The sequence below is a fragment of the Pseudoxanthomonas koreensis genome, from assembly GCF_041890415.1.
Lineage (GTDB): Bacteria > Pseudomonadota > Gammaproteobacteria > Xanthomonadales > Xanthomonadaceae > Pseudoxanthomonas > Pseudoxanthomonas koreensis_A.
In genome coordinates, this window is the sequence record NZ_CP169056.1 from 169,650 (window position 1) to 224,737 (window position 55,088).

53 protein-coding genes and 1 tRNA gene (2 of these 54 cut by a window edge) are annotated in these 55,088 nt (G+C 69.2%); 18 read left to right on the top strand and 36 right to left on the bottom strand.

Annotated features, from left to right (window positions below):
- On the top strand, positions 1-236 hold the end of the coding sequence (trpC, locus tag ACEJ41_RS00780; protein ID WP_374012904.1) for an indole-3-glycerol phosphate synthase TrpC. Its footprint begins 559 nt before the window's first position; the window shows 236 of its 795 coding nt (coding positions 560-795); its start codon lies beyond the left edge, outside the window; it ends in the stop codon at positions 234-236.
- Entirely contained in the window at positions 233-958 is a 726-nt protein-coding gene (locus tag ACEJ41_RS00785) for a haloacid dehalogenase-like hydrolase (protein ID WP_374012905.1), read from the top strand. The genes trpC and ACEJ41_RS00785 overlap by 4 nt, the downstream gene beginning before the upstream one ends.
- A 35-nt stretch (positions 959-993) precedes the next feature.
- Here ACEJ41_RS00785 and ACEJ41_RS00790 read toward each other — a convergent pair whose 3' ends face one another.
- Together ACEJ41_RS00790 and crp are read right to left on the bottom strand one after the other, a co-directional pair.
- On the bottom strand, positions 994-1,752 hold the full coding sequence (locus tag ACEJ41_RS00790; protein ID WP_374012906.1) for a sulfite exporter TauE/SafE family protein: 759 nt from the start codon (positions 1,750-1,752) through the stop codon (positions 994-996).
- Between the two features lie 83 nt (positions 1,753-1,835).
- On the bottom strand, positions 1,836-2,525 hold the full coding sequence (gene crp / locus ACEJ41_RS00795) for a cAMP-activated global transcriptional regulator CRP (RefSeq protein ID WP_374014026.1): 690 nt from the start codon (positions 2,523-2,525) through the stop codon (positions 1,836-1,838).
- A 136-nt stretch (positions 2,526-2,661) separates the two neighbouring features.
- On the opposite strand from crp, the gene speD reads away from it, so the two are divergent.
- Both speD and sugE read left to right on the top strand, forming a co-directional pair.
- Complete coding sequence (gene speD / locus ACEJ41_RS00800) at positions 2,662-3,456, top strand: adenosylmethionine decarboxylase (RefSeq protein WP_374012907.1); 795 nt, start codon at positions 2,662-2,664, stop codon at positions 3,454-3,456.
- A gap of 305 nt (positions 3,457-3,761) precedes the next feature.
- Complete coding sequence (sugE, locus tag ACEJ41_RS00805) at positions 3,762-4,082, top strand: quaternary ammonium compound efflux SMR transporter SugE (protein WP_374012908.1); 321 nt, start codon at positions 3,762-3,764, stop codon at positions 4,080-4,082.
- 139 nt (positions 4,083-4,221) lie between these two features.
- On the opposite strand, the gene coq7 is transcribed toward sugE, so the two are convergent.
- Complete coding sequence (gene coq7 / locus ACEJ41_RS00810) at positions 4,222-4,866, bottom strand: 2-polyprenyl-3-methyl-6-methoxy-1,4-benzoquinone monooxygenase (protein ID WP_374012909.1); 645 nt, start codon at positions 4,864-4,866, stop codon at positions 4,222-4,224.
- Positions 4,867-5,115: 249 nt separating this feature from the next.
- Here coq7 and rplM point away from each other — a divergent pair, with 249 nt between their 5' ends.
- The 4 genes from rplM to ACEJ41_RS00830 all read left to right on the top strand — a co-directional run bounded on the left by rplM (position 5,116) and on the right by ACEJ41_RS00830 (position 7,289).
- Positions 5,116-5,544 carry a 50S ribosomal protein L13 gene (gene rplM, locus ACEJ41_RS00815; protein ID WP_374012910.1) on the top strand — a complete coding sequence of 143 codons (429 nt, stop codon included), beginning with the start codon at positions 5,116-5,118 and terminating at the stop codon, positions 5,542-5,544.
- Positions 5,545-5,553: 9 nt separating this feature from the next.
- Complete coding sequence (gene rpsI / locus ACEJ41_RS00820) at positions 5,554-5,946, top strand: 30S ribosomal protein S9 (protein ID WP_374012911.1); 393 nt, start codon at positions 5,554-5,556, stop codon at positions 5,944-5,946.
- Positions 5,947-6,068: 122 nt separating this feature from the next.
- A tRNA-Gln gene (locus tag ACEJ41_RS00825) sits at positions 6,069-6,143 on the top strand.
- 102 nt (positions 6,144-6,245) lie between these two features.
- Positions 6,246-7,289, top strand: coding sequence for a diguanylate cyclase (locus ACEJ41_RS00830; protein WP_374012912.1), 1,044 nt, complete (start codon positions 6,246-6,248; stop codon positions 7,287-7,289).
- Here the strand turns inward: ACEJ41_RS00830 and ACEJ41_RS00835 are convergent.
- Genes ACEJ41_RS00835 through ccoN form a run of 10 tightly spaced genes read right to left on the bottom strand, consistent with a single transcriptional unit; the run spans position 7,277 to position 16,234 of the window.
- Positions 7,277-8,008, bottom strand: a complete 732-nt coding sequence (locus ACEJ41_RS00835; protein ID WP_374012913.1) for a sulfite exporter TauE/SafE family protein — start codon at positions 8,006-8,008, stop codon at positions 7,277-7,279. The two genes, ACEJ41_RS00830 and ACEJ41_RS00835, sit on opposite strands and share 13 nt — an antisense overlap.
- Complete coding sequence (ccoS, locus tag ACEJ41_RS00840; RefSeq protein ID WP_374012914.1) at positions 8,008-8,271, bottom strand: cbb3-type cytochrome oxidase assembly protein CcoS; 264 nt, start codon at positions 8,269-8,271, stop codon at positions 8,008-8,010. The genes ACEJ41_RS00835 and ccoS overlap by 1 nt, the downstream gene beginning before the upstream one ends.
- Complete coding sequence (locus tag ACEJ41_RS00845; protein ID WP_374012915.1) at positions 8,268-10,685, bottom strand: heavy metal translocating P-type ATPase; 2,418 nt, start codon at positions 10,683-10,685, stop codon at positions 8,268-8,270. Before ACEJ41_RS00845 ends, ccoS begins: the two co-directional genes overlap by 4 nt.
- A 5-nt stretch (positions 10,686-10,690) precedes the next feature.
- Positions 10,691-11,239 carry a FixH family protein gene (locus tag ACEJ41_RS00850; protein WP_374012916.1) on the bottom strand — a complete coding sequence of 183 codons (549 nt, stop codon included), beginning with the start codon at positions 11,237-11,239 and terminating at the stop codon, positions 10,691-10,693.
- A gap of 10 nt (positions 11,240-11,249) precedes the next feature.
- Positions 11,250-12,797, bottom strand: a complete 1,548-nt coding sequence (locus ACEJ41_RS00855; protein ID WP_374012917.1) for a 4Fe-4S dicluster domain-containing protein — start codon at positions 12,795-12,797, stop codon at positions 11,250-11,252.
- Between the two features lie 18 nt (positions 12,798-12,815).
- A complete protein-coding gene (locus ACEJ41_RS00860) occupies positions 12,816-13,097 on the bottom strand; it encodes a hypothetical protein (protein ID WP_374012918.1) in 282 nt (93 codons plus the stop codon).
- Between the two features lie 6 nt (positions 13,098-13,103).
- Positions 13,104-14,024, bottom strand: coding sequence for a cytochrome-c oxidase, cbb3-type subunit III (gene ccoP / locus ACEJ41_RS00865; RefSeq protein WP_374012919.1), 921 nt, complete (start codon positions 14,022-14,024; stop codon positions 13,104-13,106).
- Positions 14,021-14,167, bottom strand: a complete 147-nt coding sequence (locus ACEJ41_RS00870) for a cbb3-type cytochrome oxidase subunit 3 (protein WP_374012920.1) — start codon at positions 14,165-14,167, stop codon at positions 14,021-14,023. Before ACEJ41_RS00870 ends, ccoP begins: the two co-directional genes overlap by 4 nt.
- Positions 14,168-14,170: 3 nt before the next feature.
- Positions 14,171-14,785 (bottom strand): cytochrome-c oxidase, cbb3-type subunit II, encoded by a 615-nt coding sequence (ccoO, locus tag ACEJ41_RS00875; RefSeq protein ID WP_374012921.1) that lies wholly within the window; start codon positions 14,783-14,785, stop codon positions 14,171-14,173.
- 9 nt (positions 14,786-14,794) lie between these two features.
- Positions 14,795-16,234 carry a cytochrome-c oxidase, cbb3-type subunit I gene (ccoN, locus tag ACEJ41_RS00880; RefSeq protein ID WP_374012922.1) on the bottom strand — a complete coding sequence of 480 codons (1,440 nt, stop codon included), beginning with the start codon at positions 16,232-16,234 and terminating at the stop codon, positions 14,795-14,797.
- 287 nt (positions 16,235-16,521) lie between these two features.
- Between ccoN and ACEJ41_RS00885 the strand changes: the two genes are divergently transcribed.
- Positions 16,522-19,236: a GNAT family N-acetyltransferase gene (locus tag ACEJ41_RS00885; RefSeq protein ID WP_374012923.1), complete on the top strand. Its 2,715-nt coding sequence runs from the start codon at positions 16,522-16,524 to the stop codon at positions 19,234-19,236.
- Positions 19,237-19,332: 96 nt separating this feature from the next.
- Here ACEJ41_RS00885 and prpF read toward each other — a convergent pair whose 3' ends face one another.
- The 7 genes from prpF to nirK all read right to left on the bottom strand — a co-directional run bounded on the left by prpF (position 19,333) and on the right by nirK (position 26,683).
- Positions 19,333-20,520, bottom strand: coding sequence for a 2-methylaconitate cis-trans isomerase PrpF (gene prpF, locus ACEJ41_RS00890; protein WP_374012924.1), 1,188 nt, complete (start codon positions 20,518-20,520; stop codon positions 19,333-19,335).
- Between the two features lie 64 nt (positions 20,521-20,584).
- Positions 20,585-23,197: a Fe/S-dependent 2-methylisocitrate dehydratase AcnD gene (gene acnD, locus ACEJ41_RS00895; RefSeq protein ID WP_374012925.1), complete on the bottom strand. Its 2,613-nt coding sequence runs from the start codon at positions 23,195-23,197 to the stop codon at positions 20,585-20,587.
- A 244-nt stretch (positions 23,198-23,441) separates the two neighbouring features.
- On the bottom strand, positions 23,442-23,675 hold the full coding sequence (locus ACEJ41_RS00900; protein WP_374012926.1) for a hypothetical protein: 234 nt from the start codon (positions 23,673-23,675) through the stop codon (positions 23,442-23,444).
- A gap of 56 nt (positions 23,676-23,731) precedes the next feature.
- On the bottom strand, positions 23,732-24,187 hold the full coding sequence (gene azu / locus ACEJ41_RS00905; RefSeq protein WP_374012927.1) for an azurin: 456 nt from the start codon (positions 24,185-24,187) through the stop codon (positions 23,732-23,734).
- A 48-nt stretch (positions 24,188-24,235) separates the two neighbouring features.
- Positions 24,236-24,835, bottom strand: a complete 600-nt coding sequence (locus ACEJ41_RS00910) for an SCO family protein (protein WP_374012928.1) — start codon at positions 24,833-24,835, stop codon at positions 24,236-24,238.
- Positions 24,832-25,614, bottom strand: a complete 783-nt coding sequence (locus ACEJ41_RS00915) for a formylglycine-generating enzyme family protein (protein WP_374012929.1) — start codon at positions 25,612-25,614, stop codon at positions 24,832-24,834. The genes ACEJ41_RS00910 and ACEJ41_RS00915 overlap by 4 nt, the downstream gene beginning before the upstream one ends.
- A 7-nt stretch (positions 25,615-25,621) precedes the next feature.
- The gene (gene nirK, locus ACEJ41_RS00920) at positions 25,622-26,683 is read right to left on the bottom strand and encodes a copper-containing nitrite reductase (protein ID WP_374012930.1); all 1,062 of its coding nucleotides are present in this window, start codon (positions 26,681-26,683) and stop codon (positions 25,622-25,624) included.
- Between the two features lie 214 nt (positions 26,684-26,897).
- Between nirK and ACEJ41_RS00925 the strand changes: the two genes are divergently transcribed.
- Entirely contained in the window at positions 26,898-28,994 is a 2,097-nt protein-coding gene (locus tag ACEJ41_RS00925; RefSeq protein WP_374012931.1) for a TonB-dependent copper receptor, read from the top strand.
- 24 nt (positions 28,995-29,018) lie between these two features.
- Here ACEJ41_RS00925 and ACEJ41_RS00930 read toward each other — a convergent pair whose 3' ends face one another.
- Genes ACEJ41_RS00930 through ACEJ41_RS00940 form a run of 3 tightly spaced genes read right to left on the bottom strand, consistent with a single transcriptional unit; the run spans position 29,019 to position 31,656 of the window.
- Positions 29,019-29,690, bottom strand: coding sequence for a methyltransferase domain-containing protein (locus tag ACEJ41_RS00930; RefSeq protein ID WP_374014027.1), 672 nt, complete (start codon positions 29,688-29,690; stop codon positions 29,019-29,021).
- A gap of 35 nt (positions 29,691-29,725) precedes the next feature.
- Positions 29,726-30,379, bottom strand: a complete 654-nt coding sequence (locus ACEJ41_RS00935) for an SGNH/GDSL hydrolase family protein (RefSeq protein ID WP_374012932.1) — start codon at positions 30,377-30,379, stop codon at positions 29,726-29,728.
- 8 nt (positions 30,380-30,387) lie between these two features.
- The gene (locus ACEJ41_RS00940) at positions 30,388-31,656 is read right to left on the bottom strand and encodes a pyridoxal phosphate-dependent aminotransferase (RefSeq protein ID WP_374012933.1); all 1,269 of its coding nucleotides are present in this window, start codon (positions 31,654-31,656) and stop codon (positions 30,388-30,390) included.
- A gap of 463 nt (positions 31,657-32,119) precedes the next feature.
- Here ACEJ41_RS00940 and rsgA point away from each other — a divergent pair, with 463 nt between their 5' ends.
- The 5 genes from rsgA to ACEJ41_RS00965 all read left to right on the top strand — a co-directional run bounded on the left by rsgA (position 32,120) and on the right by ACEJ41_RS00965 (position 41,249).
- On the top strand, positions 32,120-33,241 hold the full coding sequence (rsgA, locus tag ACEJ41_RS00945) for a ribosome small subunit-dependent GTPase A (RefSeq protein WP_374012934.1): 1,122 nt from the start codon (positions 32,120-32,122) through the stop codon (positions 33,239-33,241).
- A gap of 28 nt (positions 33,242-33,269) precedes the next feature.
- Positions 33,270-34,520: a flavohemoglobin expression-modulating QEGLA motif protein gene (locus tag ACEJ41_RS00950; protein ID WP_374012935.1), complete on the top strand. Its 1,251-nt coding sequence runs from the start codon at positions 33,270-33,272 to the stop codon at positions 34,518-34,520.
- Between the two features lie 157 nt (positions 34,521-34,677).
- Positions 34,678-36,972, top strand: coding sequence for an NADP-dependent malic enzyme (locus tag ACEJ41_RS00955; protein WP_374012936.1), 2,295 nt, complete (start codon positions 34,678-34,680; stop codon positions 36,970-36,972).
- 241 nt (positions 36,973-37,213) lie between these two features.
- The gene (aceE, locus tag ACEJ41_RS00960) at positions 37,214-39,907 is read left to right on the top strand and encodes a pyruvate dehydrogenase (acetyl-transferring), homodimeric type (RefSeq protein ID WP_374012937.1); all 2,694 of its coding nucleotides are present in this window, start codon (positions 37,214-37,216) and stop codon (positions 39,905-39,907) included.
- 292 nt (positions 39,908-40,199) lie between these two features.
- The gene (locus ACEJ41_RS00965) at positions 40,200-41,249 is read left to right on the top strand and encodes a TraB/GumN family protein (protein ID WP_374012938.1); all 1,050 of its coding nucleotides are present in this window, start codon (positions 40,200-40,202) and stop codon (positions 41,247-41,249) included.
- A 68-nt stretch (positions 41,250-41,317) separates the two neighbouring features.
- Here the strand turns inward: ACEJ41_RS00965 and ACEJ41_RS00970 are convergent, their stop codons facing one another.
- The 12 genes from ACEJ41_RS00970 to ACEJ41_RS01025 form a co-directional block, all read right to left on the bottom strand.
- Positions 41,318-42,247 (bottom strand): hypothetical protein, encoded by a 930-nt coding sequence (locus tag ACEJ41_RS00970; protein WP_374012939.1) that lies wholly within the window; start codon positions 42,245-42,247, stop codon positions 41,318-41,320.
- A gap of 510 nt (positions 42,248-42,757) precedes the next feature.
- Positions 42,758-43,735: a hypothetical protein gene (locus ACEJ41_RS00975; protein WP_374012940.1), complete on the bottom strand. Its 978-nt coding sequence runs from the start codon at positions 43,733-43,735 to the stop codon at positions 42,758-42,760.
- Between the two features lie 45 nt (positions 43,736-43,780).
- Positions 43,781-44,245: a hypothetical protein gene (locus ACEJ41_RS00980; protein ID WP_374012941.1), complete on the bottom strand. Its 465-nt coding sequence runs from the start codon at positions 44,243-44,245 to the stop codon at positions 43,781-43,783.
- A 49-nt stretch (positions 44,246-44,294) separates the two neighbouring features.
- The gene (locus ACEJ41_RS00985) at positions 44,295-44,390 is read right to left on the bottom strand and encodes an excalibur calcium-binding domain-containing protein (RefSeq protein WP_374012942.1); all 96 of its coding nucleotides are present in this window, start codon (positions 44,388-44,390) and stop codon (positions 44,295-44,297) included.
- A gap of 54 nt (positions 44,391-44,444) precedes the next feature.
- Complete coding sequence (locus tag ACEJ41_RS00990) at positions 44,445-44,774, bottom strand: putative quinol monooxygenase (protein ID WP_374012943.1); 330 nt, start codon at positions 44,772-44,774, stop codon at positions 44,445-44,447.
- A gap of 440 nt (positions 44,775-45,214) precedes the next feature.
- The gene (locus tag ACEJ41_RS00995; protein ID WP_374012944.1) at positions 45,215-46,594 is read right to left on the bottom strand and encodes a hypothetical protein; all 1,380 of its coding nucleotides are present in this window, start codon (positions 46,592-46,594) and stop codon (positions 45,215-45,217) included.
- Positions 46,595-46,599: 5 nt separating this feature from the next.
- Positions 46,600-47,412 carry a hypothetical protein gene (locus tag ACEJ41_RS01000; RefSeq protein ID WP_374012945.1) on the bottom strand — a complete coding sequence of 271 codons (813 nt, stop codon included), beginning with the start codon at positions 47,410-47,412 and terminating at the stop codon, positions 46,600-46,602.
- Positions 47,409-48,035, bottom strand: a complete 627-nt coding sequence (locus ACEJ41_RS01005; RefSeq protein WP_374012946.1) for a hypothetical protein — start codon at positions 48,033-48,035, stop codon at positions 47,409-47,411. Before ACEJ41_RS01005 ends, ACEJ41_RS01000 begins: the two co-directional genes overlap by 4 nt.
- Before the next feature lie 104 nt (positions 48,036-48,139).
- Positions 48,140-48,844, bottom strand: a complete 705-nt coding sequence (locus tag ACEJ41_RS01010) for a hypothetical protein (protein WP_374012947.1) — start codon at positions 48,842-48,844, stop codon at positions 48,140-48,142.
- 98 nt (positions 48,845-48,942) lie between these two features.
- Complete coding sequence (locus ACEJ41_RS01015) at positions 48,943-49,647, bottom strand: hypothetical protein (protein WP_374012948.1); 705 nt, start codon at positions 49,645-49,647, stop codon at positions 48,943-48,945.
- Positions 49,648-49,751: 104 nt separating this feature from the next.
- Complete coding sequence (locus ACEJ41_RS01020; protein ID WP_374012949.1) at positions 49,752-50,549, bottom strand: hypothetical protein; 798 nt, start codon at positions 50,547-50,549, stop codon at positions 49,752-49,754.
- Positions 50,546-51,169 carry a hypothetical protein gene (locus tag ACEJ41_RS01025; RefSeq protein WP_374012950.1) on the bottom strand — a complete coding sequence of 208 codons (624 nt, stop codon included), beginning with the start codon at positions 51,167-51,169 and terminating at the stop codon, positions 50,546-50,548. Before ACEJ41_RS01025 ends, ACEJ41_RS01020 begins: the two co-directional genes overlap by 4 nt.
- A gap of 289 nt (positions 51,170-51,458) precedes the next feature.
- Here ACEJ41_RS01025 and ACEJ41_RS01030 point away from each other — a divergent pair, with 289 nt between their 5' ends.
- The gene (locus ACEJ41_RS01030; RefSeq protein WP_374012951.1) at positions 51,459-53,039 is read left to right on the top strand and encodes a tannase/feruloyl esterase family alpha/beta hydrolase; all 1,581 of its coding nucleotides are present in this window, start codon (positions 51,459-51,461) and stop codon (positions 53,037-53,039) included.
- A gap of 75 nt (positions 53,040-53,114) precedes the next feature.
- Here ACEJ41_RS01030 and ACEJ41_RS01035 read toward each other — a convergent pair whose 3' ends face one another.
- Positions 53,115-53,921 (bottom strand): alpha/beta fold hydrolase, encoded by an 807-nt coding sequence (locus ACEJ41_RS01035; protein WP_374012952.1) that lies wholly within the window; start codon positions 53,919-53,921, stop codon positions 53,115-53,117.
- Between the two features lie 209 nt (positions 53,922-54,130).
- On the opposite strand from ACEJ41_RS01035, the gene ACEJ41_RS01040 reads away from it, so the two are divergent.
- Both ACEJ41_RS01040 and ACEJ41_RS01045 read left to right on the top strand, forming a co-directional pair.
- Positions 54,131-54,616 carry a pyridoxamine 5'-phosphate oxidase family protein gene (locus ACEJ41_RS01040; protein ID WP_374012953.1) on the top strand — a complete coding sequence of 162 codons (486 nt, stop codon included), beginning with the start codon at positions 54,131-54,133 and terminating at the stop codon, positions 54,614-54,616.
- A gap of 57 nt (positions 54,617-54,673) precedes the next feature.
- Positions 54,674-55,088, top strand: the 5' portion of a protein-coding gene (locus tag ACEJ41_RS01045; RefSeq protein WP_374012954.1) for an SDR family oxidoreductase. The gene runs 257 nt beyond the window's last position; only the first 415 of its 672 coding nucleotides appear in the window; its start codon is at positions 54,674-54,676; the stop codon falls past the right edge of the window.

The following is a 55,088-nucleotide window of genomic DNA, read 5'->3' on the forward strand; positions in this document are numbered from 1 at the left end:
TGGTGGGCATCAACAACCGCAACCTGCGCAGCTTCGAAGTGTCCCTGGATGTCACCCTGGGCATGAAGGACGCGGTGCCGCGTGACCGCCTGCTGGTCACCGAGAGCGGCATCCTGGTGGCTGCGGACGTGGCACGGATGCGTGCCGCCGGCGTGCATGCATTCCTGGTGGGCGAAACCTTCATGCGCGCGCCCGAGCCGGGCGAGGCGCTGCGGCAGCTGTTCTTCGAGACATGAGCGCAGCTGCGTACCCGCCGCCGCGTGCCGACGCGCCGCTGGTGGTGTTCGATTTCGACCACACCCTCTACGACGGCGACTCGGGCAGCCACCTGTTCGCCTGGCTGATCCGGCGCAACCCGCTGCGGGTGCTGGTGGCCTTGCTGGCCACGCCGCTGCTGGGGCCGATGGTGGCGTTCCTGCCGACCCGGCGCCGCGGCATTTCCGGTTACGTGTGGATCGGCAGCTTCGGTGTCCACCGGGTGCGCGAGTTCGACCGGGTGATCGACCGCTACGTCGCCGCCCACCGCCAGGAGATCGGCCGCCGGCTGCTGCCGGCCGCGCTGGAGGTGCTGGCCGGGCACCGCGCCGCCGGCGACCGGGTGGTGGTCGCCACCGGCGCACCGCCGGAACTGGCGCGGGCCATCCTGGGTTTCGTCGCCCATGAGGACGTGCCGGTGATCGGGACGGCGGTGGGCCCGCGCTGGGGCGCGGTGGTGGCCACCCGCCACTGCCACAACGAGGAAAAGATGCGCATGCTGCGCGAGCGCGGCTACGGCGATATCGACATCGCCTATTCCGACAGCACCGCCGACCTGCCCCTGCTGCACGCCGCGCGCCGGCCGGTGGTGGTCAACCCCAAGCATGCGCGGGTTGCGCTGTTCCGGCGGGTGCTGCCGGCGGGCACGCCGATCCTCAACTGGGGCTGTCGCGACCGCGGCGGCGACGCTGTCGCCGGGTAGCAATGGCGCGGCGGGGTGTGGCGCGCCGCCGGCCCTTACCCCAGCGCCCGGTGCAGGGCGAAGCCGATCTGGTAAAGGCTGATGCACAGCACCAGCACGCCGACCGCGATCAGCACCCACTTCTCGCGCACGCGCTTGACCAGCACCGCGGCCACCGGCGCGGCAATCATGCCGCCCACCAGCAGGCCGGCCACGATCTGCAGGTGCTGCAGGCCGATCGACAGCAGGAAGGTGATCGACACCGCCACGGTGACCACGAACTCGGCCGCGTTGACCGAGCCGATCACGGTGCGTGCCTGGCCGCCGCCGGCCAGCAGGGTGGAGGTGGCCAGCGGACCCCAGCCGCCGCCGCCGCTGGCGTCGAGCATGCCGGCGAAGAAGCCCAGCACCGGCACCCGGCGCACTTCGCGCCGCGGCACCATGCGCCCGAACGCGCGCACCAGGATCAGCACCGCCAGCACCAGCAGGTAGGCATAGACGAACGGGCGGATCACGTCGCCCGGGATCTGGGTCAGCACGTAGGCGCCGATGATGCCGCCAATGGATCCGGGGATGGCCAGGCGCAGGAACAGGCGCTTGTCCACGTTGCCCATGGCCAGGTGCGAGGCGCCGGATGCGCCGGTGGTGAACACCTCGGCGGCATGGATGCTGGCGCTGACCTGGGCCGGTGGCAGGCCCATGCCCAGCATTACCGACGAGGACACCAGCCCGTAGGCCATGCCGAGCGCACCGTCCACGAGCTGCGCACAGAGCCCGATCAGGACGAACCAGAAAAAGGTTTCACCAAACTCCATCGACGGGATATCCGGGGCAGGGTCAAGCCGCCCGGCGGACGACGGACGTGGGACGAGGGGCGGGATGCATCAGCCCGCGGCGTTCATCGCGTGCCGTACACGACGACGGTCTTGCCACGCGCATGCAGCTGGCCTTCGGCCTGCAGCTTCTTCAGCACGCGGCCGGCCATTTCGCGCGAGCAACCGACCAGGCGCGCCAGCTCCTGGCGCGAGACCCGCAACTGGGTGCCTTGCGGGTGGCTCATGGCGTCCGGTTCCTGGGCCAGGTCGTGCAGGGTGCGCACGATCCGGTCGGTCACGTCCAGGAAGGCCAGGCGGCTGGCCTTGCGGCTGGTGGTCAGCAACCGGCGCGAGAGCTGCACGCCGATGGAATAGAGCAGGCGCGGCGCGTCGGCGGCCAGCGGGCCCAGCATCAGCTGCTGCAGCCGCTCATAGCCGATTTCGGCCAGTTCGCAGGCGCTGCGGGTACGCAGGATGACTTCGCGGCTGTCCGATTCAATGAACAGGCCCATCTCGCCGACGAATTCGCCGGCGCCGTAGTAGCCCAGCACCAGCTCGCGGCCGTCTTCTTCCTCGGCGATGATGCTGACCGAGCCGGCGGCCACGTAATAGAGCGTGCCAGCAGGGTCGCCCGGGCGGAAGACGTCGGTGCGGTTGGGATAGCGGCGACGCTGGCAGTGGGCCAGGAAACGCTCGGTGGCGGCCTGGTCCAGCGACAACGGGCTGCTGGCGAAACGCACGGGGGACACGTGGGCGGGTTTCCTGGCGTTCATGGAGTTGGGGGTGGCGATGCCGAAGGGTAGCCGCATGCGGGCCGCCGGGCAAACATCCGCCCGCCCGGGGCATACCTTCGTCAGCGGGTTTGCCCCATAATGCCGCGTTTCCCCACCCGCCAGGGACACGACCGCCGTGGTCAAACCACTGCCGCGCCTGAGGCTGCAAGGCTTCAACAACCTCACCAAGGCGCTGAGCTTCAACATCTACGACGTCTGCTACGCGGTCTCCGAGGACGAGCGCCAACGCTACATCGAGTACATCGATGAGGCGTACAACGCCGATCGCCTGACCCAGATCCTGACCGACGTGGCCCAGATCATCGGCGCCAACATCCTGAACGTGGCCCGCCAGGACTACGACCCGCAGGGTGCCTCGGTGACCATCCTCATCTCCGAGGAGCCGGTGATCGACAAGAAGGCGGCCGGCAAGGAAGTCATCTCCGACGCGGTGGTCGCGCACCTGGACAAGAGCCACATCACGGTGCACACCTACCCGGAGACGCACCCGCAGAACGGCATCGCCACCTTCCGCGCCGACATCGACGTGGCCACCTGCGGCGTGATCTCGCCGCTGAAGGCGCTGAACTACCTGATCGAGAGCTTCGAGTCGGACATCGTGGTGATGGACTACCGCGTGCGTGGCTTCACCCGCGACATCAAGGGCAAGAAGCACTACATCGACCACAAGATCAACTCGATCCAGGACTACATGGCCAAGAACATCCGTTCGCGCTACGAGATGATCGACGTCAACGTGTACCAGGAGAACATCTTCCACACCAAGATGCATGTGAAGGAGTTCGACCTGGACACCTACCTGTTCGAGGAAAAGGCGCGCAACCTTTCGTTCAAGGAGCGCATGCGCATCGAGGCGCTGCTCAAGCGCGAGATCGAGGAACTGTTCCACGGCCGCAACCTGGTGATCTGAGCCGGCGGCGCGGTGCGCCGTGGCCCGCACATGTCCCCGCGTCCGCAAGGCCGCGGGGGTTTTTTGTCTGGCCATCTGCCGCGTGCCGGATACGGGCCGCGTTGCCGACCGGGTGCGGTGAGGCGTGGGGTCGCCGGTTACACCGCGTTGGGCCGGCGATGGCGATAATGGCGCCACATCCAGCAGGCCGGGACGACCCGCCCATGCCGCGCGCATGCATCAGGACCGACGGCGGTCCGGAACCCAGTTCCGGCCCGCCGTCTGCTTTTGCGCGGGTTCCGGACACGTATCAGGAGAACAACCACATGGCATGGATCTATCTGTTGCTGGCCGGCATCCTCGAGATCGGCTTCGCCCTGGGCCTGAAGCACACCCAGGGCTTCACCCGCTTGTGGCCCAGCGTCGCCACCGCGCTGGCCGCCGCCGCCAGCCTGTACCTGCTGACCCAGGCCCTGCGCAGCATCCCGGTGGGCACCGCCTACGCGGTGTGGACCGGGATCGGCGCGTGCGGCGTGGCGGTGGTGGGCATGCTGGTGCTGGGGGAAAGCGCCTCGCCCATGCGCATCGCATGCATCGGCCTGATCGTGGCTGGTGTGGTCGGGCTGAAGCTGGCCGCGCCGGCCTGAGCGGCCCGTACGGCCTTCCCGCTGGAGCGGATGACGCGTACCGCCACATCGACGCCGCCACTCCACGCGCAGGTCGCCCAGACACGGAGGGATGCGGCACCGTGTAGGAGCCGGTCTTGCCGGCGACCGCTCCCGTCGTTCAGGTCCGGTAGGCCACCAGCTTCATCAATTTCGAGGCCAGCGCCATCGCCTGCGGAATCGGCGGCGGCAGGACCCGTGCACCGGCCTGCTCGGCGTGGTCGGCGTGGCGCGCTTCGTCGTCCTTCATCACCCGGATGATCTCGCGGCTGCGCAGGTCATCGGCTGGCAACGACTGCAGGTGCTCGTCCAGGTGGGCCTCGACCTGGCGTTCGGTTTCCACCACGAACCCCAGGTTCCAGCCATCGCCGCGCAGGCCGGCCAGGGTGCCGATGGCATAACTGCCGGCGTACCACAGCGGGTTGAACAGGCTGGGGCGGCTGTCCAGCTCGCGCAGGCGCTGCGCGCACCAGGCCAGGTGGTCGGTTTCCTCCTGCGCGGCATCGAGCAGGTGGGCGCGGGTGGCCGGGTCGCGGGCCACCGCGGCCTGGCCGAAATACAGGCCCTGCGCGCAAACCTCGCCGACGTGGTTGATCCGCATCAGGCCGGCGGCATGGCGCCGGTCCGCCCGCGGCAGCACCGGGTCGTCCGCTTGCGCCGGGCAGGGGCGCTGCGCGGGTGGATCGCCCAGGGTGGTTTCCAGCGCGCGCTGGGCCTCGACAAGGATGCGGTCGAGCGGGGACAGGTGGCGGGAGACGGCAGACATGGAAGCGGGCCGCGATGGAGGGATGACCGGATTGTCGGCCGCTGGCGCCGGTTTGCCAAACCGGCCCCTGGCGCCCGCCATCCCCCTGCCGCGCCGCGCCCACGGCAGGCGGCGGCCAGCTGGGCAGTTGCGTCGCTGGCGGGGGCCGGCTATGATCCCGTTTCTGTGTTGCACCCTTCACAACGCGAGGCAAAGTTCCGACCGGGCAATCCGGTGCCGGAATCCGCCCGACCAACCGCCCGAGTTCAAATGAAGACCTTCATCGCCAAGAACGAGACCGTCCAGCGCGACTGGTACCTCGTCGACGCCACCGGCAAGACCCTCGGCCGCCTGGCCGCCGAACTTGCCCACCGCCTCCGCGGCAAGCACAAGCCCGTCTATACCCCGCACGTCGACACCGGCGACTACATGGTCGTGGTCAATGCCGACAAGATCACGGTGACCGGCAACAAGCTGCAGGACAAGATGTACTACCGCTTCACCGGCTACATCGGCAACCTGAAGAGCGAAACCCTCGCCCAGGCGCTGGAGCGCCACCCGGAGCGCGTGATCGAGATCGCGGTCAAGGGCATGCTGCCCAAGGGCCCGCTGGGCCGGGCCATGTACCGCAAGCTCAAGGTCTACTCCGGTTCCGAACACCCGCATTCGGCGCAGCAGCCGAAGCCGCTGGACATCTAAGGCACAACGATGGCTATCACTCAGAATTACGGCACCGGCCGTCGCAAGTCCTCCACTGCCCGCGTGTTCCTGCGCAAGGGCAGCGGCACCATCACCGTCAACGGTCTTCCGCTGGACCAGTTCTTCGGCCGCGAGACCGCGCGCATGATCGTGCGCCAGCCGCTGGAGCTGACCCAGAGCACGGACAAGTTCGACATCGTCGTCACCGCCATCGGCGGCGGCACCACCGGCCAGGCCGGTGCGATCCGCCTGGGCATCGCCCGCGCGCTGGTCGAGTACGACGAGTCGCTCAAGAGCGACCTGCGCAAGGCCGGCTTCATGACCCGCGATGCCCGCGAGGTCGAGCGCAAGAAGGTCGGCCTGCACAAGGCCCGCCGCGCCACCCAGTTCTCCAAGCGCTGATGCGCCGGAGTGGCCGTCTCCTTCGCGGAGGCGGCCTGCGGAAGGCGGGCCCTGGCGGCCCGTCGTGGCTGTCCCCGTCGGCGTGCATTCACCGGCAGGCGGCCCTATAATCCGCCGTCTACAGCCCCGTCGCCAAGCGGTAAGGCACCTGACTCTGACTCAGGCATTCGGAGGTTCGAATCCTTCCGGGGCTGCCATTTTCAAGAAGCCCGGCCGTCATGCCGGGCTTCTTCGTATCCGTCCGCCACGCGGTGGCATGATCCCGCGTCCGGACCGCACCCCGACCCGTGACTGCCGACATGCATGATCAGCCCAGCACGCATTCCGGGATCGCGCTGTTCGTGCGGTACACCTGTGCCATGCGCGCGCTGGGCTTCTACACCGGCGTGCTGGGCGTGGCTTCGGCGATGCATGGCCAGGGTGCCTCGGCAACCTGGCTGCTGCTGCTGGTCTCCAGTTGCCTGGCCTGGCCGCTGCTGGCCTGGCGGCTGTCATCCACCTCTTCCGATCCGCGGCGGGCCGAGTTCCGCAACCTGAGCGTCGACACCGGGCTGGCCGGGTTCTGGATGGCGATGGCGCAGTTCGACCTGCTGCCCTCGGCACTGCTGGTCGCGGTGATGGCCATGGATCGCACCGTCGTTGGCGGCCTGTCGCTGGCGCTGCGCTCGATGGCGGTGATGGCGGGCGTGGCCCTGGTGACCTCCGCGTTCAACGGCTTTGCCTTCCAGCCGCACACCCGCTTTGCCACGATGCTGTGGTGCCTGCCGTTCCTGGTGCTGTACCTGATGGCCATGGGCGTGGCGGCGCGGATGTTCTCCGAGAAGGTGCGCACGCAGAAGCGGATCCTGGAGCAGGTGTCGCGGATCGATGCCGAGACCGGCCTGGCCACCCGCCCGCAGTGGCTGGCGCTGGTGGCCGCGCAGTTGCAGCGCTTCCAGCGCTACGGGGCGGTGTCTTCGTTGCTGATGATCGACATCGACCAGTTCAAGCGGATCAACGACACCCACGGACACCTCGCCGGCGACCAGGTGATCCGTGACGTCTCGGCGCTGCTGCATGCCAGTTTGCGTGGAGTGGATTCGGCCGGGCGCTACGGCGGCGACGAGTTCGGCGCACTGCTGCCCGGCACCGACCGCCAGGCGGCGCTGGAAGTGGCCGAGCGGCTGCGCCAGGCGGTGGCCGAGCGGGTTGTCGTGGGCGGCGTGCCGGTGACCCTGAGCATCGGCGTGGCCGAGCTGGCGCCGGGCATGGACAGCATCGAGGCCTGGAGCGGGGCCGCCGACGAGGCGCTGTACCAGGCCAAGGCCGATGGCCGCAACTGCGTGCGCCCTCAGCCGGCGTAAGGCCGGCAGCCCAGTGCTGCAAGCGGGCCGTGCAGTGCCGGCACCTGCATCAGCCACGGTGCGGCGATGGTCAGCAGGCCGGCGCCCAGCACGATGCAGGCCATGGCCATGCGCAGGCGCGGGCGCTGCAGCCAGCCGCCCAGGCGCGCGCCGGACCAGGTCAGCGGCAGCATCATCGGCAGGGTGCCGGCGCCGAACGCAGCCATCACCAGGGCGCCACCGCCGGCGCTGGCCTGCAGCCAGGCCACGGTGAGCAGGCTCAGGCTCAGGCCGCACGGCATCCAGCCCCACAGCGCGCCCAGGGCGATCCGCCGCCAGGCACGGTCGGCCGGCAGCAGATGCCGGTGCAGGGGGCGCATCCATTGCCACGCCCGGGCACCGGGCCGGGCCAGGAAGCCGAGGCGGCCACGGCGGTCGAGCAGGCGCAATGCAACCAGCACCAGGGCGACGCCTGCGGCCATGCGCACGCCCACGGCCAGTGCATCGGTGCGCGCCAGGCGCAGCACGCCGCCACCAAGGCCGCCGGCCAGGGTGCCGGCAAGCACGTAGCCTCCGATCCGGCCGAGGTTGGCCTGCCAGGCCACCGCCAGCGGCCGCCCCGGCGCCATTGCCGGGAAGCCGGTGGCGATGCCGCCGCACATCACTGCGCAATGCAGGCCGCCGAGCAGGCCGGCGACCAGTGCAGCGAGCAGGGTCGGCAGGTCGACCGGCATGTGCATCAGCCCTCGTGCGGTGGCTGCGGTGCCCGGTCGGGCGCTGCCGGATCGTGCGGCGAGAGAGCATGTGGCGCGGGAGCGTGCGCTGCCGGGTCGTGCGCGCTGCGTGCACGCGGCGGGGCGGGGCGGTCGTGGTCGTCCAGGATGTCCAGCGCGGGAGTATCCAGGTCGTCGAACTGGCCGCGCCGGACCGCCCACACGAATGCGCCAACCGCTGCGCCCAGCATCAACAGGCTGATCGGGATGAGCAGCAGCAGGATGTTCATCGTGTCGCCTCGATCGGCAGCGGCCGGGTGGCGGCAACGGTGGCCGGCTCCGGGCGTGGCCGCGCCAGCCGCAAGGCGTTGAGGGTCACCGCCAGCGAGGACAGGGCCATGCCCAGGGCCGCCAGCCACGGCGTGACCAGGCCGGCGGCGGCCAGCGGCAATGCCAGCACGTTGTAGCCCACCGCCCAGGCCAGGTTCTGGCGGACGATGCGGCGGGCGTTGCGCGCCAGCGCGACCGCGGCGGGAATCCGCAGCAGGCTGCCACCGGTGGTGACCAGGTCGGCGGCGCGGTGCGCCAGCGAGGCGCCCTCGCCCATGGCGATGGAGACGTCGGCACCGGCCAGCACCGGCGCATCGTTGAGGCCATCGCCGACCATCGCCACGATCCGTCCCTGCTGCTGCAGCGCGCGTGCGTAATCCAGCTTGTCCTGCGGCGACTGCCGCGCATGCACCTCGGTGATGCCCAGGCGCGTGCCGAAGGCATCCACATTGCGCGCCGCATCGCCGCTGGACAGGTGCAGGCGCAGGCCTTGTTCGCGCAGGCGGGCGATGGCGCCGGCGGCATCGGCGCGTTCGCCCTCGGCGACCGCAAAGCGCGCCGCGCTGCCGTCATCGCCGGCCAGCCACAGGGCGCCGTCGTCCTCGGTGCCGTCGGCGTAACCGGCCTGGCCGAGCCGGTAATGCACGCCCTCGACCTCGCCCTCGATGCCGCGTCCGGCCACCGCACGCACGTTCCGCGCCAGCGGCGGGTCGGCCACGTCGGCAAACGCGGCCGCCAGCGGATGGCGGCTGTCACGCTCCAGCGCAGCGGCAATGCGCAGTGCCTGCGCCTGATCCAGCCCGCGGCATCGGTCCACCGCCCGCAATCGCGGCTGGCCATCGCCCAGGGTGCCGGTCTTGTCGAACACGATGTCGGTGGCCTCGGCCAGCCGATCCAGCGCGCCGGGCCGTACCGCCAGGACGCCGAGCCGGGCCAGGGCGCCATGGGCGGCGGCCATCGCCGCCGGTACCGCCAGCGACAGCGCACACGGGCAACTGATCACCAGCAGCGCGAGCACCACTTCGAATGCGCGCGAGGGATCGTGCACCCTCCACCATGCGTACACCGCCAGTGCGGCCAGCAGCAGCCCGGCCACAAAGCCGCTGGCGATCTTCTCGGCGCTGCGCGCCAATGGCGGTCGCTGCGATTGCGCCAGTTCGACCAGGCGCGCCAGTTCGGCCAGGCGGGTGTCATCGCCCACCCGCACCACGCGGATGCGGGCCGGATGCTCGCGGCAGGCGGTACCTGCATACACGGTATCGCCCGCGCGCTTGGCCACCGCCGTCGATTCGCCGGTGAGCAGCGCTTCCTCGAAACGGGCATCGGCATCGAGCAGGATGCCGTCGCCCGGCACCGGCTCGCCCACCGCCACCCAGGCCACGTCTCCGGGCGCCAGCAGCGCCAGTGGCACCGGCTCGCGGCTGCCATCGGCGCGCTCACGGGTGGCGAACGCGGGCCGTGCGCGTGCCAGCGCATCGACCTGGGCGCTGGCGATGCCGCGCGCGCGCTGTTCCAGCTGGCGCGCCACCAGCAACAGGAACACGAACATCACCGCCGCGTCGTACCACACGTGCTCGGCACCGACCACGGTGCCCCACACGCTGGCCAGCCACGCCAGCAGGGTGGAGCCGGCGACCAGGGTGTCCATGCCCAGGCGCAGGTGGCGCAGTTCGCGCAGCGCGCCGGCGATGAACGGCCAGCCGGCCCAGAACACCACCGGGGTGGACACCAGGAAGGTGATCCAGCGGAAGAAGTCGCGGGTGGGCACCGGCATGGTGTTGTTGAAATCCAGGTACAGCGCCTCGGCGAACATCATCGCCTGCATCGAGCCGATGCCGGCAATGCCCACGCGGACCAGGGCGCGGTTGCGCTCGCGGCGGCGTGCACGCTCGCGCGCTTCGCCAGTGGCCAGGTAGGGCCGGTAGCCGAGCGAGGCCAGCCGCCGCAGCAGCCGCGACAATGCCACCTGCGCCGGATCCCACACGATCCGGATGCGGCCGGTGATGGCGTTGGCGCTGATCTCGCCCACGCCCGGTTCGCGCCCCACCGCGCGGTCGATCAGCCAGGCGCAGGCGGCGCAGCGCATGCCATCGGTGAGCACGGTGATTTCGCGCCCGCCCTCGACCTGGCGGGTATGCCCGGCGAGCAGGTCCTCGCGGTCCCACAGCGCCATCTCGGGCAGATCCTCGCCGACCCGCATCGCCGGCTCGCTGCGCAGGCGGTAGTAATCCTGCAGCCGGTTCTGGGCGATCCACTGCGCCGCCGCGGCGCAGCCACTGCAGCAGAAGGCGCGGCGCTCACCGTCCAGCTCGGCGTGGGCAGGGGTGCGTGGCAGGGGCTCGCCGCAGTGGTGACAGGCGGCCGTCACGTCCATGGTGTTCAGGGCGCGGGTGCGTCGGGCGCCGGGTCGCCGCCATCCAGGGCAGGGTCCACGCGCGCGGCCAGCTGGCCGCGGGGCAGGCGCCCGCGCAGGCGCCAGTTGGCATCGGCCGGGCCCAACTGCATCAGCCAGTCGTGGCCAGGGTCCAGGGTCGCCGCCGCGCGCCAGCCGGTGGCCACCGGCTGCAGGTCCAGCACCCGGTCTTCGGCCGCGCGCAGCGGATGGTGCAGGCGCAACTGCAGCGGTGCGGCGCGCTCGAAGCGGCCGGTCACCGGCAACACTTCCACTGCGCCGGCCTCCTGGTCCACCCGCACCACCGCGCTCAATCCCAGCTCACCGGCGCGCGCATCCGGCCCCAGGTCGGACTGCTGCACCTGGCCGGTGCGCTGCACCTGGTAGGCCACCGCGTCCACCGGGCCGTCGCGGCTGGCCACGGTCACCATGATCACCCCGCCGGTCACCGATGCGGCCACCAGCGCGATCACCAGCCAGATGATCGGCTGGCGCCATGGCGAGCTGGCGGTCTGCGGACTGCGGTCGTCGGTCATCGGATCTGCCTCACATCGGGCCGAAGAAGGTGGTGTCCACCCGGGCGTGCGCCGTGCCGTCGCGGGATTCGACCACGAAGCGCAATTCGTGGCGGCCGCGGATGTCGGCCGGCGCGGTGACATCCAGGCCCTCGGCGACCACCTGCCCGGCGCCAGCCACGACCTCGCGCTCGCCGCCGCGCAGGACCAGGCCGGCGGTGGGGGATTCCACCCGCACCACGTAGACCATGTCGCGCTCGGTCTTGTTTGCCAGCTTCAGTGTGTAGCCGTTGTCGACGCTGTCGGCCTGCACCCGGTACAGGGCGTTGCGGTCGCGCAGCACATCGGCGATCAGCGGGCTGCGGTTGCCCACGCCCCATGCCCAGCCGGCCATCAACGCGACCAGCAGCACTGCATAGATCAGGATGCGCGGGCGCAGCACGCGGGTACGGCCGCCTTCCATCGCGTTCTGGGTGGTGTAGCGGATCAGTCCCTGCGGGTAGCCGACCTTGTCCATCACGTCGTCGCAGGCGTCGATGCAGGCGCCGCAGGCGATGCACTCGTACTGCAGGCCGTTGCGGATGTCGATGCCGACCGGGCACACCTGCACGCACATGGTGCAGTCCACGCAGTCGCCCAACTGCTCCGGCTCGAACCTGGGCAGCGGCTCGACCTGCGCGCCGATGTCGCCCAGGGTGATGGTGCCGCCGGCCTGGAGCCGGCTGGCGGCGGCGCTGGGGTGGTGGCTGGCGCGGAACACGTAGTCGTAGGCGGCGCGCACGTCCAGCAGGCCGCGTGCCCGTTCCAGCACGCTGCCCAGGCCACGCTTGCGCGGCCCGCGCGGCTCGCCGCGCATCGGGTCGTAGGCGATGATCAGGGTGTCGCGGTCGAACATCGCGCTCTGGAAGCGCGCGTAGGGGCACATGTACTTGCACACCTGCTCGCGCAGGAAGCCGGCGTTGCCCAGGGTGGCGCCGGCATAGAACAGCACCCAGAACAGCTCCCAGCCATTCCATGCGTACGGCACGATGCGTTCGCCCAGGCTGACGATGGGAGTGAAGAAACCGACGAAGGTGAACCCGGTCCACAGCGAGAACACGATCCACAGGAAGTGCTTGGAGCCCTTGCGCAGGATCTTCTGGCCGGTCCACGGGCCGGCATCGAGCTTCATCCGCTTGGCCCGGTCGCCTTCGGTCCAGCGCTCCATCCACAGGAACACTTCGGTCCATACCGTCTGCGGGCAGGCATAGCCGCACCACAGGCGGCCGGCCAGCGCGGTGACGAAGAACAGGGTCAGCGCCAGGATCACCAGCAGCAGCGCCAGCAGGCTGAAGTCCTGCGGCCAGAAGGTCAGCCCGAACACGTGGAACTTGCGCGCCGGCAGGTCGAACAGCACCGCCTGGCGCCCGTCCCAGCTCAGCCACGGGAACAGGTAGTACATGCCAAGCAGCCAGAACACCGCCGCCTTGCGCAGCCGGTCGAAGCGGCCGGAAACATCGCGCGGATAGACCTTGCGCTCGCTGACATAGAGCGAATCGCCGCCCGTGTCGACCACTTCGATGTCGATGGACTTGCTCAACTTGCAACCCGCCTTGTACTAGCGCCTGGGTCCGTTGAAGCGGCTCGACGGTCGCAGCAGGATCCAGGTGAAAAGGCTGGACGACGCGGTCGCCAGCCAGAAGGTGAAAAAGCCGATGGTGTAGCCGACGCCGCGGCTGAGTTCCACGTGCGGAAAGGTGATCCGCTCCAGCTCGGTGGGATCGACGAAGGCGAAGAACACCATCGTCGCCACGCCTGCGGCGAAGAAGCTGGGCCACAGGATCGCCCCGATCCGCTGAACCAGCGGTCGGGGCGCATGATCGAAGTCGGGGACGCTCATGGTTGCTCAGTCGTCCGCGGTATCGCTGTTTGACAGCGACCACACGTAGGCGGCCACCAGCCGCGCCCGGGTCTCGCCGAGCAGGTCGCGGTGCGCGGGCATCACCCCGTGGCGCCCCTCCATGATGGTCTTGCGCAGGCTCTCGCGGCTGCTGCCGTACATCCAGTAGTCGTCGGTCAGGTCGGGCGCGCCGATGGCGGCATTGCCTTTGCCGTCGATGCCGTGGCAGGCCACGCACACGCCCTCGTACAGCTTCTTGCCCTGGGCGGCGCCGAAGTTGTTCTGCAGCGTGTCCGGCGCCGACAGGGTACGCATGTAGGCGATCGTGTAGTCCACCGCCTCGGGGCCGCCCATGCCGGTCAGCACGGTGCCCCATTCGGGCATCACGCCTTCGCGGCCGTCCAGCACCGAATCCAGGATCTGCTCCGGGGCGCCGCCCCAGTGCCAGATGGCGTCGGTGAGGTTGGGATAGCCGATCGCGCCCTGGCCCGAAGACCCGTGGCAGGTGGCGCAGGTGTTGGCGAAGATCGAGCGGCCCAGCGCCAGCGCGCGCGGGTCGCCTGCCAGGTCCGGCAGCTCGCGCCCGCTGAACGCGGAGAAGGTTTCCTCCAGGCGCGCATCGGCCACGGCCTTGGCGCGGTCATGCTCGCCGGCCGAACTCCACTTGCCCAGCCCCGGATAGCTGCCAAGCCCGCCGTACCAGGCCAGGTAGACGGCGCCGAAGACCAGCGAGATGTAGAAGCCGATGATCCACCAGCGCGGCATCGGCTTGTTGTACTCGGTGATGTCGCCGTCCCAGTAGTGGCTGGTGTCCTCGGGCTTGGGATCGCCCGGGCGGCGCTTGGCGGTCCACCACAGCAGCCAGGTGCAGCCACCCAGGTTCAGGACCAGCAGGGCGATGACGTACCACGACCATCCGGTGCTCATGGGCGGTCCTCCCCGGTTTGGGAATCATCCAGCGCCAGGCGCGCGGCCTCGTCGAAACCGGCGCGGTTGCGCGGCAGCCACGCCCAGGCCCACACCCCGACGAACAACAGCAACAGCAGCAAGGTCACGATTCCGGACATCATCTGTCAGTTCCCCTTCGGCGCGTGCCGGCCCAGGCCCTGCAGGTAGGCCACCACCGCATCAAGCTCGGTCTTGCCGGCCACGTCCGCGGCCGCGGCGGCGATCTGCTCGTCGGTATACGGGTCGCCCAGCCGCTGCAGCGCCTTCATCCGACGGGTCATCGTTGCGCCGTCCACGCCGGTGCTGGCCAGCCACGGGAATGCGGGCATGTTCGACTCGGGCACCACGGCGCGCGGGTCGATCAGGTGCACGCGGTGCCAGTCGTCGGAGTAGCGGCCACCCACCCGCGCCAGGTCCGGCCCGGTGCGCTTGGAGCCCCACTGGAACGGGCGGTCATAGACCGATTCGCCGGCCAGCGAATAATGGCCGTAGCGCTCGGTCTCGAAGCGCAGGGTGCGCACCATCTGCGAGTGGCAGCCGTAGCAGCCCTCGCGGATGTAGACGTCGCGGCCGGCCAGTTCCAGCGCCGGGTACGGCTCCACCCCCGGTGTCGGCTCGATGGCCTCTGCCTGGCGCATCAGCGGGATGATCTCGGCCAGGCCGCCCAGCGAGATCGCCACGGCGATCAGCACGGCCAGCACGCCGACGTTCTTCTCGATCTTCTCGTGTCCGATTGCCATTGCTCGTCCTCAGCCCTGTGCCTCGGCGGCGTGCGGCGGCAGCACCGGCTGCGCGGCCGGGTTGCCGGCCATCTGCCGGGTGCGCCACATGTGCCAGCCCATCAACACCATGCCGGCGGTGATCAGCACCCCGCCCAGCAGGCGGCCCATGTAGTACGGGTAGGTGGCGATCAGCGACTCGACGAAGCTGTAGGTCAGGGTGCCGTCGGCGTTGGTGGCGCGCCACATCAGGCCCTGGGTGATGCCGGCGATCCACATCGACACGATGTAGAACACCACGCCCAGGGTGTGCATCCAGAAGTGCACGTCGATCAGCCGGGTGGAATACATGCCCGGCAGGCCCAGCAGGCGCGGATACAGCGAATACAGCGAGCCGATGGAGATCATCGCCACCCAGCCCAGGGTGCCGGCGTGGACGTGGCCCACGGTCCAGTCGGTGTAGTGGCTCAGCGAGTTGACCGTCTTGATCGACAGCAGCGGGCCTTCGAAGGTGGCGATCATGTAGAAGCTGATGGCCACGATCAGGAACTTGAGGATCGGGTCGGTGCGCAGCTTGTGCCACACCCCCGACAGGGTGAGGATGCCGTTCATCGCGCCGCCCCACGACGGCGCCAGCAGGATCACCGAGAACACCATGCCCACCGACTGCGCCCAGTCCGGCAGCGCGGTGTAGTGCAGGTGGTGCGGGCCGGCCCACATGTAGATGGAGATCAGCGCCCAGAAGTGCACGATCGACAGCCGGTAGGAGTAGATCGGCCGCTGCGCCTGCTTGGGCACGAAGTAGTACATCATCGCCAGGTAGCCCACGGTCAGCAGGAACGCCACCGCGTTGTGCCCGTACCACCACTGCGCCATCGCATCGACTGCGCCGCTGTAGATCGGGTAGGACTTCCACAGCCCGGCCGGGATGGCCAGGTTGTTGACGATGTGCAACAGGCCCACGGCGATCACATAGGCGCCGTAGAACCAGTTGGCCACGTAGATGTGCTTGACCCGGCGCTTGACCAGGGTGCCGAAGAACAGCCAGCCATAGGCGACCCAGACCACCGCGATCAGGATATCCAGCGGCCACTCCAGCTCGGCGTACTCCTTGCCCTGGGTGAAGCCCAGCGGCAGGGTGATGACCGCGCCGACCATGGCCGCCTGCCAGCCCCAGAACACGAACGCGGCCAGGCGGTCGGAGATCAGGCGCACGTGGCAGGTGCGCTGGACCACGTACAACGAGGTGGCAAACAGCACCGAGCCGCCGAAGGCGAAGATCACCCCGTTGGTGTGCAGCGGGCGCAGGCGGCCGTAGCTGAGCCAGGCGGTGTCGAAATTGAGCACCGGCCAGTACAGCTGGGCGGCGATGAACACGCCCACGGCCATGCCGACGATGCCCCAGAACACCGTGGCCACCGCAAACTGGTGGACCACCTTGTCGTTGTAAGTCCCGTGCACGCTGTGCATGCGGTCCGTCCCTCAATGTGAACGGGGGAATCTTCCCCCGGATGGCGCAATTCGGGCATTGATCCGGATCAATGCGCGACCGGAAATTTCGGGGTACCCACGACACTGGCCGTCGCCATGCCCGGGGCATGGGACGAGGCCGCGTGCCACGGCGTGCGCTGGGCAGGTCTCCCACGCCAGTATAGGCGCGCGGCGGGCACTCCACGATGGGACAGATTGTCCGGGGCATGGCATCGACGGCAGGCCCTGTATGGTGCCCTCTGGATGCAAACCAGGAGGCGCGCCGGATGAGTACCTATGCACTGGATGCGGTGTTCCGCCCTCGCTCGGTGGCGGTGGTCGGGGCCAGCCCGCGCGAGCGCTCGGTCGGGCGCACGGTGATCCGCAACCTGCGCGATGCCGGTTTTTCCGGTCAGGTGGCGGTGGTCAACCCCAAGTACCCGCAGATCGAAGGCATTGCCACCGTTGCGCGCCTGGCCGACCTGCCATTCCGCCCGAAGCTGGTGGTGGTGTCCACGCCGGCGGCCACGGTGCCCGGCGTGATTGCCGAGGCCATTGCCGCCGGCGCGCGTGCGGCGGTGGTGGTCACCGCCGGGCTGGGCCACGGCCCCGGCTCGCTGCAGGAGCAGGTGCGCGAGCTGGCGCGGCCGCACGGCCTGCGCATCGTCGGCCCCAACTGCCTGGGGGTGATGGCGCCGCATGCGCGGCTCAACGTCAGCTTCGCCGCGCGCGGCCCGTTGCCGGGCGACCTGGCCCTGGTCTCGCAATCCGGGGCGATTGCCTCGGGCCTGGTGGAATGGGGCGCGGCGCGCTCGATCGGATTTTCGGCGGTGGTGTCGCTGGGCGATGCGATGGACGTGGATTTCGGCGACCTGCTGGACTGGTTCGCCCAGGACCGCAAGACCCGCGCGATCCTGCTGTACATCGAATCGCTGCGCGATGCGCGCAAGTTCATGTCCGCCGCGCGCGCGGCGGCGCGGTCCAAGCCGGTGGTGGTGGTCAAGTCCGGGCGCCACGCCCAGGGTGCCAAGGCCGCGGCCACCCACACCGGCGCGCTGGCCGGGTCCGATGCCGTGTACGACGCGGCCTTCCGCCGCGCCGGCCTGTTGCGGGTGCTGGCGCTGGACGAGCTGTTTGCCGCGGCGCAGACCCTGGGCCGGCTGCACAGCGCGCCCGGCCGGCGCCTGGCCATGCTCACCAATGGCGGCGGCCTCGGGGTGCTGGCCGTGGATCGGCTGGTCGACCTTGGCGGTACCGTGGCCGCGCTGGATGCGGCCACCGTGGCGCGGCTGGATGCGGTGCTGCCGCCGACCTGGTCGCGGGCCAACCCGGTGGACATCGTCGGCGATGCCGATGCCGGCCGTTACACCGCCGCACTCGAGGCCCTGCTGGCCAGCGACGACAACGATGCGGTGCTGGTGATGAACGTGCCCACCGCGCTGTCGGCGCCGGTGGAGGCGGCCGAGGCGGTGGCCGGCGTGCTCGAGCGCCGCGCGCGCAGCACGCCGCACAAGCCGGTGCTGGGGGTGTGGCTGGGCAGTCCGCCCGAAGCGGTGGCGCGGCTGGACGCGGCCGGCGTTCCCACCTACGCCACCGAGTCCGATGCGGTGCGTGGCTACACCTACCTGGTGCGCCACCGCGAGGCCCAGCAAGCGCTGATGGAAACTCCGCCCAGCCTGCCGGAGGATTTCGTGGTCGACGCCGCGGCCGCGCAGGCGATCGTGGCCGACGCACTGGCCCAGGGCCGGCAGTGGCTCGACCCGCTGGAAGTGGCCGCGCTGATGCAGGCCTATGGCATCCCGATCGCCGAGACCATCCTGGCCGCCGACCCGGACGCGGCGGTGGCCGCGGCCGCGCCGATGCTGGCGCGCGGCACCCCGGTGGCGCTGAAGATCCTCTCGCCCGACATCGTCCACAAGTCCGACGTCGATGGCGTGCGCCTGAACCTGGCCAGCGCGGACTCGGTGCGCGAGGCCGCCGCCGGAATCCTTGCGCGTGCGCGCCAATTGCGCCCGCAGGCCGACATCCACGGCGTGACCGTGCACCCGATGATCGTCAAGTCCAAGGCGCGCGAACTGATCTGCGGCTTGGCCGACGACGCCACCTTCGGCCCGGTGGTGGTGTTCGGCCGCGGCGGCACCGCGGTGGAGGTGATCGACGACAAGGCCCTGGCCCTGCCGCCACTGGACCTGCGCCTGGCCCACGACCTGATCTCGCGCACCCGCGTCTCGCGCATCCTCAAGGCCTACCGTGACGTGCCGGCGGCCGACGAGCGCGCCATCGCGCTGGTGCTGGTGAAACTGGCGCAGCTGGCCGCCGATGTGCCGCAGGTGCGCGAACTGGACATCAACCCGCTGCTGGCCGACCGCGATGGAGTGATCGCGCTGGACGCACGCGTGGCCATCGGCCCGTACCAGGAAAGCGGCAAGGGGCCGTGGCATCCGCGCTTCGTGATCCGCCCCTATCCAAAGGAGTGGGAGCGCGAGGTGGCGCTGGCCAATGGCCGGCACATGCAGGTGCGCCCGGTGCGCCCGGAGGACGAGGCGATGTTCCGCGCGTTCTTCGAAAAGGTCACCGAGGAGGACCTGCGCCTGCGCTTCTTCTCGGCGGTGCGCCACTTCAGCCACGAGTTCATCGCCCGCCTGACCCAGCTCGACTACGCCCGCTCCATCGCCCTGGTGGCGGTCGACCCGGACAACGGCCAGATGCTGGGCGCGGTGCGCCTGCTGGCCGACGCCAATTACCAGCGCGGCGAGTACGGCATCCTGGTGCGCTCGGACCTCAAGGGCTACGGCATCGGCTGGCAGCTGATGCGCATCATGATCGAGTGGGCCGGCAGCATCGGCCTGGCCACGGTGGAAGGCCAGGTGCTGCGCGAGAACGGCACCATGCTGGCGATGTGCCGGCAGCTGGGCTTCCGCGTGGTCCCGGACCGCGAGGATCCGACGATGATGAACGTGGCCCTGGACGTGGCCGCCGGCAACGCCGCCCCGGCTCCGTAGGAGCCGGTCTTGCCGGCGACCCTTGCGCAGGATGGATTTCGATGAAACCCGTTGCGCGCACGCATGCGCCATCACGGTCGCCGGCAAGGCCGGCTCCTACACGGTGTCCGCCGGCACCCGTACGTGGCCTTGCATCAGGACCCGCGCGCTGCGGCTCATCACCGCGCCGGTCACGGCCCACTGCCCGTCCACCTGCGCGACCGTGGCGCCGACGCGCAGGGTGCCGGAGGGGTGGCCGAAGCGCACCGCCTCGCGCGCGCCACCGCCGGCCGCACGGTTGACCAGGGTGCCCGGTACCGCTGCCGCCGCCGCGATCGCGACCGCGGCCGTGCCCATCATCGCGTGGTGCAGCTTGCCCATGGACAGTGCGCGCACGCTGAGGTCGATGTCGCCGGCAGCAACCAGCGTGCCGCTGGACGCCATGTAGTCCCTCGGCGGCGCGACGAAGGCGACCTTGGGCGTGTGCTGGCGCGTGAGCGCTTCGCCCGGCGTGGCGATCAGGCCCATGCGCAGCGCACCGGCGACGCGGATCGCTTCCAGCCTGGCCAGTGCGGCGCGGTCGTCGTTGATTGCACGCTGCAGTTCGGTGCCATCGCAGCCGATGTCGTCGGCGTTGACGAAGACGGTGGGAATGCCGGCGCTGACCAGCGTCGCCGGCAACGGGCCGATGCCGGGCACGTCGAGCGTATCGACCAGGTTGCCGGTGGGGAACAACGCGCCGCCCGCCTCGCCGTCATCGGATGGGTCGAGGAATTCCAGCACGATCTCGGCTGCCGGAAAGGCCACGCCATCCAGCGCGAAATCGCCGGTTTCCTGCACCTCGCCCGCGACCATCGGCACGTGGGCGAGGATGGTCCTGCCGATGTTCGTCTGCCAGATGCGCACCGTGCAGCGGCCATCGCGTGGCACCCGCGCCGGGTCGAGCATGCCGCTGGAAATCGCGAACGGCCCCACCGCCGAGGACAGGTTGCCGCAGTTGCCGCTCCAGTCCACCAGGGCGCTGTCGATCGCCACCTGGCCATAGAGATAGTCCACGTCATGGTCCGGCCGGGTCGAGGGCGCCACGATCACGCACTTGCTGGTGCTGGACGTCGCCCCGCCCATGCCGTCGGTGTGCTTGGCGTAGGGATCGGGCGAGCCGATCACTCGCAGCAGCAGCGCATCGCGCGCCGGCCCCGGCACGCGCGCCGCTTCGGGCAGGTCCTCGAGGCGGAAGAACACGCCCTTGGAAGTGCCGCCGCGCATCCAGGTGGCGGCAATGCGGAGTTGTGGACGGGTACTCATCGTGATCCGGGTCGTTCGGAAGGAATGTATCAGCGGTGGCCGCAGGCCGGCCACGGCCGTGCCATCACGCCGCCGATGCCTCCAGGAAATCCTGGGCGAAGCGCTGCAGCACGCCGCCGGCGGCGTAGATCGACAGCTCCTCGTCGGCGTCGATCCGGCAGGTGACCGGCACCTCGGTGCTGGATCCGTCGCGACGGTGGATCACCAGGGCGAGCGTCGCGCCTGGCGCCGGCGTGCCGGCCACGTCGAAGGTTTCGCTGCCATCGATGCCCAGGGTCAGGCGCGTGGTGCCCGGCTGGAACTGCAGCGGCAGCACGCCCATGCCGATCAGGTTGGTGCGGTGGATGCGCTCGAAGCCCTCGGCCACGATCGCCTCCACGCCCGCCAGGCGCACGCCCTTGGCCGCCCAGTCGCGCGAGCTGCCCTGGCCATAGTCGGCGCCGGCAATGATCACCAGCGGCTGGCGGCGCTGCATGTAGGTTTCGATCACCTCCCACATGCGCATCACCGTGCCTTCCGGCTCCAGCCGCGCCAGCGAGCCCTGCTTGACCGCGCCATCCACCACGGCCATCTCGTTGACCAGTTTCGGGTTGGCGAAGGTGGCGCGCTGGGCGGTGAGGTGGTCGCCGCGGTGGGTGGCGTAGGAGTTGAAGTCCTCTTCGGGCACTCCCATCGAGGCCAGGTATTGGCCGGCCGCGCTGTCGGCCAGGATGGCGTTGGATGGTGACAGGTGGTCGGTGGTGATGTTGTCGCCCAGCACCGCCAGCGCGCGCATGCCGGTGAGCGTGCGCTCGCCGGCCAGGGCGCCTTCCCAGTACGGCGGGCGGCGGATGTAGGTGGATTGCGGGCGCCAGTCGTAGAGCGGGGCGACCGCGCCGCCATGCTCCACGCGCACGTCGAACATCGGCCCGTAGACCATGCGGAAATGCTCGGGCTTGACGCTGGCGCGCACGATCGCGTCGATCTGCGCGTCCTCTGGCCAGATGTCCTTGAGCCGCACCGGCTGGCCATCGGCATCGATGCCCAGCACGTCCTTCTCGATGTCGAAGCGCACCGTGCCGGCGATGGCATAGGCCACCACCAGCGGCGGCGAGGCCAGGAACGCCTGCTTCGCATAGGGGTGGATGCGGCCGTCGAAGTTGCGGTTGCCGCTGAGCACGGCCACCGAATACACGTCGCGCGCGATGATCTCGCGCTGGATCGCCGGGTCCAGGGCGCCGCTCATGCCGTTGCAGGTGGTGCAGGCGAAGCCGACGATGCCGAAGCCCAGCGTCTCCAGTTCCGGCAGCAGGCCGGCTTCTTCCAGGTACAACTGCACCGCGCGCGAGCCCGGCGCCAGCGAGGTCTTCACCCACGGCTTGCGCAGCAGCCCACGCGCATTGGCGTTGCGCGCCAGCAGGCCGGCGGCAATCACGTTGCGCGGGTTGGAGGTGTTGGTGCAACTGGTGATCGCGGCGATGATCACCGCGCCGTCCGGCAGCAGGCCGCCGGCCTCTTCGCCACGCGCGGCCTGCAGCTTGTGGCCATCGGCGATGCCGCGCTCGGCCAGGTCGCTGGTCGGCAGCTTGCGGTGCGGGTTGGATGGCCCGGCCATGGTCCGCACCACGGCCGACAGGTCGAACTCCAGCGTGCGCTCGTACTGCACCTGGCCCAGGGTATCGGCCCACAGGCCGGCGGCCCTTGCGTAGGTTTCCACCAGTTGCACCTGGGCCTCTTGGCGGCCGGTCAGGCGCAGGTAGTCCAGGGTCTGCTGGTCGATCGCGAACAGTCCGGCGGTGGCGCCGTACTCGGGGCACATGTTGGAAATGGTGGCGCGGTCGCCGATGGTCAGGGCCGCGGCGCCTTCGCCGAAGAACTCCAGGTAATGGCCCACCACCCGTTCGGCGCGCAGGAATCCGGTCAGCGCCAGGACCACGTCGGTGGCGGTGATGCCCGGCTGCGGGCGGCCGCACAGCTTGACCCCGGTGATCGGCGGCAGCCGCATCCACGAGGCGCGGCCCAGCATCACGCTTTCGGCTTCAAGCCCGCCCACGCCAATGGCGATCACGCCCAGCGCATTCACGTGCGGGGTGTGGCTGTCGGTGCCCACGCAGGTGTCGGGGAAGGCCACGCCGTCGCCCACGTACACCACCGGCGACATCTTCTCCAGGTTGATCTGGTGCATGATCCCGTTGCCCGGCGGGATCACCTCGACATTGGCAAACGCGCGCCGGCACCACTTGATGAAGTCGAAGCGGTCGGCGTTGCGGCGATCCTCGATCGCGCGGTTCCTGGCCAATGCCTGCGGATCGGTGCCGCTGTGTTCCACCGCCAGCGAGTGGTCCACGATCAATTGCACAGGCACCACCGGGTTGACCCGGGTCGGGTCGCCGCCACGCGCGGCGATCGCGTCGCGCAGGCCGGCCAGGTCCACCAGTGCGGTCTGGCCGAGGATGTCGTGGCACACCACCCGGACCGGGAACCAGGGGAAGTCCAGGTCACGGCGGCGTTCGACCAGTTGCAGCAGGTAGTCGTGCAGCCGGGCCGGGTCGGCGCGGCGCACCAGGTTTTCGGCATGTACCCGCGCGGTGAAGGGCAGGCCGGCCCATGCGCCGGGCCGCAGCGCTTCCACCGCCTGGCGCGCGTCGAACCACTGCAGCGACGTGCCGGGCAGGGGTTTGCGGTACTGGATGTTCATGGCGGCCCCCGCAGGCAGTGGCCCGGGTCCATTGCCGCCGGCGTGGCGGCCTGCCGGACGTGGCGGGCATGGAGGTATGGGCCTGATTCTACTGCCGCGTTGCGCGCGGCAATGGCCGGTTGCCCGTCTGCCACCTGAAACATGCCGGACATCGCCGCCATGGGTTGATGCCGGCAATCAATGCATCAGCACCGCCATCGTCGCGTTCCTCTTCCCGCGCAGTGCGCGCGGTGCGGTGCGGGGCTCAGCCGCTGCAGCCGCCGCAGCACACCGACGGCTGCAGCTCGATGTCGGCCACGGCCACCGGATGCCCGGCTGCGGCCAGGGTCATGGCCAGTTCGAAGGGCTGGATGCAGGTGGAGACGCGCACGCGGCCGTCGGCCGTGTCCACGTCCACCAGGCCGGCCGGGTCGATGTCCAGCAGGCGTTGTTCGATGTCCTGCAGTTGCGGGTGTTCGATGCTGATCTTGAATTCCATGTGTGGATCTCCCGGGAAGCATCCGGGCCGCCGTGGGGGCGGCCCGGCGCATCCACTTACTTGGTGACGACCAGCTTGCCCTTCATCAGGGTGGAGTGGCCGGGGAAGCTGCAGAAGAACGAGTAGTCGCCGCCGGCGGCCAGCTTCTTGCCGGAGAAGGTGATCTTGGTCTTCTCGCCGCCGCCGATGACGTGGGTGGCGGCAATCACGCGGGCGTCGTCCTTGGGCACGTAGTGGTTGGCAGCGCCGGCCTTGATCGCGTCGCGGGCCAGGGCGGCCAGGTCCGGGGTCTTGGTGATGACCACGTTGTGGCCCATCGCGGCGGCCGGCAACTTGCCGGTGTGCACCAGCTCGATGGTCACGGTGGCGCAGGACGCCGAGACGGTGGCCTCCTTGAGGTCGAACTTCATGGCGTCGTCGCCCTTGAGCGCGATGGTGCAGTTGCCGGCGGCGTGGGCCATGCCGGCGGCACCGAACAGGGCCAGGGCAAACAGGGTGCGGGTGAGTTTCATGTGGGGATCTCCTTGCTGGGGTCGGGGGTAAGGTGATGGAAGTATGGATCAGGGCTGGGCGAGGGCATCGCGCACCTTGTCGAGGAATGCCGGATTGGCGGCGGCGCCGGCCACTTCGGATCGTGCGACCTCCTGGCCGTCGGCGTCCAGCAGTACCAGCACGCTGGTGTGGTTGATGCTGCCGTCCTCGCGGAAGCGGTAGCGCACGTCCAGCACGCTGGCCAGGGCACGCACGTCGTCCGCCTGCGGCTGCAGGAACCGCCAGTGTGTATCCACGCGGTGGCGTTGCGCCAGGTCGGCCAGCACCGCGGGAGTGTCGCGTGCCGGGTCCAGGCTGATCATGGCGATATCCAGGCGCTCGCGCTGGGCATCGGGCAGCAGCTTCTGCACCGCCTTGGCGTTCTCGATGACCAGCGGACACGTCAGGTGGCAGTTGGCGTAGATCATCGACACCAGTTGCGCACGCCCGCGCAGTGCGTCCCAGCGCAGGGCGTTGCCGTGCTGGTCGGTCAGTCCGGCCTGCAGGTGGTAGAGCGACTTGCCAGGCAATGCCTGCGCCGTCGTGGTGCCGGCGGCCTGCGCCTGCGGCGTGGCCGCGGCCATCGCCACGGCGATGCCGAGCACCAGGGAAATGATGGGGGACTTCATGGCTGGCTCCTTGCGCAGCGGAAACCGAGGTTGCCCAGGGTGGCGGCGGGCTGCAGCGCCGACAGCAGGACGAAACGCTTGACCACGCCGTAATCGGTGCGGTCGTTGAATGACAGGGCGGTGGCACCGCAGTAGCGCAGGGCCTCGCCGTCTTCCTGGCCGCGGCTGTCGCTGTCGCCCAGCAGCGAGGCGAAATCCCCGCTCCATTCCCAGGTGGCACCGTGCAGGCCGTACACGCCCCAGGCGTTGGCCGGTGCGCCGGGCGCCGCATCCATTGCCCGCGGCGTGCCGTCGTTGATCTGGCGCATGCGCCACGCCGGGTCGCTGCGGGCGTCGCTGCGGGTGGCATCGGCGGCGGCCGCGTACTCCCACTCCAGGAAGGTCGGCAGGCGCGCGCCCTGGGCGCGGCAGTAGGCATCGGCGGCATACCAGTTCACGTGCACCACCGGTGCCTGCGGGTCGGCCATCGCGCCGGGGCCATCGGCCGAAGCCCAGTGGCCCAGGTAGCCGGGGCTGGCGAACACGGCCGGGATCCGGTCGCGCCGCCAGTTCGGGTGGGTGGCCAGGAATGCGGCGTACTGCGCGTTGCTGACCGGCCGTTCCATCAGCTGGAAGGAGGCCACCGGCATCGTTGCGGCGGCCTCCTCGAAGCGGACCGAGGAACGGAACGGGCCACCATCGATTGCCCGGTACTGCGCCGGGGCATCCGTGGCATCCATGGCGCCGGCGGTGGCCGGCGCCAGGATCGCGGCAAGCATCAGTGGCAGCAGCCGTTCCATTGTGTCCTTACCTGCCTCCCTGGGGCTCGCCTTCGGGGTACTCGATGTCGTGCTGCTGTCCGGTGTAGATCTCCGGACGCTCCTCGCCCTCGACCTTGAGGATGCCCAGCGACCCCTTGTGGAAGGTGCGGAAGATGCTGTGGTCCACCAGGATGAAGTTGCCCGGCACGTCGGCCGTGAACTCCACCATGGCCGAGCCGCCCGCCGGCACCAGCGTGGTCTGCACGTTCTCCTGGTACTTGGTGCCGCCCTCGTAGTAGACCTTGTCGAAGATCTCGCCGATGACGTGGAAGCTGGAGACCAGGTTGGGACCGCCGTTGCCCACGAACATGCGGATCTTGTCGCCGGCCTTGGCGGTGAGCGCGTTGTCGCCGGTCAGCGAGCCTTCGGAGCCGTTGAACACCACGTAGGTCGGATGCTCGTCGATCGCCTTCTCCAGGTCGAAGGGCTGCAGGCCCGGTTCGCCGTAGGCGCCCGCGGTGTAGAAGTCGCCCTGCATGACGTAGAACTCCTGGTCCACCGGCTCCAGCCCTTCCTCGGGCTCGACCAGGATCAGGCCGTACATGCCGTTGGCGATGTGCATGCCCACCGGCGCCATCGCGCAGTGGTAGACATACAGCCCCGGGTTGAGCGCCTTGAAGGTGAACTGGGTCTCGCGGCCGGGCAGCGTGTTGGTTGCCTCGGCGCCGCCGCCGGTGCCGGTGACCGCGTGCAGGTCGATGTTGTGCGGCACGTGCGAGCTGTGGTGGTTCTTGAGCTTGAACTCCACCGTGTCGCCCTCGCGCACGCGGATGAAGCTGCCCGGCACGGTGCCGCCGAAGGTCCAGAACTCGTAGGTCACGCCATCGGAGATGCGCATTTCCTTTTCCACCATTTCCAGGTCGACAACGACCTTGGCGGGGGTCTTGCGCGTGATCGGCGGCGGCACCATCGGCGGTGCGGTCAGCACGGCCTGGATGGTCTCCAGCGGGGCGCCCGCCGGCTTGGCGGCAAAGGCGGGAACAGCGAGCGCCGAGGCAATGGCACCGGCAAGGGCACATGCAAGCAGGGGGCGGAGCGTGGTTCTCATCGCGAGTCTCTTTTTTTCGCTGGTTGGTTGGCAGGGACAGGTTGCGATGGCATCCGCGCACGCTCCTTGATTTGCATCAATCCGGTTGCCGCACGTGCATGTTTCGAAAGGAGTTTTGACCCAGGTCAAGCTGCCTGCGGGTGGGACAATTTGCCCAATCCCCGTGGCGATTTCCACCTCCACAATCGATGCGTTCCCCTACGGAAAACGTGCCATGTCCACACGCACGAACACGCTCGCAGCGGCACTGGCCAGCGCGCTTTTCCTGCCCGCCACGCTGGCGGCGCAGGATCACGCCGCGCTGCCCGATGCGGTCACCCACCACGCATCGATGCACGACATCGGCGCCCATGCCACCACCCTCGACGGGGTGGTGGTGATGGGCGTGGCGCCGGCGGCGGCCAACACCTTCGTCACCGACCCGAAGCTGCCGCGCCAGCCGGTTCCGGCCAGCGACGGCGCCGACTACCTGAAGACCATCCCCGGATTCACCGCCCTGCGCAGCGGCGGCACCAACGGCGACCCGGTGCTGCGCGGCATGTTCGGCTCGCGCATCGCGCTGTTGACCAACGACGGCGCGCTCAGCGGCGCCTGCCCCTCGCGCATGGACAACGCCATGTCCTACATCGCCCCGGAAACCTACGACCGGCTGACCGTGATCAAGGGCCCGCAGACCGTGCTGTGGGGCGGCGGCGCATCGGCCGGCACGGTGCGCTTCGAACGCGAGATCCCGTACTTCGATCGTCCCGGCGTGCGTGCCCAGGGCAGCGTGCTGGCCGGCAGCAGTGGCCGCAACGACCAGGTGCTCGACCTCACCGCCGGCACCCCGCGCGGCTACGTGCGCCTGGCCGGCAACCGCTCCGAGGCCGACGACTACCGCGATGGCGCCGGCCGCCGCGTGCCCTCGGCCTGGGAAAAGTGGAACGCCGATGCGGCCATCGGCTGGACCCCGGATGCGGACACCGTGCTCGAACTGAGTGTCGGCACCGGCGACGCGCAGGCGCGTTACGCCGGCCGCGGCATGGACGGGGCGCAGTTCCGCCGCGACAGCCTGGGCCTGCGCTTCGAGAAGAAGCACATCGGCGGCGTGCTCGACGCGGTGGTGGCCACGGTCTACCGCAACGAGGTGGACCATGTGATGGACAACTACAGCCTGCGCCAGCCGGACCCGTCCGGCAGCATGCCGATGCCCATGGCCAGCAACGTGGGTGACACCAGCCAGGGCGGGCGCATGGCCGCCACCTGGCAGCAGGACCGCTGGGAACTGACCGCCGGCATCGACGGCCGCCAGAGCGAGCACCGCAGGCGCAGTGCGATGGGCCGCGACGCCTGGCGCGGGCAGCCGTGGACCGACGATGCACGGTTCCGCACCGTCGGCGTGTTCGCCGAATCGCATTGGCACGTAAGCGACGTGCACCATGTGATGTCCGGCCTGCGCGTGGACCGTGCCCAGGCCGACGACCTGCGCGCCACCACTGCCGGCATGCGGCCCATGCCCAACCCCACCGCCGGCCAGAGTCGCCGCGACACCCTGGCCGGTGGCTTCGTCCGCTACGAGTACGACATGGGCGGGCGCCTTGGCTGGTACGCCGGGCTTGGCCACGCCGAACGCATGCCCGACTACTGGGAGCTGTTCTCGCCCAACCGCGGCCCGGACGGGGCGGCCAACGCCTTCGCCGGAGTGCGTCCGGAACGCACCACCCAGCTCGACGCCGGCCTGCAGTGGCGCGCCGGTGCATTCGATGCCTGGGCCTCGGTGTATGCAGGCCGGATCGACGACTACGTGCTGTTCGACTACCTGGGCGGCGGCGCGATGGGCACCACCACCCGTGCGCGCAACGTGGATGCCGACATCGCCGGTGGCGAACTGGGCGTGGACTGGAAGCTGCGCGATGGGCTCAAGCTGACGGCCGCGCTGGCCTATGCGCGCGGCGAGTCCGACGACGGGCGCGCGCTGCCGCAGATGCCGCCGCTGGAAGCGCGCCTGGCCGCTGCCGGCGAGCATGGCAACTGGTCGTGGGGCGCGTTGCTGCGGCTGGCCGACAGCCAGGGCCGGGTCAGCACCGACCGCGGCAACGTGGTCGGCCGCGACCTGGGCGCCAGCCCGGGCTTTGCGGTGTTCTCGCTCAATGGCGGCTATCGCCTGGGCGAGCGGCTGCGGGTATCGGCCGGCATCGACAACCTGTTCGACCGCGCCTACGCCGAGCACCTCAACCTGGCCGGCAACAGCGCCTTCGGTTACCCGGCCGCCCCCGAACGCATCGCCGAGCCGGGCCGCACTGCCTGGGCCAAGCTCAATTTCACCTACTAGGCGCGTGCAGCGCGCCGGTGCCGCTCAGTCGCGTTCGGCCACGATCAGCCAGTGGTTGAACGGGGTGTTGCCGGCCAGCGGCGAGAACCGGCTGCGCAGCCCGGCCGCATCCAGTTGCGCACGCAGTTGTGCTTCGGCCGGGTAATGGCGCGGGGTGGCCTGCATCCAGCCCAGCCATTGCGCGATCCGGTCGGTGGCCACCGTGATCCGGGTGCGGCCACCGCCACCGTCCAGGGCTGCGCGGATCACCAGCCGCGCACCGGGTTCGAGCATGCCGATGGCGGTGTCCAGCAGTTCGGCCTGGCGTTCCGCACCCAGGTACTGGAGGACGTCCAGGATCGCCACGCTGCCCCGATGCGCCGGCAATGCCGCGGCCAGGTCCAGGGTGTCGAACTCCACGTTGGCCAGGCCGGCGCGGTCGGCCCCGTGGCACGCGGCGTCGATCTTGCGCCGGTCCAGGTCCACGCCGTGATAGGGCATGTCGATCTGTTCCTGGCGCAGCGCGTGGGCCAGCAGGCCCAGGCCGCAGCCCAGGTCCAGCAGCGGTGCGCGGGTACCGGCAAGGGCCGCGCACACGCCCGGGTACAGCGGGTCGCTGCGCAGCTTGGTGCGCACGTAGTAGTAGTGGTAGCGGCTGCCGAGCGGGTGCCTGGGCAGGAATGCATCGGCGATGTGCTGGGCGCGCTCGCGCGGCAGCGGGCGCTGCGCGGGGGCCTGGTTTGCAGCGGCGTTCATGCGCGCAGGATTCCTTGTGCCACCGGCAGGGCCAGCGCGGTCCACAGGGCGTACATCGCTGCGGACGGATGCAGGCCGTCGCCGGCCAGCATCTCCGGTTCGCTGGCGCGTGCGCGGTATGGCGCGGCAATGTCGACCCAATGCGCGCCGGCCGCCACGCACTCCTCGCGCGCCACGGCATTGAATGCGTCGATCTGTACGGCCACCTGCGCCGGCTCGCGGCCGTGGACGCGTGCGAACGGAGTCATGCCCCAGTCCGGGATCGCCAGCACCATCACCCGCCGGGCCGCGCCGCCGGCAAACCCGGCCGCGCGCCGCAGCAGCGCCGCGAACGGCGCGCGGAAGCTGTCGGCGGTGCGACCGCGATACTGGTCGTTCACGCCGATCAGCAGGCTCACCATGGCCTGCCCTTGCAGCGGTTCGTGCGCCTGGGCCACGTCGATGGCCGCGTCCAGCTCGTCACAGGTCCAGCCGGTGGCGGCGATGATCCGTGGCGTACCCACCGCGATGCCTGGCGCACGCAGCGCGGCGGCCAACTGCACCGGCCAGCGCGCGGACGGGTCCACGCCCTCGCCGATGGTGTAGGAATCGCCCAGTGCCAGGTAGCCGGTGGCGGCGGCGTCCGGTGCGGCGCCAGCGGCAGACGGCATGGTCGCGGTCAGGCCGCGGCCGTGCGCGACTTCATCGGCACCACCTTGGTGGTGGCCTCTGCACGCCGTGACAGTGCGCGGTCGATGCGCCCGAACACCTCGCCCATCACGTCGGCCTGCGGCAGCAGGGTCACCCGGAAGTGGTCGTGGTAAGGCACGTTGAAGCTGGACCCGGGCACGATCAGCACGTGTTCGGTCTCCAGCAGCTCCAGGGCGAAGGCATGGTCGTCGAAGCCGCGTGCGGCCGGGCCGACCACCGACGGGAACGCATACAGCGCGCCACGCGGTTCCATCAGCGACAGGTGTTCGCTGGCCGCGCAGGCCTCGACCACCGCGCGGCGGGTTTCGTACAGGCGCCCGCCCGGCGCGCACAGCGCGCTGATGGTGTCCGGGCCGGTGGTGGCCGCGGCAATGGCGTACTGCCCGGCGACGTTGGCGCACAGGCGCAGGCCGGACAGCAGGTCGATCGCGTTGCGGTAATCGGTGGTGCGCGCCGGCGCGCCGGTGAGGATGGCCCAGCCCACGCGCCAGCCGCAGGCGCGGTGCACCTTGCTCAGGCCGCTGAAGGTGATGCACGGATGGTCGCCGGCAATCGGCGCCAGCGGCTCGAAGCAGGCGCCGTCGTACAGCACCTGGTCGTAAATCTCGTCCACCAGCAGCAGCAGGTTGTGGCGCGTGGCGATGGCCACGATGCGCTCCAGCAACTCGCGCGGGTAGACCGCGCCGGTCGGGTTGTTGGGGTTGATCAGCACGATCGCGCGGGTGCGCGAGGACACCAGGTTCTCGATCTCCACCGGGTCGGGCATGAAGCCGTTGTCCGGCGCGCAGCGGTAATACACCGGGCGGCCATCGTTGAGGATGGTGGCGGCCGACCACAGCGGGTAGTCGGGCGAGGGGATCAGCACTTCGTCGCCCGGGTTGAGCAGGGCGCGCAGGGTCATGTCGATCAGCTCGGACACGCCATTGCCCACGAACACCCGGGTGGCGTCCACGTGCGGCGCATTGCGCGCGCGGTAGGCCTCGGCCAGCGCCTCGCGCGCGGCCGGCAGGCCCAGCTGGTGGGTGTAGGGGTCGGTGTGGTCGATGTTCTCGACGATCGCCCGCTGCAGGTGCGCGGGGGCCCGGAAACCGAACGCACCGGGGTTGCCGATGTTGAGCTTGATCAGCTTTCGCCCCTCGGCCTCCAGCGCGTGCGCTCGCCGGTTCAGTTCTCCGCGGATTTCATAGCGGACTTCTGACAGGCGCTCGCGGACGCGAAGCGGGTGCTCGGTGGACATGACGGCAAGCCGGGGCGGGGGCGAGGCTCGCATGGTATCGAAAAAAAGCCCGCAAGTACCTGTCCCGGCTGGGGCAGGGGTCCCCCGCCGATGCCCCCCGCAGGAGCCGGCCTTGCCGGTGACCACCGTGCATCCCCGCCTTGCCGGCGATCCGTGGGCCCCCGCGGTCGCCGGCAAGGCCGGCTCTTACAAGGCCCGGCTTCGTTGCGTCCGGGTACGCGCTCACCGCTCCCCGCGTCCCCCGCACATCGGCCCACACAAGCGCCCGGCCACCGTGGTGTCCCGCTGTAGGAGCCGGTCTCGCCGGCGACCGCAGGGGGCTCACTGTTCGCAGGCAGGCGGCGAACGCATCGGTCACGGATCGCCGGCAGGCGGCGGACGCATGGAGGTCGCCGGCAAGACCGGCTCCTGCAAACAGGGCCCGCGCGCGACGCAGTCGGTGCATGGGCACCTACAATGTCGCATGGCCGACCCTGCCCCGCCCGACTACGACCGCCTGCGCCCGATCGGCTGGCCGTGGCCGGGTGCGCCCGAGGATGCGCACTGGCAGGCGATGTTCGCCCAGCACCCGGGTGCGCGGCCGGCGCGGGTCAGCGAGCAGCACCGCACCGGCTACGTGCTGGCCGACGCGCCCGACACCGGGTTCCGTACCGAATCGCCTCCGGAATGGCAGCGCCGGCCGGTATTCACCGCCGCCGGCGTGGCGTTGCACGAGCGCGCGGCGGTGGGCGACTGGGTCCTGCACGATGGCCGCCGGATCCTGGCGCTGCTGCCCCGGCGCAGCGCCATCAAGCGTGCCGCCGCCGGCGAGCACTACCACCAGCAGGTGATCGCGGCCAACGTGGACACCGCCTTCGTGGTCTGCGGCCTGGACGCGGACTTCAACCCGCGCCGGATCGAGCGCTACCTGCTGCTGGTCGGCGGCGGCGGGGTGCAGCCGGTGGTGGTGCTGACCAAGGCCGACCGCGCCGGCCCCGGTACCGAGGCCGCACTGGAGGCCATGGCCGATGTGCGCGCGCAGGGCGTGACGGTGCTGGCGCTGGACGCGCGCGACCGCCAGGCCGTGGCCGCGCTCGCGCCCTGGCTGCAGCCGGGCATGACCGCGGTGCTGGTCGGCTCCTCCGGGGCCGGCAAGTCGACCCTGACCAACTCGCTGCTGGGTCATGAACGCATGCGCACCGCCGAGGTCCGCGAACACGACTCGCGCGGCCGCCACACCACCACCCACCGCGCGCTGATCGCGCTGCCGTCCGGCGCCTGCCTGATCGATACCCCCGGCATGCGCGAGCTCAAGCCCACCGGCGAGGAGGAACTGGCCGACGGCGGCTTCGGTGATGTCGAGGCGCTGGCCGCGCAATGCCGTTTCAACGATTGCGCGCACCAGGCCGAGCCCGGCTGCGCGGTGCGCGCGGCGATCGACGCCGGCACCCTGGACGCGGCCCGCGTGGCGCACTACCTCAAGCTGCGCGACGAGGTGGCCGGCGCCGCCGACCGCCTGGCCAACCGCCTGGCGCAGAAGGCCGACGGCAAGGCGCCGGGCAAGCCTGCGGGCAGGCGCCCGCACGGCAAGCCCGCGCGGCGCTGAACCCCCCGCGTTGCGATATCGTCGGCGAATGGCTGCTGCCGCCGATATCGCCCACTACGCCGCACTGGATGCGCGCCTGGTCCAGGCCGTGCGTGGAATCCGCCTGCTCGGCCTGGCCAGTTGGCCGGCCACGGTGCAGGCGCAGTTCCTGGCCGGCTGGCGCAGCGGGCGCACCGCGTTGCCGCAGGTCGAGTATCCGGCGCTGGATTTCAGCCAGGCGCGGCGCGCACTGGCGGCCATCGCCTCCGAGGCCGATGCCGACCACCCGCTGGGCGTGTACCTGTGTGAATCGGCCATCAGCTGGGACCGGGCCGCGCGCCTGCTCGAATCGCTGGGCAGTGCCCAGGCCGGCGCCGAATCGGTGGCCCTGTTCGGGCGCCCGGACGACCCGATGCCGGGGCAGGGCCCCAGCGCGCGTGAAGCGGCGCGCCACTTCATCCAGATCGCCAGCGAGCTGGACCACGAACTGCTCGCCCCGGAGGAACAGGTGCCGGTGTCGGCCGCGGCGCTGGCCCTGCAGTTGCAGGGCGACCTGGACGAGTTCTTCGGCCGGCGCACGATCGCGGTGGAGGTGGACCCGGGGCTGATCGCCAAGGCCGCCGCCGGTGCAAACCGGATCCGCCTGCGCGGTGGCGCGGCCTTCAGCGACTATGACCGCCGCCAGTTGTTCCACCACGAAGCGCTGGTGCATTCGCTCACCGCGCTCAACGGCCGCGCCCAGCCGCACCTGCGCAGCCTGGGCCTGGCCTCGCCGCGGGTCACCGCCACCCAGGAGGGGCTGGCGACCTTCGCCGAGCAGATCACCGGCAGCATCGACATCGGCCGGATGAAGCGCATCAGCCTGCGCATCGAGGCCATCGCCATGGCCCTGGATGGCGCCGACTTCCTGCAGGTGTTCGGTTATTTCCTCGCGGCCGGGCAGGACGAGGAGGAAAGCTTCGCCTCGGCCCAGCGCGTGTTCCGCGGGGTGCCGGTGGGCGGTGGCAGCGCCTTCACCAAGGACACGGTGTACCTGCACGGGCTGGTGGCGGTGCACACCTTCTTCCGGCGCGCGCTGCAACGCGACCGCCTGCGCCTGTGCCGCTGGCTGTTCGCCGGCAAGATGACCCTGGAGGACGTGGTCCGCTTCGAGCCGCTGCTGGGCGAGGGCATCCTAGCGCCGCCGCGATGGTTGCCGCCGTGGGTCGAGCGGGCCAGCGGCCTGGCCGGGATGCTGGCGTTTTCGCTGTTCGCCAACCGGATCCGCATGGACCGCATCAGCGACGGCCCGTTGGGCTGACCGCCCGCGCCTGGCTTCCAGCATGCACGCCCGGCGCCCGCCCGGCGGGTACATGGAAGCGACCGCGGTGCATGGCCGGCGCTCAGGGACGGGCGGGTAGAATCCAGGCCGCAGCATCCAACCCCGCAGCAATCCCCCTCCCCCGACGACCACACCGATGTCCGACCAGGAAAATTTCAAGCAGGCCGCGCTGGATTACCACCGCCATCCGCGCCCGGGCAAGATCAGGATCTCGGCGACCAAGGCGATGCTCACCCAGCGCGACCTGTCGCTGGCGTATTCGCCCGGCGTGGCCTATGCCTGCGAGGCGATCGTGGCCGATCCGCGCCAGGCCAGCGAGCTGACCGCGCGCGGCAACCTGGTGGCGGTGGTGAGCAACGGCACCGCGGTGCTGGGCCTGGGCAACATCGGCCCCCTTGCCGGCAAACCAGTAATGGAAGGCAAGGGCGTGCTGTTCAAGAAGTTCGCCGGCATCGACGTGTTCGACCTGGAGATCGACGAGACCGACCCGGACAAGCTGGTCGAGATCATCGCCTCGCTGGAGCCCACCTTCGGCGGCATCAACCTGGAAGACATCAAGTCGCCGGAGTGCTTCATCGTCGAGCGCAAGCTGCGCGAGCGGATGAACATCCCGGTGTTCCACGATGACCAGCACGGCACCGCGATCATCGTGGGTGCGGCGCTGGTCAATGCGCTGCAGGTGGTGGGCAAGCACATCGGCGACGTGCGCCTGGCCACCAGCGGCATGGGCGCGGCCGGCATCGCCTGCGTGGACATGCTGGTGTCGCTGGGCCTGAAGCCGGAGAACATCACCGCGGTGGACCGTGGCGGCGTGATCCACCCCGGCCGCACCGACCTTGACCCGGACAAGCAGCGCTATGCGCGGCAGACCGATGCGCGCACCCTGGAGGAGATCATCGCCGGTGCCGACATCTTCCTGGGCCTGTCGGCCGGCGGCATCCTCACCGCGCAGATGGTGGCCACGATGGCCGAGCGGCCGATCATCCTGGCCCTGGCCAACCCCTACCCGGAAATCCTGCCCGAGGATGCCAAGGCGGTGCGCCCGGACGCGATCATCGCCACCGGCCGCTCCGATTACCCCAACCAGGTCAACAACGCGGTCTGCTTCCCGTACATCTTCCGCGGCGCGCTGGACGTGGGCGCCACCGGCATCAACGAGGCGATGAAGGTGGCCTGCGTGCACGCCATCGCCGCGCTGGCGCGCAAGGAAGCCTCCGACCTGGGCAGCGCCTACGGCGACGACATCCCCAGCTTCGGCCCCGAGTACCTGATCCCGCGCCCGTTCGACCCGCGCCTGCTGGTGGAGCTGTCCGCGGCCGTGGCCCAGGCGGCGATGGACTCGGGCGTGGCGCAGCGCCCGATCGAGGACATGGCTGCCTACCGCGAGAAGCTGGGCCAGTTCGTCTACCGCACCAGCCTGATGATGAAGCCGGTGTACGACCGCGCGCGCGCCGAACGCAAGCGCGTGGCCTATGCCGAGGGCGAGGAGGAAGTGGTGCTGCGCGCGGTGCAGACGGTGATCGACGAAGGCGTGGCCTTCCCGGTGCTGATCGGCCGCCCGGAGGTGATCGAATCGCGGATCCGGCGCCTGGGCCTGCGGATCAGGGCCGGGGTGGATTTCGAGATCACCAACCAGGATGACGACCCGCGCTTCAACGATTACTGGCAGCACTACCACGCCCTGACCGAGCGCCGCGGGGTGACGGTGTCGGCGGCCAAGACCCTGATGCGCTCGCGCACCACCCTGATCGGCGCGGTGATGGTGGCCCGCGGCGAGGCCGACGCGCTGCTCACCGGCGTGGTCGGCCGCTTCCACAAGAAGCTGGGCTACGTGCGCAGCGTGATCGGGCTGGACCCGGGGGTGCAGTCCACCGCGGCCATGACCGGCGTCATCAACTCGCAGGGCGCGTGGTTCTTCCTGGACACCCACGTGCAGGACGACCCCACCCCCGAGCAGATTGCCGAGGCCACCCTGCAGGCTTCCTACCGGCTCAAGCTGTTCGGCATCGAGCCGCGCGTGGCGTTGCTGTCGCACAGCAACTTCGGCAGCCACGAGACCCCGGGCGCACTGAAGATGCAGCGCGTGCGCGAGCTGCTGCTCAAGCGCGTGCCGCGCCTGAACATGGACGGCGAGATGCAGGGCGACACCGCCTGGGACGAGCTGCTGCGCCAGAAGATCATGCCCAACAGCACCCTCAAGGGCCGCGCCAACCTGTTCGTGCTGCCCAACCTGGACGCAGCCAACATCGCCTACAACATGGTCCGCGTGGTCACCGACGGGGTGGCCATCGGCCCGATCCTGATGGGCATCGGCAAGCCGGTGCACATCCTCACCACCAGTGCCACCCCGCGCCGGATCCTGAACATGACCGCCATCGCCGCGGTGGACGCGCAGATCCGCCAGCAACTGGACGAGGCGCGCAAGGGCTGAGCAACCCGCGGCACCGGCCCGCTGCAGATGCCCGCTGCAACGGGCCGCGGCAGAGGTAGCTGCTGAAACCATCGCGCCTGTTGCGGGTGCAACTTCCCGCGCCGGCCCCCGGCCTGGTGGACATGGCCCGCCGCCGTGCCCGCCCGGCCTCCCGGCGCGGCAGCAGGGCCCGGCGTTGCGCTAAACTTCGTGGTCCATAAGACACGATATCGCCGCGCTCCCGCGCGGCCACGGGAGTGATATGAACTGGCGCAACGAAGTCCTCCAGAGCGATCCGGACCCGGTCGAGACCCGGGAATGGATCGAATCGCTCAAGGCTGTCATCGACCGTGACGGCCCAGAGCGCGCCCATGGCCTGCTGGAGGACATGGTCGAGCTGGCCCGCCGCTCCGGCGCGGTCATGCCGTTCTCGCCCACCACCGAGTACGTCAACACCATCCCGCCGCACCTGGAGGCCAAGAGCCCCGGTGACGCCGACCTGGAATGGCGCATCCGCTCGATCATCCGCTGGAACGCGATGGCCACCGTGGTGCGCGCCAACCGCAAGCCCGGCGACCTGGGCGGCCACATCGCCTCCTTCGCCTCCTCGGCCACCCTGTACGACGTGGGCTTCAACCACTTCTGGCGCGCCCCGTCCGAGAACCACCCGGGCGACCTGATCTGCGTCCAGGGCCACAGCTCGCCGGGCATCTACGCGCGCTCGTTCCTTGAAGGCCGCATCAGCGAGGCCCAGCTCAACAACTTCCGCACCGAAGTGGACGGCCAGGGCATCTCCTCCTACCCGCACCCGTGGCTGATGCCGGATTACTGGCAGGTGCCCACCGTCTCCATGGGCCTGGGCCCGCTGGCCGCGATCTACCAGGCGCAGTTCATGAAGTACCTGGAGAACCGCGGCCTGATCGAGAAGTCCGACCGCAAGGTGTGGTGCTTCATCGGCGACGGCGAGACCGACGAGCCCGAGACCCTGGGCGCCATCTCCCTGGCCGGGCGCGAAGGCCTGGACAACCTGGTGTTCGTGATCAACTGCAACCTGCAGCGCCTGGACGGCCCGGTGCGCGGCAACGGCAAGATCATCCAGGAACTGGAAGGCGTGTTCCGCGGCGGTGGCTGGAACGTGATCAAGCTGCTGTGGGGCAGCTACTGGGATCCGCTTTTCGCGCGCGACACCAGCGGCATGCTGCGCAAGCTGATGATGGAAACCGTCGACGGCGAGTACCAGAACTGCAAGGCCTTCGGCGGCGCGTACACCCGCGAGCATTTCTTCGGCAAGTACCCGGAGACCGCGGCCATGGTCACCTCGCTGTCCGATGACGACCTGTGGCGCCTGAACCGCGGTGGCCACGACCCGCACAAGGTCTATGCGGCCTACCACGCGGCGGTGAACACCAAGGGCATGCCCACCGTGATCCTGGCCAAGACGGTCAAGGGCTACGGCATGGGTTCGGCCGGCGAGTCGCTCAACCCGACCCACCAGACCAAGAAGCTGGACGACGATTCGGTCAAGCACTTCCGCGACCGCTTCAACATCCCGGTCAGCGACAAGCAGCTGCAGGATGCCGAGGAGATCCCGTACTTCCACCCGGGCGAGGATTCGCCGGAAGTGCAGTACCTCAAGGCCCGCCGCGCCGAACTGGGCGGTTACCTGCCGGCGCGCCGGCGCAAGGCCAGCAAGTCCTTCGACGTGCCCACCCTGGACAAGTACGAGCGCCTGCTCAAGTCCAGCGGCGAGCGCAGCTACTCCACCACCATGGCCTTCGTGCAGACCCTCAACATCGCCCTGCGCGACAAGGAAGTGGGCCCGCGCCTGGTGCCGATCGTGGCCGACGAGGCCCGCACCTTCGGCATGGAAGGCCTGTTCCGCCAGATCGGCATCTATGCCCCGTTCGGCCAGAAGTACAAGCCGGTCGATGCCGACCAGCTGATGTACTACCGCGAGGACCAGTCCGGCCAGGTGCTGCAGCAGGGCATCAGCGAGCCCGGCGCGATCGCCTCGTGGATGGCCGCCGGCACCAGCTACTCGGTGTCCGACGTGCCGATGCTGCCGTTCTACATCTACTACTCGATGTTCGGCTTCCAGCGCGTGGGCGACCTCGCCTGGCAGGCGGCAGACATGCGTACCCGCGGCTTCCTGCTGGGCGGCACCGCCGGCCGCACCACCCTCAACGGCGAAGGCCTGCAGCACGAGGACGGCTTCAGCCAGATCGTGGCCGGCGGCATTCCCAACGTGCGCAGCTACGACCCGACCTTCGGCTACGAAGTCACCGTGATCGTCCAGCAGGGCATGAAGTCCATGCTCCAGGACCAGATCGACGAGTACTACTACGTCACCCTGATGAACGAGAACTACCCGCACCCGGAAATGCCCAAGGGCGCCGAGGACGGGATCATCAAGGGCATGTACCTGCTCAAGGATGCCGGCAAGCCGAAGAAGGGCGAGCTGCGCGTGCAGTTGCTGGGCAGCGGCACCATCCTGCGCGAGGCCATCGCCGCGGCCGAGCTGCTGGAGAAGGACTTCGGCGTCACCGCCGACATCTGGTCCTGCCCCAGCTTCAACGAGCTGCGCCGCGACGGCTTCGACGCCGAGCGCTGGAACCGCCTGCACCCGGAGGCCAAGTCCCCGCGCAAGGCGCACGTGACCAAGCTGCTGGAAGACCACCAGGGCCCGGCCATCGCCGCCACCGACTACGTGCGCGCCTTTGCCGACCAGATCCGCGCCTTCGTGCCGATGACGTACACCGTGCTGGGCACCGACGGCTTCGGCCGCTCCGACACCCGCGCCAACCTGCGGCGGTTCTTCGAAGTGGACCGGTACTACATCGCGCATGCCGCCATCGCCGCCTTGGCGAAGGACGGGAAGATGACCGGGAAGGATGTGGCCAGGGCGATCAAGGAGTACAAGATCGATCCGGAGAAGGCGAACCCGGTTGGGGTTTGACGGATGGTTGAATAGAAGAGGCGGCCTTAAGGGCCGCCTCTCTTCTTTGGAGGGGAGCTTTGATAAAAGCGCCTAGCCTGCTGTCTAGCCGATTGGAGTGATTCGGATACGATCTATCTATTAGGAAGACTTGGAGGGGGGGATTACCGTCCCGGCGGATGCAGGCAGCCGGGAACGCGCGCGGCGCGGATGCGCGGAAGGTGGATCAGCGGTCCCTGTCTGCCGGTACAGCGCTTGCGTATGCTTGCGCCGAAACACACGGAGGTGCGGCATGCGGCTGTGGTCGAGAGGAATGGTGGCAGTACTCATGGCGGCAATGGCCGTGGCCACGGTGCGGGCGGAGGAGCCGGTCGCCGGCGTCGGGCCGGGCGTCGCTGACATGGCGGTCGTGGACATGGATGCGGTGCTGGTCAGCGGCGTGCAGCCGGGGCCGGGTCTGTGGCGGGTGAGCCGCGGCGACCATGTGATGTACATCCTCGGCACCCAGTCGCCGTTGCCGGGCGACATCCAGTGGCAGGCGACCGAGGTGCGCGCGGTGCTGGAGGAAGCCGGCGCAGTCCTGGGGCAACCGGGAGTCAGTGTCAGTGCCGATATCGGCCTGCTTCGTGGCCTCACCCTGGCACCCGCCGCATGGCGGGCGCAGCGCAACCCCGATGGCGCGACCTTGGACGAGCTGCTGCCTGCACCGGTGTGTGCGCGCTGGAGCCGGCTCAAGGAGCGTTACATCGGCCGCGACCGGGGCATGGAGAAGAAGCGTCCGGCGATTGCCGTGTACGAGCTGTATCGCGCAGCGCTGAAGGAGCACGGGCTCCGTGGCGGCGGCGTGGTCACGCCGGTGATCGGCGAGTTGACCCGTGCGCGTGGCCTGGAGGAGGTGCCGACGGCGCTGAAGGTGGAAATCGCCGATCCGCGCAAGGCGCTGGTCGAGTTCCGCAGCGAGGAGATGCGGCCGCAGGACCTGGAATGTTTCGTCCGCACCCTGGACCTGGTCGAGCGCGAGCTGCCGCAGGTCGCACGCAGGGCCAGCGCATGGGCGACCGGCGACGTGGCCGCGTTGCGGGCGATGCCGCAAAGCGGCAGCCATGTGCTGGCGTGCCTGGATGCGTGGACGCAGACCGACACGGCACGCAGGCGCGGCTTCACCGACATCGAAGAGCGGATGCGCGAGCGCTGGCTGGAGGCTGCCGTCACCGCGCTGGAACAGCACCGGGTCTCGTTCGCGACCCTGCCGATCGAAAGCCTGCTGTACGGCGATGGTGGCTTTGTCGCCGGCCTGGATGCACGGGGTTACGTGGTGGAAGCTCCGGACCAGCTGCAGCCGGCCGACGAGGCGGGTGAGTAGAAACAGGGTTTAGAGACGGGGTCACTCCAACCTGACCCCGTTCGCCAACCCCGTTCGCCCCGCCCACCTTAATCGCGAGCCTTGCGGGTGGCGGGGATCAATACCTTGCCGTCATCGGTGCCATCTTCCGTCAGGGTCAGCGAACCGGATTGCCCGAGTAGCGGGGGCGTGATCGATGGCAAGGCCTTCAGGCCGGCAAGATGATCATCGATGCGTGCTTCTTCACTGGCGACGTAGGCCTCGATATCGATGCCTTCGTCCTGGTAGCTGCGGCTGAAATAGACGATGGCCATGGTTCCGCCCGGCACTGTGCGCCAGAGTGCTATCTGGTATTCGACCGAGTCGTCGCGAAGCATGGGGAATGCTGCCACGGCCTCGTCTCCTGTCGTCGATACATGTATCTGCTTGAAGTGCGGGTTGCCGGAGTCCTCGGCGCCCTGTCGGGCCGTGTCCAGTAGCGATTCCGGTGTTTTGGCATCGGCGTGGAGGAATACGGCGATCATCTGTTTCCAGTGTCCCAGACTCTGTCCATCGGGGACGTACTCCACGTAGCGCATGGACCGCTTGTCCGATTCGGCGATGTAGCCAAGGTAGAACGGGATTCCGTTGAAATCGATGCGTCTTGGGGCGCCTGGGATCTCGGTGTCGGAAAACAGTGCGGCCGGCGACCGCCGGACCTCGATCCGTTCGCCGTGGCACGTGCCTTCGACCGACATGACCGTCCGTGAATCGGCATCGTTGATTGTCGTGTCGAACCGGACCTGGAGCTCGTCGCTGCCGTCCATGGTCACCCAGCCGAATGTCATTTCGTTGCGCGAAAGCCGCAACATGTAAGGCTTGCCGAGGGTGCGGGTCACCTGTTTGGCCGTCCAACCGGGTTGGATGCTGCGGGCTTTCCCGCAGTCGATCGGCCGCGGCCGGACTGCGGATGCATGGAAGGCGAGCGGAAGAAGTGCGACGAGTGCGGCCAGGCGTAGAAGAGAGTGGGAGGGCTTCATCGGATGGTCCTTCATCGGTGGAATGGTGGCGGTTGCGGTGCGGGCGGTTCAGCGAAAATGCCGGGTGATCCTTGAGCTCGCAGCGTGCAGCGGGGCAGGGATGGTGCCCGGTTCGGCGCCGTTGCTTGCCGGTGCGAACAGCGCGATTCGTTCCTGCAGTCTGTCCCGCAGCCGAAAGCACTCCACGGCTGTCATGTTCCGTGCGGAAAACACGAGCGAGTTACCACGGAGCCTGCGGTTCGCCCGGCCGCAGTTCGAGCGCGCATTATCGGCTGGCGCCATGCCAGGTTCTTCGCGGTCGCCCGCAAGACGGGCTCCTACCGCGTCCCGCGGCGATCCCGCCCGCTCCACAGCTTTGCGAGCCCGGTGAGCTGTAGGAGCCGGCTTTGCCGGCGACCGCGGAATGCCTGCCACATTCCGAGGTCGCGCCCAGACAGCGCCCCCATGACGGCGCACTTCCAACCGGAACGAGCCGGGCGTCGCCGGGTTGGCAACACCCGGGTGTCGCACTCAATCCAGCGCCATCGCCCGGCAGTAGTACTCGGCCAGCGGCACGGTCAGCGGCCGCTCTTCGGTGAGATGCCATTGCGCCTGCAGCGCATCGCTGTCGCCACTCACCGTGCGGACCTGGGCGCCGCGTGCCTGCAGCAGGGACGGAAGGCGCTGGCCCAGCGGGCCATCGGCCACGCCGCCGGGCGCGACCAGGCACAAGGTCATGCCGGGCGGGAGGGGGGCCTCGGCCATGATTTCCTCGAAGTCCTCGAGGCTGTCCTCGTCGTCATCCAGTTCGTCCACGCCCGCGCCCGCCTCGGCAAACCGGTACTGCACGCGGCCGGGTTCGAACAGCATGACCATCATCGGCGCGGTGGCGGCCTCCTCCGCGCAGGTTGATGGCAGAGGCACATCGCGGACCATGCCGTACCGGCCATCGGCCGCGACCCGGCGCACTTCCATGCGGCACACCCTGTTGGCGAAGTCGCGGATCATGTCGCCTTCGTAATCCGTGCCGGCTTCGGGAATGAAGGTGGCCTGCACCCGCCGGTTGCAGCGCAAGCCGCTCGGGTTGTTCGAGATCTGCGCTTCCAGCATCACCGGTTGCCCGGGCACCAGCGGGTATTCCAGGTAATAGGGGTTGGCCATCAGCTTGTCGCGCGAGGCCAGGGTGCGGGTGCTTTCCGTCTCCGGGATGCCGATGGTTTCGTTCGGCCGCTTCTTGCCGAACAAGGTCTTGAACCCGTGCGACACCGCGCCCGATGCGCTGATTTCCTCGTCGTATTCGTCCTCGCACCGCGCGTTGGTGTACATGGTCAGCGCCACGCCGTTCTGGCCGAACAGGCGGATGCGTGCCGGCCGCGCTACCTCGCCTGGCGCGGCTGCCGCATCGGCACCGGGGGCGTCCGGTGCCAGGGCAACATCAGCGGGATCGGCGGCAAGTGCGGGCGCGCACGCCAGCGCACACAGCAGTGCAAGGGATGGGTGGATATGCATGGGTAACCTCCTTGTTGGTTTGGGGAGCGGGCAGGGCCCGGTCAATCATGAAAGGGGAACATCCCCGCGGGGCGACACGTGCCGTGACAGCAGCGCCGCCATGCGTGCCACCAGCCAGTGCAACGCGCAGCCCAGCACGAGGAAGTAAACGCAGTACTGCGGCCAGTCGCTGATCCCGGGCAGCACGGGCATGTGCGCCAGTACAAGCCAGTGGAGTGCGGCGATGGCCGCGCCCACCACCACGCCGTGAAACACGAGCCGGCGAGGTGCTGGATCGTGCGGGTGCGCACTGCGGAACAGGTGGTAGAGGCTGGACCCCATGGTCGCCAGGCCCGAGCAGAGCACGATGACCAGCGTGGCCAGTTGCAGCATCCCGGCGGGCCCGAGCTTGGGATCGACATTGCCGGCCAAGTAGGCCGAGGCGGCGGTGTAGCCGACGGCCAGGACCGTCGCGGTCGCGATGACTGCCGCACCGTGCGCGATCAGGGATGGTGGTGTTGCTGCGTGCATGTATCCGGGCCTCCATTGCCCATGTCGAATCACGGCACCCCGGCCGCTGTCAGCTGCACCATTGCGTCTCGCACGGTACCCCGTCGTTGTCACCGTCCATCTTGGTCCCGGGACAATGCCTGATCAGCTTGGACAGTTTTATCACGGCGCCCCGGCTGCGAATATCGGGAGCATGCGCCGCAGGCGCGTCCGCCCGGTTTCAGCCGATACCGTCGCTTTGTCGCTTGACCCCGCCGACAGGATGCCAGAACGAGATGTCGGGTGGCCCGGCGAGGAAAGTCCCCGCATCCTGGATGAATGATTGGATGTGCGGCTGCTGCATGTGCGGCCCCAGGTACAGCTCCTGGCTGGGCCAATGCTCGACCAGGGTGAAGCGCGTCGGCTCGCTTGCGTCCTGGAGCATGGTGATGCCGCCGCAATCGGGCTCGATTGCCAGGACGGAGGCGATGAGTCTGCCGATCTCGCGCCTGGCCGTGTGCGCATGTTCCGGAAGGGAACGATAGCTGACGAGTACGACGACTCCGCTCATGCGTGCTCCGGGCAAGTGTGCATGGTGGCTGACGCCTGATGGCCCCCCACGCATCGGGGGAGAAGTCCGGATATTCATCCGGCGGGGGAGGCGCGTCAAACCGGGAGCCGAGATCGGCCACATGGGACAAGTTCCGGCCGTCGCGGCCGATGTTCCCGAAGCCTCACCCTTGGCGTTGCGGTTGGCTGGATGCCGGCCGGGCAATCCCCCCGTCGCGGGGATGGGATTGCGCCTGTTCGTGCGGGTCCGGTGTCCCGGCAGTCCGCGTATCCGTCCTTCCCCTGGCGTGGGGATCGGTGGGCCACTACGCGCTGCTGTCGGCGATCTGTGCGCTGTGCTCCGCGGGCATGGTGGTGGCGTTGCTGGTGGGGCTGCGCACCTTCGCCCGCGACCTATCGCGGCAAGAAGTCCGGCCGCAACCGGGTGGATTGGGCGCAGGCTCAATAGGACAGTGCTGCTGCCTGCTGTTGTTCGGGGCGCTGGTGTGCAGCCGGGTCCGTCCGCTGGCGCTGCTGCCCGGCCTGGTCCAGTTCGGCCGCTTGCGCGGCGCTTTGCAGGGCCGGCGGTGGAGGCATGGTGAGATCGACCCTGGCGTGCTGCGCCGGGCCGGCACCCTGCAGTGCTACCCACGTATCGCCGAAGGCCATGTCCATGCGCTGCCCCGCCCCGATACCGGCCTGGCGTGCGGCGAGGGTGAGCTGGGCCAGGCGGTCTTCGGACAGCATCGCGCCTGCGGGCAGGCGCGCCTGCAACGAGTCCCCGACGCTGCGGTACAGGGCGTGGTCCGGATGCGTCGGCGCCGAAAACGGCATCGATGCTGCGCTGTCCTGTGCTCGCGCAGCGGCCCCATCGGCAAGGTCGCGATGGTCGGCAGTCCACGCATCCGGCGTGCGTTGCCCGCCGCGGGCATGGTTGTGCTGGAAGTACACCCTGCCGATGACCGGATCGGTGACACCGACGCGGCGGCCCTCACCCTTGAGGTCCAGGCCGGCGTCCTGGATCTGCGCGGGGTCAAGCCGGAGCTGGGTCAGGCCCAGCCAGATCTCGGGCTTGTCTCTGTTGCCAATCGCCGCCGCGATGCGTTCGATGGGATAGCCGGCATAGTAGTTGCGGTAGGTGGCGTTGCCGGCGCGGCCCAGGCTCGCGTGTGATGCGTCGAAATGGCAGCGGGCGATGGCTTCGCGCGCCCCCTGAAAGTGTCCAGAGGGATCGATGGACAGGCCGGCGGCGGGTTGGTAGCGGTTGCTTCCTGTGGGGATAACGCACTCGGTGGTCGCCGCGGCCCGCCCCAACAACTCATTGGTGTCGGGGATGCCGCCCTTTTCCTGGGCCACGCGGCTGGCCAGGGCATTGAGCCCGGCCAGTTCGGCGCGGGCCTCGGCATCGCGTCCAGCCGTGATGTACCGATCCACCGGCGGGGTGAGGTCCACCCTGTTGCTGTCGGTGGCACGGGCCTCCTGGATGGCCTCGTGGATCTCGTAGTCCAGCCGCGAGACGGCCGCAGCAGCACGATCCGCATCGAGCGCATGCGAGGTTTCGTGGCCCAGGGTGCCGACGATGAGGTCGTGTCGTGGCTGCATTTCCCGATTCGTGAATACCTCCTGGCTGATGTAGATGGTGCCGGTGGCGGCATCGTAGTACCCGCCCGCATGGTCGCTCGCGCTCGAAAAGCGGATGTGCTTGAGCGAACCCTTGTCGGCCGCCGCGGACATCTGCTGCACCAGCAGCGGTGAACTCTCGATCGCCTGCTGGATGTCCCGCCCTTTCGCGGAATCGTGAAGATGGAGGTCCGCTACCACCAGGCGCAATCTGTCGGACATGCTGCTCATCGCATCAGGTCCCATTTTCCGACATGGATGCGGAGTCCCACCATGCAGGCCAGGCGCTCATCGAGTTCTTCTCCCATGTACAGGAAGCGGACGTGACCGGAGACGCCTCCGCCAGAGCCGGGGATCGGCCATTCAAAGGGCAGGTGCCAGGCCTTTACGCTCCAGTACGGCTTGTCACGCACGGTCCAGCCGGCTTGCCTGAGTGCGTTTGCGAATGCGTGCGGGTCAAGCGTGCACTGGGTGAGCACCCGGCGATTGCCGGGCAGGTGATCGGGGAACAGGTAGATGTTGATGTAGGGGGCGTCGTTATCAGGCGGGATAAGGTCCACGGCGTAGTCCCAGCCCTCGTCAACGGGCCCATAGGCGGCGAACCAGCGGCTGCTTATTTCGGACCGCCCCATCCGCACGCCCAGGCTGCGCTCCACCAGCGCCGGATCCATGTCCTGCGTGTGCAGTGCTTCGAGCAGGTGCAGCAGACCGTCACGCAGCTGCCCGGCCGGCATGGACGGTTGCTCCGTAGCCAGTGGCAGGCTTTCCGCGGAATGTTGGAGGTGGGATCCGGCAACCTCCGCGACCGCGATTACCGCTGCGCGACCTTCACCAGGTCCGCCGACTGGTCCGGCACCGGCCTGCTGCACCGGCGAGGTTGCACAGCCGGCCAGCAGGGCCAGTGCGGCTGATAAAACGACGGTACGGGCCATGGCGACCATCGGTTCGAAACAGCGTCGCCCCTGCGCCCCACCGGGTGGCGGCAGGCACAGGTGCGGGTTTGGCATCGGCAGGGGTAATTGGTCGGGCATGGTCCTCATGGCGTTTCCCTCAGCTTCCCGGCATAGATGTCCATTCCGACCATGCAGGCCGGACGTTCATCGGGTTCTGCTCCCAGGTGCAGGAAGCGTATCCGGCCTCCTACGCTCCGCTCGGTGCCAGGCACCGGTCGGCGAAACAGCAGGTACCAGGCCTTGACGTACCAGTACGGCTTGTCACGCACGGTCCATCCGGCTTGCCTGAGTGCGTTTGCGAATGCGTGGGGGTCAAGCGTGCACTGGGTGAGCACCCGGCGATTGCCGGGCAGGTGATCTGGGTACATGACGACGTTGATGTAAGGCTCGGCGCCGTCCCGCGGGATAAGCTCCACGGAATAGTCCCAGCCCTCGTCCACGGGTCCGAAGGTGCCGAACAGACGGTCGCTTCCTTCGGGTCGCCCCATTTGCACGCCCAGGCTGCGCTCCACCAGCCCAGGGTCCATGTCCTGCGTGTGCAGCGCTTCGAGCACGCGCAGCAGGCCGTCACGCAGCTGCCCGGCCGGCATGGACGGCTGCTCCGTAGCCACCGGAAACCCCGCTGCCGGGCCGGGTGGCCGCGCGGCGGTAACGGTTGCACAGCCGGCCAGCAGGACCAGTGCGGCTGATAAAGCAACGGTACGGGCCATGGCGACCATCGGTTCTAAACGGCATCGCCCCTGCGCCCCACCGGGTGGCGGCTGGCACAGGTGCGGGTCTGGCGTTGGCAGAGGCAATTTGTTGGACATGCTGCTCATCGCATCAGGTCCCATTTTCCGACATGGACGCGGAATCCCACCATGCATGCCTGGCGTTCATCGGGATCTTCTCCCATGTACAGGAAGCGGACGTGACCGGAGACGCCTCCGCCAGAGCCGGGGATCGGCCGTTCAAAGTGCAGGTACCAGGCTTTGACATACCAGTACGGCTTGTCGCGGACAGTCCACCCGGCTTGCCTGAGTGCGTTGGCGAATGCGTGCGGGTCGAGCGTGCACAGAGTGAGCACCCGGCGATTGCCGGGCAGGTGATCGGGAAACAGGTAGATGTTGATGTAGGGTTCGGCGTCGTCGCGGCGGACGAGGTCAACGGAATAGTTCCAGCCTTCGTCCACGGGACCGTGGGTCCCGAACACGCGGTCTCTTCCTTCCACCCGCCCCATCCTCACGCCCAGGCTACGCTCCACCAGCGCCGGATCCATGTCCTGCGTGTGCAGCGCTTCGAGCAGGTGCAGCAGACCGTCGCGCAGTTGTTCGGCTGGCATGGACGGTTGCTCCGTAGCCAGTGGCAGGCTTTCCGCGGAATGTTGGAGGTGGGAGCCGGCAACCTCCGCGACCGCGATTACCGCTGCGCGACTTTCATCAGGTCCGCCGACTGGCCCGGCACCGGCCTGCCGCACCGGCGAGGTTGCACAGCCGGCCAGCAGGACCAGTGCGGCTGATAAAGCAACGGTACGGGCCATGGCGACCATCAGTGCTAAACAACGTCGACCCTGCGCCCCACCGGGTGGCGGCAGGCACGCGTGCAGGTCTGGCGTTGGCAAGGACATGGACATGGCCGTTATGACTTGCTCACCCACTTCCCGGCATAGATGTCCATGCCGACCATGCATGGGCGCCGTCCATCGGGTTCTTCTCCCAGGTACAGGAAGCGGATTTCACCCGAGACGCCTCCGTCCGTGCCGGGGATCGGTCTCTTGAAGGGCAGGTGCCAGGCCTTGACGTACCAGTACGGCTTGTCACGCACGGTCCACCCGGCTTGCCTGAGTGCGTTTGCGAATGCGTGCGGGTCGAGCGTGCATTGGGTGAGCACTAGGCGATTGCCGGGCAGGTGGTCCGGGAACAGGTAGATGTTGATGTAGGGGGCGTCGTTATCAGGCGGGATAAGGTCCACGGCGTAGTCCCAGCCCTCGTCAACGGGCCCATAGGCGGCGAACCAGCGGCTGCTTATTTCGGACCGTCCCATCCGCACGCCCAGGCTGCGCTCCACCAGCGCCGGATCCATGTCCTGCGTGTGCAGCGCTTCGAGCACGTGCAGCAGACCGTCACGCAACTGCCCGGCCGGCATGGACGGTTGCTCCGTAGCCAGTGGCAGGCTTTCCGCGGAATGTTGGAGGTGGGATCCGGCAACCTCCGCGACCGCGATTACCGCTGCGCGACCTTCACCAGGTCCGCCGACTGGTCCGGCACCGGCCTGCTGCACCGGCGAGGTTGCACAGCCGGCCAGCAGGGCCAGTGCGGCTGATAAAACGACGGTACGGGCCATGGCGACCATCGGTTCGAAACAGCGTCGCCCCTGCGCCCCACCGGGTGGCGGCAGGCACAGGTGCGGGTTTGGCATCGGCAGGGGTAATTGGTCTGGCATGGCCCTCATGGCGTTTCCCTCAGCTTCCCGGCATAGATGTCCATTCCGACCATGCAGGCCGGACGTTCATCGGGTTCTGCTCCCAGGTACAGGAAGCGTATCCGGCCTCCTACGCTCCGCTCGGTGCCAGGCACCGGCCGGCGAAACAGCAGGTACCAGGCCTTGACGTACCAGTACGGCTTGTCGCGGACGGTCCACCCGGCTTGCCTGAGTGCGTTGGCGAATGCGTGCGGGTCGAGCGTGCACTGGGTGAGCGCCATGCGATTGCCGGGCAGGTGATCGGCGCGCAAGTAAACATTGATATAGGGTTCGGCGTCCTCTTGTGGAATAAGGAAGACGGTGTATTCCCAGCCTTCATCCACCGGGCCATAGGTGGCGAACCAGTGGTCGGTTCCTTCGGACCGCCCCATCCGCACGCCCAGGCTGCGCTCCACCAGCGCCGGATCCATGTCCTGCGTGTGCAGCGCTTCGAGCAGATGCAGCAGGCCGTCGCGCAGCTGTTCGGCCGGGATGGATGGCTGCTCCGAGGCCAGTGGCAGGCCTGCTGCGGAAAAGGGAAGGCGGGAGCCGGGAGTCCCAGCGGCTGGGTCCACGTGTGCGGGCGCTTCCTCGGGTCCAGCCGCGGCCTGCCGCACCGGCGAGGTTGCACAGCCGGTCAGCAGGGCCAGTGCGGCCAGCGTGGCAGCGAAAGTCGTCGCGCGGGTTCCGGCGATAACCGATCTGGAAATGGACCAGCGCTGTGCTCCACTGAACGGCTGAAACAAGTGCTGGTCCGGCGCTGCCAGGCGCGATGATTCGGTCATGGCGTCAAGTCCCATTTTCCGACATGGACGCGGAATCCCACCATGCATGCCTGGCGTTCATCGGGTTCTTCTCCCATGTACAGGAAGCGGACGTGACCGGAGACGCCTCCGCCAGAGCCGAGGATCGGCCGTTCAAAGTGCAGGTACCAGGCCTTGACGTACCAGTACGGCTTGTCACGCACGGTCCATCCGGCTTGCCTGAGTGCGTTTGCGAATGCGTGGGGGTCAAGCGTGCACTGGGTGAGGACCCAGCGCTTGCCGGGCAGGCGGTCTGGGAACAGATAGAGGTCGATGTAGGGTTCGGCGTCGTCACGGCGGACGAGGTCAATGGAATAGTTCCAGCCTTCGTCCACGGGGCCGTAGGTCCCGAACACGCGGTCTCTTCCTTCCACCCGCCCCATCTGCACGCCGAGGCTGCGCTCCACCAGCGCCGGATCCATGTCCTGCGTGTGCAGTGCTTCAAGCAGGCGCAGCAGACCGTCGCGCAGTTGTTCGGCCGGGATGGACGGCTGCTCCGCGTGTACGTGCGCTTCCTCGGGTCCGGGTCCGGGCGCGGCCTGCTGCGCGGACGAGGTTGCACAGCCGGCCAGCAGGGCCATGGTAGCCAGCGCCGCGGCCATGCGCGGCATGCACGTTACTGCCATCCCCCGGTTCCTCCCCTCCATGCGTCGGGCGTTGCCTGCCATCGTGGATCACGCAGGCGTCATGCCTGATGCTGCGCAGAATACAGGAGGCCTTCCGCGATGCCGGCTCCAGGCAGTCGGCGGCAGTGCGATGCCCCCACCGGGGGGCGGCGCGATGCGCCCGGAGCATGCCATGCATCGACCGTCGCAGCGGCGGCGCCCGCTAAGATGCGCGGGATGGCGCGCAGCCAGCCCGGCTGTCGCGCGGATGCCGTGGAGGTAGTGCATGCAAGTGTTCGGCGGGGCCCTGGCGGGCCTGTTGCTGTTGGGTGGAGTTGCGGGCCAGGCGGTGGCGGCGCGTGGGGATGGCGGTGCGTGCACGGACCTGGTCGGCCTGCGTGATGCACGCTTGCGCCTGGAAGTGACAGCGGCCGAGCGCGTACCCGCCGCCGCGCCGGGCACGGTGCGCGCGCAGCCCTACCTGCCACCGGTTGCAGTGGAGATTCCTGCGTACTGCAAGGTGTCGGGCCGCATCGACGAGCGCATCGGCGCCGGTGGCGTGCGCTATGGCATCGGCTTCGAGCTGGCGCTGCCGGAGGCGTGGAACGGCCGCTTCCTGTTCCAGGGCGGTGGCGGGCTCAATGGCTCGATCGCGCCGCCGCTGGGCACCACCGGCGCGGGTGACGTGCCGGCACTGGCGCGTGGCTTCGCCGTGGTCTCCACCGACAGCGGGCACGTCGGCGAGGGGTTTGATGCCTCCTTTATCCAGGACCAGCGCGCCGCGCTGGACTTCGCCCATGCCTCGGTGGGTACCACCACGCAGGCCGCGTTGCTGGTGATCGAACACCACTACGGCATGGCGCCGCGGCATTCGTACATGGCTGGCTGCTCCACCGGGGGCCGCGAGACCATGCAGGCCACCCAGCGCTGGCCGGAGCTGTTCGATGGCGCGCTGGTGTCCGCGCCGGCCATGCGCACCGGTTTCTCCAACCTGGCCCTGGCCCATGCGCGTGCCACCTTCGCCACGGCTGCGCCACGCGATGCCGCGGGCAAGCCGCAGCTGGCACACACCTTCTCCACCGGTGACCGGGCGCTGATCCTCGACGGCCTGCTGGCGCAGTGCGATGCACTCGACGGGCTGGCCGACGGGGTGATCGAAGACGTGCTCGGCTGCCGCTTCGATCCGGCGCGTTTGCAGTGCGCGGCCGACAAGCGCGAAGACTGCCTCGGCGCCGCCCAGGTCACCGCGCTCACTGAGGCGTTCAAGGCGCCGCGCGATGCGTCGGGCGCGCCGCTGTACGTCGATTACCCCTACGACACCGGCATCGTGTTCGAAGGCCAGGGCATCCCCGGCTTCCTGCCGTCGGCCGGCCCGGACATCCTGGCCGCGGTGATGCCGGCGGCAGAGGGGTTCGATGTGGACGCGCAGGCGCACAAGGTGCGCGCCGATGCGGTGCAGATGCTCACCGACACCAACGTGTGGACCAACCTGGGCACCTTCCTGGGCCGCGGCGGCAAGGTCATCTACTACCACGGCGTCAGCGACCCGTGGTTCTCGGCGTGGGACACGCTGGACTATTTCAAGCGCGCCGAGGCAGCCAACGGCAAGCAGGCCTGGGCCGACGCAAGCCGCTTCTACTTCGTGCCGGGCATGGGCCATTGCGGCGGCGGCACCACGCGCGACCACTTCGACCTGCTCACGCCGCTGGTGGAGTGGGTGGAGCAGGCGCGTGCGCCTGGCCGTGTGCTGGCGCAGGGTGCTGCGCTGGAAGGCGCGCGCCCGCTGTGTCCGTATCCGACCCACGCCCATTACCAGGGTGGCGACGTGGCCTCGCCGGACAGTTACGTGTGCAGGGCGCCTGAATAGACCTGGCGCCATGGCGCGGCAATCACGCCGCGCCACGCAGCGACCGGGGACACCGCGGTGCCCCCGGCCTTGGCATTACTGGCCGGCAGCCACCGGCGTATTGCGGTCATCCACCGATTCGGCGATCAGCGTGGCCACGCCGCGCGGATCTTCCTGCTGGGCCACGTGGCCGCCGGGGAAGGTGCGGATGGTCCAGCCGCGCGCCACGGCGTTCTGCCAGCTCTTGTCCTTGGACGCGCGCTCCTGCGCCGACTGGTCCTTGGGCACGAAGGCCACGTAGGTCACCGGCAGCGCCAGCGCGGCGGGGTTGCGGTAGGACACCGGCTGCTCGAAACACTTGATCGACTGCTTGACGCTGTGCGGCGGCGCGTCGCCCGGCTTGACCCACGGCACCTGCATGAAGCCGTCGCGGAAGCGGTCGGCGGGCATCGGCCCGCGGCTGCCGAACAGGTCCCAGATCGACTGGCCGTCCTGCGGCACCGCCGCATCCAGGAACACCACGTGCTTGAGGCGCTCGGGGATGCGGTCCATCACCCCGGTCACCACCATGCCGCCATAGCTGTGGCCGGTGAGCACCACGTCGTGCAGGTCCTCGAACAGGATCAGGTTGACCACGTCGTTGATGTGGGTCTGCAGGTCGATGTCCGTGCTGTTGAGGTGCATGCGCTCGCCCAGGCCGGTGAGGGTGGCGCGGTACACGGTGTGGCCATCGTCGGTGAGGAACTGGCCGGTGCGCTTCCACTCCCAGCCACCAGCGGTGGCGCCGTGGACCAGGACGAAGGTGTGCTTGCCGTCGTCGCTTGCAACGGCGCGGACGGGAAGTGCGGTCAGCACAAGCAGGCTGGCCAGCAGGGCGATCAGGCGGATGGGTTGGAAAGTCATGGCATACCGGTGGTTGTGAAAACTCCCGGATAGTGCCACGCGCAAACCGCGTGGCGACGCGCCATGCAGGAACACTGGCCTGCGATATGCGTTTGTATATTGCCGCGTCATTTCACCTCCGCTTGGCGCGCGGTGCGGAACCCTGCCGTGGTCAACCACTGATCGACCACCGGCCAGGCAGCGCGCCTGGCCTCAAGCGGAGCATGCACATGAGCGATCCCCGGGAACTGGAAAGCAAATTCTGGAAGGCACTGAAGTCGGACATGACCGTGATGCTGGGCGTGGACGGGCTGGAGGACGGCCATACCCGGCCGATGACCGCCCAGCTCGAGCACGATGCACGCGGCCCGGTGTGGTTCTTCACCTCGATCGACAATGCGCTGGTGCAGCGCCTGGACACCCCGCGGCGCGCGGTGGCCGCATTCGCGGCGAAGGACCACGCACTGTTTGCCAGCATCGGCGGCCAGCTTGCCGTGGATACCGACCCGGCCGTGGTGGAGCGCCTGTGGAATCCGTTCGTGGCCGCCTGGTACACCGGCAAGGACGACCCCAAGCTGGCGCTGCTGCGCCTGGACCCGGACGAGGGCGAGGTGTGGCTCAACGAGCACAGCCTGCTGGCCGGCGTGAAGATGCTGCTGGGCGTGGACCCGAAAAAGGACTACAAGGACAAGGTGGCCAAGGTCGATCTGGGCTGAGCGCACGCGACGCCGGCCTAGAATGGATGCCTGTCCATCCGGAATGCAGGAGCTGACATGGCCACCTACCTGATCACCGGCGCCAACCGCGGCATCGGGCTGTCGCTGGCGCAGCAGTTGCAGGCGCGCGGGGACACCGTGATCGGCGTATGCCGCCGTTCCAGCGCCGAACTGGACGCCTGCGGCGCGCAGGTCATCGATGGCGTGGACATGGCCGATCCGGCCGCGGTGGCACGCCTGCCGCAGCGCACCGGCGGCTGCCGCATCGACGGCCTGGTGCTGAACGCCGGCATCTTCACCAACGAAACCCTGGGCGCGCTGGACGCCGATGCGTTCGCGCGCATCCAGCGCCAGTTCGAGGTCAACACGCTGGGCCCGTTGCGGGTGGCGGCGGCATTGCAGGCGCAGCTCGCCGACGATGCCAAGGTCGGCATCATCACCAGCCGGATGGGTTCGGTGGAGGACAACAGCT

Coding starts and splice junctions, on each gene's coding strand:
- ACEJ41_RS00785 (WP_374012905.1), top strand. CDS start 233: ATGAGCGCAGCTGCGTACCCGCCGCCGCGTGCCGACGCGCCGCTGGTG.
- ACEJ41_RS00790 (WP_374012906.1), bottom strand. CDS start 1,752: ATGGAGTTTGGTGAAACCTTTTTCTGGTTCGTCCTGATCGGGCTCTGT.
- crp (WP_374014026.1), bottom strand. CDS start 2,525: ATGAACGCCAGGAAACCCGCCCACGTGTCCCCCGTGCGTTTCGCCAGC.
- sugE (WP_374012908.1), top strand. CDS start 3,762: ATGGCATGGATCTATCTGTTGCTGGCCGGCATCCTCGAGATCGGCTTC.
- coq7 (WP_374012909.1), bottom strand. CDS start 4,866: ATGTCTGCCGTCTCCCGCCACCTGTCCCCGCTCGACCGCATCCTTGTC.
- rplM (WP_374012910.1), top strand. CDS start 5,116: ATGAAGACCTTCATCGCCAAGAACGAGACCGTCCAGCGCGACTGGTAC.
- rpsI (WP_374012911.1), top strand. CDS start 5,554: ATGGCTATCACTCAGAATTACGGCACCGGCCGTCGCAAGTCCTCCACT.
- ACEJ41_RS00830 (WP_374012912.1), top strand. CDS start 6,246: ATGCATGATCAGCCCAGCACGCATTCCGGGATCGCGCTGTTCGTGCGG.
- ACEJ41_RS00835 (WP_374012913.1), bottom strand. CDS start 8,008: ATGCACATGCCGGTCGACCTGCCGACCCTGCTCGCTGCACTGGTCGCC.
- ccoS (WP_374012914.1), bottom strand. CDS start 8,271: ATGAACATCCTGCTGCTGCTCATCCCGATCAGCCTGTTGATGCTGGGC.
- ACEJ41_RS00845 (WP_374012915.1), bottom strand. CDS start 10,685: ATGGACGTGACGGCCGCCTGTCACCACTGCGGCGAGCCCCTGCCACGC.
- ACEJ41_RS00850 (WP_374012916.1), bottom strand. CDS start 11,239: ATGACCGACGACCGCAGTCCGCAGACCGCCAGCTCGCCATGGCGCCAG.
- ACEJ41_RS00860 (WP_374012918.1), bottom strand. CDS start 13,097: ATGAGCGTCCCCGACTTCGATCATGCGCCCCGACCGCTGGTTCAGCGG.
- ccoP (WP_374012919.1), bottom strand. CDS start 14,024: ATGAGCACCGGATGGTCGTGGTACGTCATCGCCCTGCTGGTCCTGAAC.
- ACEJ41_RS00870 (WP_374012920.1), bottom strand. CDS start 14,167: ATGATGTCCGGAATCGTGACCTTGCTGCTGTTGCTGTTGTTCGTCGGG.
- ccoO (WP_374012921.1), bottom strand. CDS start 14,785: ATGGCAATCGGACACGAGAAGATCGAGAAGAACGTCGGCGTGCTGGCC.
- ccoN (WP_374012922.1), bottom strand. CDS start 16,234: ATGCACAGCGTGCACGGGACTTACAACGACAAGGTGGTCCACCAGTTT.
- ACEJ41_RS00885 (WP_374012923.1), top strand. CDS start 16,522: ATGAGTACCTATGCACTGGATGCGGTGTTCCGCCCTCGCTCGGTGGCG.
- prpF (WP_374012924.1), bottom strand. CDS start 20,520: ATGAGTACCCGTCCACAACTCCGCATTGCCGCCACCTGGATGCGCGGC.
- acnD (WP_374012925.1), bottom strand. CDS start 23,197: ATGAACATCCAGTACCGCAAACCCCTGCCCGGCACGTCGCTGCAGTGG.
- ACEJ41_RS00900 (WP_374012926.1), bottom strand. CDS start 23,675: ATGGAATTCAAGATCAGCATCGAACACCCGCAACTGCAGGACATCGAA.
- azu (WP_374012927.1), bottom strand. CDS start 24,187: ATGAAACTCACCCGCACCCTGTTTGCCCTGGCCCTGTTCGGTGCCGCC.
- ACEJ41_RS00910 (WP_374012928.1), bottom strand. CDS start 24,835: ATGAAGTCCCCCATCATTTCCCTGGTGCTCGGCATCGCCGTGGCGATG.
- ACEJ41_RS00915 (WP_374012929.1), bottom strand. CDS start 25,614: ATGGAACGGCTGCTGCCACTGATGCTTGCCGCGATCCTGGCGCCGGCC.
- nirK (WP_374012930.1), bottom strand. CDS start 26,683: ATGAGAACCACGCTCCGCCCCCTGCTTGCATGTGCCCTTGCCGGTGCC.
- ACEJ41_RS00925 (WP_374012931.1), top strand. CDS start 26,898: ATGTCCACACGCACGAACACGCTCGCAGCGGCACTGGCCAGCGCGCTT.
- ACEJ41_RS00935 (WP_374012932.1), bottom strand. CDS start 30,379: ATGCCGTCTGCCGCTGGCGCCGCACCGGACGCCGCCGCCACCGGCTAC.
- ACEJ41_RS00940 (WP_374012933.1), bottom strand. CDS start 31,656: ATGTCCACCGAGCACCCGCTTCGCGTCCGCGAGCGCCTGTCAGAAGTC.
- rsgA (WP_374012934.1), top strand. CDS start 32,120: ATGGCCGACCCTGCCCCGCCCGACTACGACCGCCTGCGCCCGATCGGC.
- ACEJ41_RS00950 (WP_374012935.1), top strand. CDS start 33,270: ATGGCTGCTGCCGCCGATATCGCCCACTACGCCGCACTGGATGCGCGC.
- ACEJ41_RS00955 (WP_374012936.1), top strand. CDS start 34,678: ATGTCCGACCAGGAAAATTTCAAGCAGGCCGCGCTGGATTACCACCGC.
- aceE (WP_374012937.1), top strand. CDS start 37,214: ATGAACTGGCGCAACGAAGTCCTCCAGAGCGATCCGGACCCGGTCGAG.
- ACEJ41_RS00965 (WP_374012938.1), top strand. CDS start 40,200: ATGGTGGCAGTACTCATGGCGGCAATGGCCGTGGCCACGGTGCGGGCG.
- ACEJ41_RS00970 (WP_374012939.1), bottom strand. CDS start 42,247: ATGAAGCCCTCCCACTCTCTTCTACGCCTGGCCGCACTCGTCGCACTT.
- ACEJ41_RS00975 (WP_374012940.1), bottom strand. CDS start 43,735: ATGCATATCCACCCATCCCTTGCACTGCTGTGTGCGCTGGCGTGCGCG.
- ACEJ41_RS00980 (WP_374012941.1), bottom strand. CDS start 44,245: ATGCACGCAGCAACACCACCATCCCTGATCGCGCACGGTGCGGCAGTC.
- ACEJ41_RS00990 (WP_374012943.1), bottom strand. CDS start 44,774: ATGAGCGGAGTCGTCGTACTCGTCAGCTATCGTTCCCTTCCGGAACAT.
- ACEJ41_RS00995 (WP_374012944.1), bottom strand. CDS start 46,594: ATGTCCGACAGATTGCGCCTGGTGGTAGCGGACCTCCATCTTCACGAT.
- ACEJ41_RS01000 (WP_374012945.1), bottom strand. CDS start 47,412: ATGAGGACCATGCCCGACCAATTACCCCTGCCGATGCCAAACCCGCAC.
- ACEJ41_RS01005 (WP_374012946.1), bottom strand. CDS start 48,035: ATGGCCCGTACCGTTGCTTTATCAGCCGCACTGGTCCTGCTGGCCGGC.
- ACEJ41_RS01010 (WP_374012947.1), bottom strand. CDS start 48,844: ATGGCCCGTACCGTTGCTTTATCAGCCGCACTGGTCCTGCTGGCCGGC.
- ACEJ41_RS01015 (WP_374012948.1), bottom strand. CDS start 49,647: ATGGCCCGTACCGTCGTTTTATCAGCCGCACTGGCCCTGCTGGCCGGC.
- ACEJ41_RS01020 (WP_374012949.1), bottom strand. CDS start 50,549: ATGACCGAATCATCGCGCCTGGCAGCGCCGGACCAGCACTTGTTTCAG.
- ACEJ41_RS01025 (WP_374012950.1), bottom strand. CDS start 51,169: ATGGCCGCGGCGCTGGCTACCATGGCCCTGCTGGCCGGCTGTGCAACC.
- ACEJ41_RS01030 (WP_374012951.1), top strand. CDS start 51,459: ATGCAAGTGTTCGGCGGGGCCCTGGCGGGCCTGTTGCTGTTGGGTGGA.
- ACEJ41_RS01035 (WP_374012952.1), bottom strand. CDS start 53,921: ATGACTTTCCAACCCATCCGCCTGATCGCCCTGCTGGCCAGCCTGCTT.
- ACEJ41_RS01040 (WP_374012953.1), top strand. CDS start 54,131: ATGAGCGATCCCCGGGAACTGGAAAGCAAATTCTGGAAGGCACTGAAG.